Raw genomic sequence first — 57,671 nt, forward strand, 5'->3', positions numbered from 1 at the left:
CGCAGCCGCGCTTTGCGCCCGGGGCCATGATGTCGTGGCCGTCGAGCCAACTGCCGAGCTCAGGGAATTAGCCAAGCTCAGGCATGCTGATCAGCCGATTACCTGGATTGACGACGCCCTGCCACATCTGGCGGTCCTCCGTGACCAATCGTTCGATCTCGTCATGATGTCAGCGGTCTGGATGCATCTTCCTCCGGCTGATCGCCTCCCGGCCATGCGGCGAGTCGCCGCCCTCACCGCCGCCGAAGGTGTCGTCATTCTCACGCTACGGCACGGTCCACTTCCGGCCCGTCGCTGTATGTTTCATATCTCCGATGAGGAAACCATCACATTGGCCCACGACAACGGTTTACGGCTGGTGGGTTACGCGCAAAGAGGCGATCTTCTGGATCGTGCCCATATTCGGTGGAGCGCCATGGGCTTTCGCCGTGCCACCGGTTGATCCAAGCAAGATAGAAGGGGCACGCTGCTTCAGCTTCATCTGGTGCCTGGCCCCGGTGGGGTGTGCTACGGCGTCATACTAAGCGCCATGATCTCGGGGATGTTGAGGCGGATGACGGCTCGTGGGGCTGTCGTGGTGATGGCGGCGGGGTGTTCGGCGGGGGTCACGAGCACCGAGGAGGCGGCGGGGCCGGAGCAGGTTCAGGGGACCTCGACGGTGGCGCCGCCGGTGAGCCCGGCGCCCAGTCCGTCGCCGACGGGGCCGGTGGGGGTGCTGCCGATCGCGGGGGAGGTCGGGAAGGTGGACAAGGGGCAGTTGCCGCCGGTGATCAGTTCCATCTCCACGACGCGGAAGGTGGTGTTCCTGACCATCGACGACGGGTGGGAGCAGGATCCGGGGTTCGCCCGGCAGGTGCGCGGGAAGCGGGTGCCGATCACGGTGTTCGCGACCAGGGACGCGGTGGAGGCGAAGGGGCCGATCGACAGGTCGGCGGAGAACGGGCGGTTTCTGGGGGCGGGGGGCTGGCCGTACTTCAAGGAGCTGGGGGTGCCGGTGGAGAACCACACGCTGAGCCATCCGAACCTGCGCACCCTGGGGTACGACGGGCAGAAGGCGGAGATCTGCGGGGCCTCCACCGTGATCAAGCGCCAGGTGGGGGTACGGCCGACGCTCTTCCGGCCGCCTTTCGGGAACTACAACACCGACACCCTGCGGGCGGCCAAGGCGTGCGGGATCAAGGCCGTGCTGCTCTGGACGGCGAGCGTGCAGCCGGGCGGGAAGATCGCCTACCAGACGCCGGACAAGAAGCTCCGCCCGGGGGACATTCTGCTGCTGCACTTCCGGCCCAACCTGTCCCGGGATTTCCGGGTGCTGGTGAACAAGATCCGCCGTCGGGGGTTCGAGCTGGGCAACCTGGAGGCGTACCTGGCCGCCGCGATGCGGTGAGCCGGGCCCGGCCCGCGGTCAGCCGGGAGGCGTACCTGCGAATCACCCCTACGAGGGACGCCCCCGCGTAGGGGATTTGCCCATTATTGGTCCCGTAAGGACGCCCAGGAAGTCGGGGCGGCGGTCCCTGGAAACCGGGACACGGCACCCGGCATCCTCGGCTACGTACGGGGTTTGGTGCCGGGATTCGGGTGCGGGAGGGTGCCCTGGATCCTGGGTACGCGGATTGTCATGTGTGACGAAGATCGCAGGCACCTGACCCTCATTTGCTCTACGGGTCGTAGTACTACTGGTAGTAGAACTACGGCCCGTAGAGCTCCGGCCTCCCGGAGGGGGAGATGGACGCACTTGATCTGGCGCGGTGGCAGTTTGGCATTACCACCGTGTACCACTTCCTTTTTGTACCCCTGACTATTGGTCTGGGCGTTTTTGTGGCAGGGCTGCAGACCGCCTGGCACCGCACGGGCAAGGAGCACTACCTCACTCTGACCAAGTTCTTCGGCAAGCTGTTCCTGATCAACTTCGCGATGGGGGTGGTCACGGGCATCGTGCAGGAGTTCCAGTTCGGGATGAACTGGAGTGAGTACTCCGTCTTCGTCGGGGACGTCTTCGGGGCCCCGCTGGCCATGGAGGCGCTGCTCGCCTTCTTCCTGGAGTCGACCTTCCTCGGACTGTGGATCTTCGGGTGGGACCGGCTGCCCAAGCGGGTCCACCTGGCCTGCCTGTGGGCGGCGGTGATCGGGTCCAACCTGTCGGCGTACTTCATCCTGGCGGCCAACGCCTGGATGAAGCATCCGGTCGGGTACGAGGTGGTGGACGGCAAGGCCAGGATGACCGACCTGTGGGCGGTGCTCACCAACTCGACCGCGCTCGCCCAGGTGCCGCACGTCGTGGCGGCCTCGTTCGTGGTCGCCGGGGTGTTCGTGGTGGCCGTCAGCGGCTACCGGATCCTGCGGGAGCGCGGGTCCAAGGGCCTGCTCCCCCGCCGCGCCGACTTCGCCCGCGCCCCCCAAGCAGGGAGCATGTGGCGGACGAGCCTCAAGGGCGCGCTGGTCATGACCGCCATCGCGGGGGCGGTGGTCGCGGGCAGCGGGGACCTGTCCGGGCAGCTCCTCCACGAGCAGCAGCCGATGAAGCTGGCCGCCGCCGAGGGCCTGCGCCAGGACACCCAGGGCGCGCCCTTCTCGGTGGTCCCCGGCATCGAGATCCCCAACATGCTGAGCCTGCTGGCCGCGCACGACCCGAGCGCCACCATCCAGGGCGTGGACGACCTCCAGCAGCGCTTCCAGGCCGAGTTCGGCCCCGGCGACTACACGCCGAACCAGCAGGTGGTCTTCTGGTCCTTCCGGGTCATGGTCGGCCTCGGCTCGGCCGCCATCGGCCTGGCCGTCCTGGGCCTGTGGCTGACCCGTGGCCGGGGGCGCCGGGCCAGGGGCGTGCCGACCTGGTTCGCCAAGGTGTGCGTGCTGGCCCTGCCGATGCCGATCCTGGCGATGATCGCCGGCTGGCTGCTCTCCGAGATCGGCCGCCAGCCCTGGACCGTCCAGGGCGAGCTGCTCACCGCCGCCAGCGTCTCCCCCGGCGTCAGCCTCACCGAGGTGGCCATCTCCCTGGCCATCTTCACCGTCCTGTACGGCCTGCTGGCCCTGGCCGAGATCGGCCTGTTCGTCCGGCACGTGAAGGCGGGCCCCGAACTGCCCGCCCCCACCGCCCCCGCCCCGGACGACGACCAGACCGTCCTGATCCCGCGACCGGCCCACGCCGAGTCCCGGCCGACCCTGATGTACTGAGGAATCCCGCCATGACCACCTTCTGGTTCATCGTCATCGCGTTCCTCTGGACGGGCTACTTCGTCCTGGAGGGATTCGACTTCGGCGTCGGCGCGCTGCTGCCCGTGCTCTCCCGCACCCAGGCGGAACGCCGCCAGGTGATCTCCACCATCGGCCCCGTCTGGGACGGCAACGAGGTCTGGCTCATCACCGCCATCGGCGCCATGTTCGCCGCCTTCCCCGCCTGGTACTCCGGCTTCCTCAGCGAGTTCTACCTGGCCATGGTGCTGATCGTGGCCGGTCTGATCGTCCGCGGCGTCGGCCTGGAGTGGCGCGGCAAGGTCCGCCCCGGCCGCGAGGTGGCGCTCTGCGACGCCGGGATCGTCACCGGCAGCGTCCTGGTCGCCTTCCTGTGGGGCGCCATCTTCGCCAACCTGCTCTTCGGCAGCGCCCTGGCCACCGTCCTGGGCGGCGCGTTCTCGCTCGCCCTGGCCACCCTGCACGGCGCCGTCTTCCTCGCCCTCAAGACCGAGGGGGCGGTCCGCGCCCGCGCCCGCCTGGCCGCGCTGCTCGCCTCGGTGGGCGTGATCCCGGTCGCCATCGCCGTCCTGTCCTCGCTCCCCTCCGGCACGGACTCGCCCGTGCTCTGGGTGGCCTCGACCGGCGCCATGGCCACCCTGGCGGCCGGGGTCGCCCTGATCTGGCGCCGCCGCGAGGGCTGGGCCTTCACCGCCACCGCCACCGCGATCGCGCTGAGCACGGCCACCCTGTTCGGCGCGCTCTACCCGGCCCCGCTGCCGGGGCTGACGGTGGCCGAGATGGCCTCGGCGCCGTACACGCTGACCGTGCTCACCTGGATCGGGCTGATCGCGCTGCCGGGGGTCGTCGCGTACCAGGCCTGGACCTACTGGGTGTTCCGCAAGCGCCTCACGCGGGTCTGACGCGGAGCTCGTGCAGTTCGGACGGGGAGATCGGCATGCGGTCGATGGGGAAACCCTCGGCGTTCTCGATCGCCCCGGCGATCACCGACGCGACCGGGATCACCCCGGCCTCCCCCGCGCCCTTGATGCCCAGCGGGTTCAGGGGTGAGGGGGTTTCCAGGTGGTCGGTCTCGATGCGGGGGATCTCGGTGGCGTACGGCATGAGGAAGTCCATGAAGGAGGCGTTCAGGAGCTGGCCGTGGTCGTCGTAGGCCATCTTCTCGTAGAGGGCGCCGCCGACGCCCTGGGCGACGCCGCCGTGGATCTGGCCCTCCACCAGCATGGGGTTGATCATCTTGCCGCAGTCGTGGACGACGGCGTACCTGAGGATGCGGATCTCGGCGGTGTCGGGGTCGGTCTCCACGATGGCGGCGTGCATGCCGGAGGCGAAGGTGGAGCGGATCGGGGAGTAGTAGTCCTTGCCCTCCAGGCCGGGTTCCTCGCCCTCGGCGACCGGGGGGCGGTTCATGTCGGCGCTGCCGGCGAACTGGGTGGCGCGTTTGGCCTCCTCGTCGAAGGCGTAGCGCAGGGGGTTGGAGAGCACGGCGACGGTGGCCAGGGGGATGGCGGCGGAGGGGGAGCCGACCACGTGGACCATGCCGTCGGTGATCTCCAGGTCGCGCGGGTCGGCTTCGAGGGCGTCGGCGGCCACCCGCAGGGCCTTTTCGCGGACCTTGCGGCAGGCCAGCGCGATGGCGTTGCCGCTCATCACGGCGGCGCGTGAGGCGAAGGTGCCGACGGCGTAGCCGAAGCGGCGGGTGTCGCCGGTGACCACGGAGACGCGTTCGATGGGCACGCCGAGTTCGGTGGCGGCGATCTGGGCGAACACGGTCTCGTGGCCCTGGCCCTGGGAGGTGAGGCCGGTGGAGACGTGCACCCGGCCGTCCGAGGTGATCTGCACGTGGCCGCCCTCGTAGGGGCCGACGCCGGTGCCTTCCACGTAGCAGCCGATGCCGATGCCGATGCGGCGGCCCTCGGCGCGGGCGACCTCCTGGAGGGCGGGGAACTCGTCCCACCCGATGAGTTCCTTCAGTTTCCGGAGGGATTCGGGGTAGTCGCCGCTGTCGTAGATGAGGGGGCGGCCGTCCTGGAAGATCATCCCCTGGTCGTACGGGAACTCGTCGGGCTGGATGAAGTTGGCGGCGCGGACGTCGGTCCTGTCCTTGCCCAGGAAGGCGGCGATCTTGTCCATCGTGCGTTCCATGCAGAACACGCCCTGCGGGCGCCCGGCCCCCCGGTACGGGGTGACCTGCACGGTGTTGGTGTAGACCGAGGAGAACTCGACCCGGTAGGCCCCGATCTTGTACGGCCCGAGCAGCTGGGTGGAGGTGATGATCGGCACGATGATGCCGTAGGGCGTGTAGGCCCCGTGGTCGTGCAGGATCTCCACCGACAGCCCCAGCACCCGGCCCTCGTCGTCGAACCCGACCTTGACGTGCTGCACCTGGGCCCGCTCGTGGGCGCTGCTGATGAAGTGCTCCCGCCGGTCCTCGGTCCACTTCAGCTCCCGGTTCAGCAGCCGGGCGGCCCACGGCACCAGCACCTCCTCCGGCCACGGGTGCACGATCTTGACCCCGAAGCCGCCCCCGACGTCGGGCGCGATCACCTCCACCTTGGGCAGCGGGATGCCCAGCTTGGCGGCCAGCGCCATGCGCACGCTGGTGGAGGTCTGGGTGGAGGAGTACACCCGCAGCGACTGGTCGTCGGCGTCCCAGCGCGCGTACACGCCCTTGCCCTCCAGCGGCATGCAGGCGCTGCGCTCGATGTCGAGCCGGAAGGAGAGCGTGTGCGGCGCGGCGGCGATGGCCTCGGCGGCGCTCCTGCCGTCCTTGGCCGCGACCTCCTGGACCAGGTGGGCGCCGATGTTGTCCGGCACGTCCTCGTGGACCAGATGGGCGCCGGAGACGGCCGCCTCGACCCCGACGACCGGCTTGAGGAACTCATAGGAGACCTCGATCAGGTCGCAGACGTCCTCGGCGACGTACCGGTCGACGGCGACCACCATGACGATGGGCTCGCCGACGTGCCGGACGATGTCGCGGGCCAGCGGGTAGGCGGTCCGGCCGTGGGTGAGCGCGGGGTGCGGGATCAGCAGCGGGAGCGGCTCGGCCACCCCCGGCGGCAGGTCCTCCCAGGTGTAGATGGCGACCAGGCCGTCCACCTCAAGCGCGGCGTCCACGTTGATGCCGGTGATCCGGGCGTGCGCGTGCGGGGAGCGCACGAAGGCCGCGGCCAGCGCGTGCTGCCCGAGATCGTCCAGGTAGCGCCCCTGTCCGGCGATCAGCCGGGCGTCCTCGCGCCGCCGGACCGGTTCGCCGAACAGTTTGGTGGTCACGACGACTCCTCGGCGAGCAGCTCAGCCGCGCGGTGCACGGACTTGATGATGTTCTGGTAGCCGGTGCACCGGCAGAGGTTGCCGGAGATGCCCTCCAGCACCTCCTCGTCGGTGGGCGCCGGGTTGTCCCGCAGGAACGCGGTGGTGGTGCAGAGGAACCCGGGGGTGCAGAAGCCGCACTGGAGGCCGTGGCATTCGGCGAAGGCCCGCTGCACCGGCGATGGACCGTCCGCGCCGAGCCCCTCCACGGTGGTGATCTCCCGCCCGGACACGGTGACCGCGAAGGTCAGGCAGGACCGGATGGGCTCCCCGTCCAGCAGCACCGTGCAGGCCCCGCAGACGCCGTGCTCGCAGCCGACGTGGGTGCCGGTCAGCCCGAGATCGTGGCGCAGGCAGTCCGACAGCAACCGCCGCGCCGGCACCCGCACCTCGCGGGGAACCCCGTTGACCACCAGGGTGATGTCATGCATCGGCCGCCGCCCTCACCGCTCGCTCCACCAGCACCCCGGTCAGGTGCCGCCGGTACTCCGCCGTGGCGTGGATGTCCGCCTCCGGTTCGATCCTCTCCTGTACGGCCGACACCACCGCCCGCCAGTCCATCGAGGCCACCGGCCGGTTGCCGCAGGCGGCGGTGAGATCCACCACCACCGGGGCGGGCCCGACGCTGATGCAGGCCACCCGGGCCTCGGCCACGCGCAGGTCGTCGTCGAGCCGGACGGCGGCGGCCACCCCGGCCATGGCGAAGTCCCCGTGCCGCCTGGCCACCTCGACGAAGGCGGTGCCGCCAGGCCAGGCCGGGAAGAACGCCGAGACGGCCAGTTCGCCGGGCCGGGTCGCCGATTCCAGCGGGCCGGTGAAGAAGTCGGCCGCCGCCACCTCGCGCTCTCCGCCGCGCGAGGCCAGCCGTACCGAACCGCCGAGCAGGGCGAGCACGGCGGGCAGTTCGGCGGAGGGGTCGGCGTGCACCAGGCTGCCGACGACGGTGCCGCGGTTGCGGATCACCGGGTGCGCGACCAGTTTGAGCGCCTGCCGGAGCAGCGGCAGCGTGCCGCAGGCGTCGGGGGAACGCTCCACCTGGGAGTGGCGGGCCAGCGCCCCGACCCGGACCCCGTCGGGGCCCGCCGAGATCTCGCCGAGCCCGGCCACCCGGTTGATGTCCACCAGGTGGGCCGGGGCGGCCAGGCGCATGTTGAGCATGGGGATCAGGCTCTGGCCGCCGGCCAGCACCTTTCCGTGCGCGCCCGCCTCGGCGAGGACCTCGACGGCCTCGGCGACCGAGACGGGCGCGTGATAGTCGAACGGCGGAGGTTTCACGAAGTCGTTCTACTCCGATCGGATGACGTTCAGATGACGGACCGGGTCAACCGGCGGAATTGGAGTTGGACACCTCCGCCGGGGCCGGGCCGGACAGCGCTCGGAGCAGGTGGTAGCCGCCGAGCACCACGATGGTGCCGAGGGCGATGCCCGCCAGCGAGAAGTCGTCGGTGATCGAGTGGGTCACCGGCCCGATGGCCAGGATGATGCCCGCTCCGATCGGAAGCATGTTCACGGGATCGGCGAAGTTCACCTTGTTCTCCACCCAGATCTTCGCGCCCAGCAGGCCGATCATGCCGTACAGGATGACGGTCACGCCGCCGAGCACGCCGCCGGGGATGGCGTAGACCAGCGCGCCGAACTTGGGCACCAGGCCGATCAGGATGGCGATCACGCCCGCGATGTAGTAGGCGGCCGTGGAGTAGACCCGGGTGGCCGCCATGACGCCGATGTTCTCCGCGTACGTGGTGGTGGGCGAGCCGCCGACGGCCGAGGTGATCACGGTGCCGACGCCGTCGCCGATGATGGCCCGGCCGATGTAGGGGTCCACGTCGGTCTTGGTCATCTCGCCGACCGCCTTGACGTGGCCGACGTTCTCCGCGATCAGCGCGATCACGGCGGGCAGCACCAGGACGATGGCCGAGACCTGGAAGCTGGGCGCGTGGAAGTCGGGCAGCCCGAACCAGTCGGCCGAGGAGATCGCGTCGAAGCTCACCCGGGGGTGGGTGTCCACCTGCTGGGTGGCGGCGTTGAACGCGGTGATGTTCCCGAACACCTTGTCGGCCAGCCAGGACAGCAGGAAGCCGGCGACCAGGCCGAGCAGGATGCCGATCCGGCCGAGGAAACCCTTGAACAGGGCGATCACCAGGAAGGTGACGATCATGGTGATCAGCGCGATCCACTGATCCTGCGGCCAGTAGATGTCGGCCACCACGTACGCCAGGCCGAAGCCGATGAGCATGACCACCGCGCCGGTCACCACCGGCGGGAAGATCCGGTGGATGATCTGGACCCCGAGGTAGTGGATGGCCACGCCGCACAGCGCCAGCACCACACCGGCCACCAGGATGGCGCCCGTGACGACCGCGTTGGAGTCGGTGACGGCCCGGATGGCCACCACGCCACCCACGAACGACGCCGAGGTACCCAGGTAGCTGGGCACCTTGCCCTGCACGATGAGCAGGAACAGGATCGTGGCGACACCCGACATCATCACGGCCACGTTCGGGTCCAGCCCCATGACCACCGGGAAGACGAACGTGGCGCCGAACATCGCGATGACGTGCTGGGCGCCGAAACCGACCATGCGCGGCCAGGAGAGACGCTCGTCCGGCTTGACGACCTCGCCCGGGGCCAGCCCGCGCCCCTCGCCGTGTACCTTCCATCCGAAAGCCATGTGAGCCCCTTTACTTGCCTGGGCCGACGTCCGGTGGCCACCCCGCGGGCATCCCAGCGCGGCAAATCCCTGTTCAGGCCTGCTACCAGGCCCGTTGCGGGCACATTAGGCCCGTGATCGTCATTGCACACGGGCATCATCTGCCAAACCGCAGGGTCATATACCACGCATGTTCAAAACATGAAGCGCCAGGGTCAGGTTCAGGCGCAGATGGGCGTCCTCGGTGAAATTCCCGAGCATGCGTTCCAGTTTTCCGATGCGATACCGCAGCGTGTTGTAGTGGAAATGCAGCCGGCGCGCCGTCTCGGCCACGTTCAGGTTGGTCTCCAGCAGGACGTGCAGGGTGCGCCGCAGGTCGGCGTTCTCCGCGTCGTCGTCGCCGGCCAGCGCGCCCAGCGTCTCCCGGACGAAGGCGTGCAGTTCCGCGGTGTCGTTGACCAGCGAGAGCAGCCGGTAGACGCCCAGCTGGTCGAAGTGCGCGACCGCGCCGGAACCGTGCAGCTGGCGGCCCACTCTGGCCGCCTTCAGGGCCTGGCCGTACGCGTCGGCCAGCACCTCGGCCCCGGGGGCGACCCTGCTCATCCCGGTGGAGAAGGTGGCGTCGGCGAACGCGGCGGAGGCGGCCGAAGCCAGCCGTACCGTGTCCACCCCGGCGCCCACGATGGCCACCACCTCGTGGGAGAACCCGGCCACCGCGCCGCGCGGGTCGTGCCGCCGTACGGCGCCCTGCCAGGCGGCGAGCAGCCGGTCCTGGGCGGTGCGCTCGTCGCTTTCCGGGTCCAGCTCGGCCACCAGCACGCAGACCGGGCGTTCCAGGTCCCAGCCGAACGCCTTGGCCCGCTCGGCCACCCGGCCGCCGCCCCGGCCGGTGAGCACGTCCCGCAGGAAGTCGGCGCGGTACTTGCTCTCCACCGCGGTCACCGCCTCCTGCTTGGTGACCACCAGCGCGGCCACCGTGGCGGCCCGCTCCAGGATGCGGATGTCGCTCTCCCTGAGGGTGCCGGCCTGGCTGAAGGCGGCGATCCTGCCGTGGTGGTGGCCGCCGGCCACGATCGGCACCACCGCGTAGTGGCCGTCCGCGCCCACCATCGGGTCGGCGTCGGCCCGGGACGGCTCGCCCCGGGTGGTCAGCGCCCCGCTCAGCACGTACGCCTCCCGGAGCATGGCCACCTGCTCGGCTCCCCCGGCGGAGGCCAGCACGCTGCCGGTCACGTCCACGGCGGCCACCGCCACGTCCAGCAGCCCGGCCACCTCGGCGGTGACCTCGCGCATGCCGCCCCCGGCCAGGATGATCTGCACCAGCGCGCGGTGCGCCTCCTCGGCCCTGGCCAGAGTGGCGGCCTGCCGGTTGAGGATGTCGGTGAGCACCTGGTTGAGGATGTCGTCGAAGCCGACGTCGTTGGGAAGCAGGATGAGCGGGAAACTCAGCCGGTCGGCCTGCTCGATCATCTCCTCCGGCAGCTCGTCCAGGTACCGGCCGAGCTTGATGGCCAGCGCGGACAGGCCGCGTTCGTCAAGATCCGCCACAAGGCGGCCGAGGGACTGGGGAGTGTTCCTGAGCGGGTAGCCGGTGGTGAGCAGCAGCTCGTTCGGCTTCACCCAGGCCAGGATGTCGGGCACCTCCATCACGTTGAGGCGCTGCACGATGCGGTCCAGGCCGCCCTTTCCGGCGATCAGGCGGGCCCCCGCGAGGGTGGAGACGCCGAGCACCTCACCGACGGCCACGCCATGGATGATCTTTCCAGTGCTGGCCAGCCGCATGGCCGGGGGGGCGGGATCGCTCGTCATCGTCTGCTCCGGGGGTCAACGCATCTCCTCGCAGATTGTGCCCGACGGAGCGACTGTCAGGAAGAGCCAAGCATTTGGCGGACTGTTGGCAGTTTTCCCCGTACGGCCTCTGGGGGGCTCGTTCTAACGTCGCAGGGATGAGGGAGGTCTGGTGACCGTAGGCATCCGCCCGAGAGCCCGCCGAACCGCGGCGCGCCCGTCCGGAGTGACCCTGGATCGCACGTACGTACCGGGCGCGGCCAGCATGGCCGTCCGCCCGGCGCTGGAGACGCCACGCCGGCCCGCACGGGTGCTGGCCGCGTTTCCGGCCGCGATCTACCTGGAGCTGCGGACCGAGGTGGAGCCGCACGTCATCGCGCTGGTGACCGCCGAGGCGACCCGGCTGCCCAACGCGGTGGTGCTCACCGAGCCGCTGACCGGCATCTCGGCCGGCGACGACGCCTGGGTGGGCGACGGCGCCATCGAGGTCGGCGACATCGCCGTCCGGGTGCGCCGCTGGTGGAACCCGGCCCCGCCGCTGCCCCCCGCCGATCCGGTACGGCTGGCGCGCTCGCTGGCCCAGCTCGGCGAGATCTGCGACGCCTCCCCGCGCCGTCCCGGCCTGACCGGCGGCGCGGCCGAACTGCTCGCCCAGGGCTGCCGGTCGGGCTCGCTGGTGGACAGCATCACCGCGGCCGAGCAGCTGATGGGCCTGGGCCCCGGCCTGACCCCGAGCGGCGACGACATGCTGGCCGGGCTGCTGGTGGCGCTCCGCCAGCTGGGCACGGCGGCCGGGGTGGAGCGGGCGGTCTGGCTGGCCGGGTGGCTGGCCGCGGCGGTCACCTTCGACTCCCGGACCAGGACCACGCCGATCTCGGCCACCCTGCTGGACTGCGCGGCGCGCGGGGAGGCGGGTATGGAGGTGCTCGCGGTGCTGCGGGCGCTGGCCGGGCAGCAGCCGCTGGAGCCGTCGCTGCACCGGCTGCTGCATCTGGGCCATACTTCCGGGGCCGACCTCGCCTGGGGGATCCGGACGGGGCTCGCGGCGGTGCTTCAGCTGTCCCACGCCATCTAGGAGCCTTCGTGAATCTGGTCGAGGTACGCAGCGGGATTTACCACGACTCGGTCAGCCTGATGCGGGTGAGTCAGGCGCTGACCGGGCTCCCTGGCGTGTCAGTGGCGATCGTGGCGATGGCGACCGAGCTCAACGTCGAGCTGGCCCGGGACGCCGGCTTCGAGGTCCCGTCCGCGACGCCCACCGACCTGTTGGTGGCCATCCGGGCCGGGTCGGACGAGCAGCTGGCTGCCGCCGCCGACGAGCTGGGGCGGCAGCTGACCGCCAAAGCCTCGTCCGGGGGCGGCTCCCGGCAGGAGGCCCTGGCACGGACCACGCGCACGGCGGCCCGGCGGGACGACGCGGGCGTGGTGCTGGTCAGCGTGCCGGGCGACCACGCCTTCGCCGAGGCCCTGGACGCGATCGAGGCCGGGCGCTCGGTCATGATCTTCAGCGACAACGTGCCCGTGGCGCAGGAGGTCCTGCTCAAGCGGCTGGCCGCCGAGGCCGGGGTGCTGGTGATGGGGCCCGACTGCGGCACCGCCGTGGTGGGCGGGGCCGGTCTCGGCTTCGCCAACGTGCTGCGGCCTGGCCCGGTGGGCATCGTGGCCGCCTCCGGCACCGGGGCGCAGCAGGTGTCCTGCCTGCTCGACCTGGCCGGGGCCGGGGTCGGGCACCTGCTCGGGGTGGGCGGCCGGGACCTGTCCGCCGAGGTGGGCGGCCTGTCCACGCTGCGGGCGCTGGCCGCCCTGGACGAGGCGCCGGAGATCGAGCTCATCGTGGTCATCTCCAAGCCCGCCGATCCCTCGGTCGCCCGCGAGCTCGCGGCGGCTGTAGAACGTTCCCGTACTCCGGTGATCACCGCGCTGCTCGGGCCCGGCCAGGACGACCTGACCGCCGCCGCCGAGAAGGTGCTCACGGCCCTCGGGCGGGAGATCCCGAAGTGGCCGTCCTGGGTGGGCCCCGACCAGCCGGCGGGCGGACCGCTGGTCGGCCTGTACTCGGGGGGCACGCTCTGCACCGAGGCCAAGCTCATCGCCGGTGGCGGCACCTTCACCGACTTCGGCGACGACGAGTACACCCGGGGCCGGGCGCATCCGATGATCGACCCCGCGCTCCGGCTGGAGGCGCTGGCCGGGGTCTCCTCCGGCGTGGTGCTGCTGGACCTGGTGCTCGGGCACGGCGCCGACCCGGATCCGGCGGCCCGGCTGGCGCCCGCCCTGGCCGCGGCCAGGACGCGCGGCGCGGCCGTGGTGGTCGCCCTGGTCGGCACCGAGGGCGACCCCCAGGGGCTGCACGCCCAGGCCTCCCGCCTGTCGGCGGCCGGCGCGGCCGTGTTCACCTCCAACGCCGCCGCCGCGCGGTACGCCGCCGAGCTGGCCGGGCTGACCCCGGCGCCCCCTGCGGAGGCCACCGCCGCCACCGTGACGCCCGCGGCGAGCGGCTCGGGCAGCCGCCTGGCCCTGCTCGTCTCCGAACCCCGGGTGATCTCGGTGGGCACCTCGGTGCTGGCCGAGGCCCTGGACCAGCAGGCGGTGCCGCAGACGCCCGTGGACTGGCGACCGCCGCTCGCGGGCACGGCCGAGGCGCTGGCCACCGTGCTGGCCGACCCCCGGCGGGCGGCGGCCAACGAGCGGGCCATCGGGCGGCTGACCGCCGCGCGCCCCCACCTGGTGGGGGTACGCCCGGCCAGCGAGGTGCTCGACCTGGCGCCGGGCACCTTCTACCACGCGGGCCCGCCCATCGACTGGGAGCGCGCCTCCGGTCCGCTACGCGGGGCGCTGATCGGAGGCATGCTCTTCGAAGGGCTGGCCGCCGACGCCGAGGAGGCCGAGCGGAAGCTGGCCGCCGGCACGGTCCGGCTCGACTCCTGCCACCACCACCGCACGGTCGGCCCGATGGCGGGCGTGGTCAGCCCGTCCATGTGGATGCTCGAGGTGCACGACGCCGAGCACGGGGGCACCGCGTACTGCTCGCTCAACGAGGGCCTGGGCAAGGTGCTCCGCTACGGCGCGTACGGCCCCGAGGTGATCGAGCGGCTGCGCTGGATGGGCGACGTGCTGGGCCCGGCGCTCCAGGCGGCCCTGGCGCTGAGCGGCCCGCTGGACCTGCGCTCGCTGGTCGCCCAGGCCCTCCAGATGGGCGACGAGCTGCACAACCGCAACCGGGCCGCCACCTCGCTGCTGGTCCGCGAACTGGCCCCGGCCATCGTGGACGCCGCCCCCACCCGGGCGGCCGAGGTGCTGCGCTTCATCAACGGCAACGACCACTTCTTCCTCAACGCCGGCATGGCGGCAGGGAAGGTCGGCGCCGACGCCGCCCGCGACATCCCCGGCTCCACCCTGGTGGTGGCCATGGCCAGGAACGGCACCGACTTCGGCATCCAGGTCTCCGGCTGCGGCGACCGCTGGTTCACCGGCCCCGCCGGGGTACCGGACGGCCTCTACCTCGGCGCGTACGGGCCGGACGACGCCAACCCGGACATCGGCGACTCGACCATCACCGAGACGGTCGGCCTGGGCGGGTTCTCGATGGGCGCGGCCCCCGCCATCGTGCGGTTCGTGGGCGGCGACGTGGCCGACGCGGTGGCGGCCACCACCGCGATGTACGAGATCACCATGGCCGAGCATCCGGCGTACCAGATTCCCGGGCTCGGTTTCCGGGGAGCCCCGGTGGGCATCGACGTCACCCTGGTCGCGCGGACTTCCGTACTGCCGGTCATCAACACCGGCATCGCGGGCAAGGTCGCCGGAACCGGGCAGGTCGGGGCCGGTCTGGTGAGCCCGCCGCCGGAGGCGTTCGTTGAAGCGATCACGGCTCTTGCCCGGGAATGAATTCCCTATACCCACGCCAACGCCTACTATCAGAGCCCAACCTCACTAATCGCACGCCGTTTCCGCGCGAGCCGATCGAGGAGAATTGGGGATTCCGCCTATGACAGCCGACCGCTTGCTCGGTATGGTCCCCCCTATGCCGGAGGGTCAAGGCGGGTCGGGAATCACCCCCGGAGGAACGCCGGAAGGGCAGGGGCGACTGGTCGGCAGGCGGTACCGTCTGCTGTCCCCGGTCGGCCGTGGCGGCATGGGCATGGTGTGGCACGCCCATGACGTGTTGCTCGACCGCGACGTGGCGGTCAAGGAGCTCATCCTGCCGTACGGTCTCGACCACGCGGGGCGCCAGGTCGCGCACCGGCGCATGCTGCGCGAGGCGCGGTCGGCGGCCAGACTCAGCCACCCGGGCATCGTCACCGTGCACGACGTGGTCGAGGAGGACGGCCGCCCCTGGATCGTGATGGAGCTGGTCCGGGCCTGGTCGCTGGAGCAGGCGGTGCGGCAGAGCGGGCCGCTGCCGGTCAGCCAGGTGGCCGAGATCGGCATCCGGGTGCTGGACGCGCTGCGCCACGCGCACGCCGCCGGCATCCTGCACCGGGACGTCAAGCCGGGCAACGTGCTGCTCACCACCGACCGGGTGGTGCTCACCGACTTCGGCATCGCCGCCATCGAGGGCGACGTCACCATCACCCAGACCGGGCTGCTGATGGGCTCCCCCGCCTACATCCCGCCGGAGCGCCTGCAGGGCCGTCCGATCACCCACGCCGCCGACCTGTGGTCGTTCGGGGCCACCCTGTACGCGGCGGTCGAGGGGCGTCCGCCGTACGAGGGGCCAGACGCGGTGGCCGTGCTCGGCGCGGTGCTCACCCAGGAGCCCACCCGGCCGCAGCGGGCCGGGGCGCTGCTGCCGGTCATCGAGGGGCTGCTGCGCAAGAACCCCGCCGACCGGATCGGCGCCGCCCAGGTGGCCGACATGCTGGAGCGGGTGCTGCACGCGCACGGCAACGGCCTGCGCGCCCAGCCCGCCCCCGCCCCGGTGGCCGAGGCCACCCCGCTGCAGATGATGCCGCCGCTGGACAACACCTCGGGACCGTTGCCCTCCCGCATCATCGAGACCCCCTCGGGGCCGGTACGGGTGCCCTACGACCCGCTGACCAACCCGTCCGGCGGCTACCCGATGCCGACCCCCGCGTCCTCCAGCGGTTATGACGTGCTCAGCGGCACCGGGTCAGGCGCCCTGCTCGGCCCGCCCTTCCCGAGCTCGTCGCCCCCGGCTCCGGCTCCGGCCAGTCCGCCCGAGCCGTTGAGCAAGCCGGATCCAGCGGGCAAGCCGCCCTTCGACGTGTCCGGGCGTATCACGCTGGACCCGTCAGGACGTTCCACCCCCGACTCCTCCTCGCGTCCGGTGACGGACCCCTCCGGCCGTCCGGCCCCGCAGCGCTCTATGGGCGGGCAGTTCGGCGCGCCGGTCAGGGAGACCGGCCCCGGCGCCGCCTTCTTCGACGCTCCGGATCAGGTCCCCGGGCCGCCGAGCGCCACCGCCGACGGCCGGGACCCGTCGTTCAACCCGCTGGACGCGCTGACCGGCCCGTCCGGCTCCATCCACGCGCCGGACCGGCACACCGGCCCCGGCCGCTGGCCCGCGCCCGGCCCTGACGACCTGCCCGGCCAGCTGGCCAGGGACCTCGCGCGGGAGCTCGCCCGCGACCCCGAGGACCCGTTCACCAGCGGCCCGCAGGCCAAGCCCCGGGCCAAGGGCGACAACACCACCCGTACGGGGAGCAGGCGGCGGAAGGGCTCCTCCGCCGACGAGGACGCGCCCGGTCGCGGGGGCGCGATGGTGGTGGTCGCCGCGGTCGCGGTGATCGCGCTCATCGTCCTGGTTCTGCTGATCATGGTGCCGAGCGGGGACGACGACCCGGCCGCCAAGGCCCAGGCCGGCCGCCCCGTTGCCAGCTCCGGAACGGCGCGGACCGTGCCCGACCTCCCCGACGGCTTCAAGGTGGAGACCATGGGCGGGGTCAGCGTCGCCGTGCCCAAGGACTGGAAGGTCACCCCCGAGGACGACGGGGTGCGCCTCACCGGCCCCAAGGACAGCGGCCAGAGCGGGCTCATCGAGGCGATCCCGGACGGCCGGCTGTCGGCGCTCCAGCAGGCCGAGAAGAAGGCCGCCGGCTTCGACGACTACACCCAGGTGGTGCTCGGGCCGGTCAGCTACCGCTGGCCCGCCGCCGAATGGGAGTACACCTACCGGGACGCCACCAACGTCACGATCCACACGGTGACCCGCTACATCATCACCGAGGAGCAGTCCTACTCCATCACCTTCACCGCCCCCGACTACGAGTGGGCGGAGGCCGCGGAGACCACCCGCCAAGTCATCTGGAACACCTTCACTCCCAGCTAAATGGCTTTTTCGCCCGTAATGAGTCATGCCAGACTTCGCGCATGACACACGCTCTCCCCGATTCCGGCGTTGATCTGCGGTCGATCCAGCGGCGGACGCTCGGAGTGCTGTCGCTGGCGCAGATCGTCAGCGGGGTCGGGGTCGCCGTGGCGGTGGCGCTGAGCTCGCTGTACGTGGCCAACCTGTCCGGGTCGACCGCGATCAGCGGGCTGGCCGGGACGGCGACCGTGCTGGGAACCGCCCTGATGGCCCTGCCTACCGCCAAGGTGGCCGGGCGGAGCGGCCGCAGGGCCGGGCTCACCGTGGCGTACGGCGTCGCGGTGCTGGGCTGCCTGCTCGCGATCCTGTCGGTCGGCGTGGGCTCCTGGCCGCTACTGCTGGTCGCGCTGGCCCTCACGGGCGGCGCCAGCGCGGGCAACCTGTCCGCCCGCTACACCGCCACCGACCTCGCCCCCCACGGCCACGCCGCCCGCCACCTCTCCCTGGTGGTCTGGTCGGCCACCATCGGCAGCGTGGCCGGGCCCAACCTCGCGGAACCCGCGGCCGCGCTGGGCGCCCAGCTGGGCCTGTCCAGGGACGCCGGGCCGTTCGCCCTGGCCGCTCTCACCTTCGCCACCGCGACGATCATCATCAACCTCGGCCTGCGCCCCGATCCGCTCCTCGTGGCCAGGGCCACGAACGTCGCTGGCCGACCGGAAGCCCGGAGCGAGGGCGGGACCATGCGGGAGGCCTGGCAGGTCGTCTGGGGGCTTTCAGGGGCGCGGCGGGCATTGGTGGGCATCGCGGTGAGCCATGCGGTGATGGTGTCGGTCATGTCGATGACGCCGGTGCACCTCGATCACGGAGGTGTGGGGTTCTCGGCGATCGGGGTGGTGATCAGCCTGCACATCGCCGGCATGTACGTGCTGTCGCCGGTGGTCGGCTGGGCCGCCGACCGGGTGGGCCGGGGCACGGTCATGGCGGCGGGGATGGCGTTGCTGTTCGCCTCCGCCGTACTGGCCGGGACGGCGGGGCACGACGTGCCGCGGATGGCCGCCGGGCTGGCCGTGCTGGGCCTGGGGTGGTCGTGCGGGCTGGTGGCGGGGTCGGCGCTGCTGACCGAGTCGGTGCCGCTGGAGAGCCGCCCCGCCGTGCAGGGTCTTTCCGATCTGGTGATGAACGTGTGCGGGGCGGCCGGGGCGTTGCTGGCCGGGGTGCTGGTCGGGGCGACCTCGTTCCCGGCGTTCACGGTCGTGGTGGCCGTCACGGTCGCCGTGACCGCGCTGCCGCTGGTCCGGCGACCGGCCACCGGTTGAGTTCACGGCAGGCGTTCGGCCAGGAACTCCTCCCAGGTACGGTGGCCGCGGTCCCCTCCGGTGGGCAGGTTCGCGCCGGCGCGGATGGCGCGGGCGGCCCCGCCGGGCATGCGCACCGGGAGGAGCGGCCGGGAGCGGTGGGTGGCGCGCAGGTAGCCGCGGAGCAGCTCGGCCATGCCGTACGCCCTGGGGCCGGCCAGGTCGGGGACCACCCCGAGCGGGTCGCCGAGAGCCAGGTCGGCGAGGCGGGCGGCGACCTCGGCGGCGTCCACCGGCTGGAAGCGGAAACCGGCCGGGACGGGGATCACCGGGAGCTTGGCCAGCTGGCGGGCGACCAGCAGGCACAGGTCGTGGAACTGGGTGGCGCGCAGGGAGGTCCAGGGCAGGCCGGAGTCGGCGATCACCTGTTCGGCGGCGCGCTGGGCGGCGAAGTAGCCGAACATGGCGCGGTCGAGGCCGCTGACGACGGGGATGCGCTCGGCCCCGACGACCGAGATGTTCACCACATGCCGGACCTCGGCCTTCGCCGCCGCCTGGACGAGCCGGCGGGCCTTCTCCTCGTCGCCTCTGGCGCTGCCCGCGCAGTGCACGATCGTGCCCACGCCGGACACCGCGTCGGCCACGCCCTCGCCGGTGTCCAGGTCGCCGGTCGCGTACTCGACGCCGTCCACCGGCTCTTTCGCCCGGCGGGTGAGGACCCGTACCTGGCAGTGGGCCTCCCGCAGGCGGGCCACCACGAGGCGGCCGAGCGTTCCCGTGCCGCCGGTAACCAGCGTCGTCATCTTTGTCTCCGTTCTGTGAGGTCCGGTCACGTTCGCCGGCTCTCGCGGGTCTATCCCTGTGACACGTGGCGATGAAGGAATGTGACTCGGATGGATGAGCAGACCTGGCTGACCGAACGATTCGACGAGCAGCGCACCCGGCTGCGCGGGGTCGCCTACCGCATGCTGGGCTCGCTCAGCGAGGCCGACGACGCCGTGCAGGAGGCCTGGCTGCGGCTCAACCGGTCCGGGGCCGACGGGGTGGAGAACCTTTCCGCGTGGCTGACCACGGTGGTGGCCAGGGTCTGCCTGAACATGCTCCGCAGCAGGGAGTCCCGCCGGGAGGAGCCGTTCGACCCACAGGTGCCCGATCCGATCGTCACCGGGGCCGACCCCGAGCAGGAGACGATGCTGGCCGACTCGGTGGGCCTGGCCCTGCTGGTGGTGCTGGACACGCTGACCCCGGCCGAGCGGCTGGCCTTCGTGCTGCACGACATGTTCGCCGTCCCGTTCGAGGAGATCGGCCCGATGATCGAGCGCTCGCCGGTGGCGGCGCGGCAGCTGGCCAGCCGGGCGCGGCGGCGGGTGCGGGGTTCGGCTCCCGTGCCCGATCCGGATCTGGGTCGCCAGCGGGCCGTGGTGGACGCGTTCTTCGCCGCCGCCCGGGACGGCGACTTCGAGGGGCTGGTCGCGGTGCTCCACCCTCAGGTGGTTCTGCGGGCCGAGGGTGGCGCGGCGCGTCCCCGCCACACGACCGTGATCCACGGGGCCCGCACGGTGGCCGAGCAGGCGATGTCCTTCACCAAGTTCGCCCCGTTCGCTCGACCGGCGCTGGTCAACGGGGCCGCCGGGGTGGTGGTGTCGGCCGGCGGGCGGGTGCTGTCGGTGATGGGGTTCACGGTCACGGACGGCATGATCGTCGCCATCGACGTGCTCGCCGATCCGAATCGCCTGGCCGACCTGGACATCGACCCGACGTGACGGTCGCGGCTCCGGCGGCCATCGCCTTGGCGCTCACGGCTCTGGCGGTCGCGGCTCCGGCGGACATGGCATTGGTGGTCATGGCTTCCGGGGTCACGGGTCCGGCGGTTGTGGCGTGACGGCTATTTGGCGTCGGCGTAGCAGGCCACGGCGACGGCCTCCATGGGGAAGCGGACGGGTGTGTCGCCGAACAGGAGGCGGGTGGCCTCGTCGGCGGCCTGGGCGATGGTGGCGCGGACCTCGGCGGCCTGGTCGAGGGGGCAGTGCACGATGACCTCGTCGTGTTGGAAGAAGACCAGGCGGGCGGGGTCGGGGAGGCGGCGGCGGAGGATGGCCAGCAGCGTGACCGCCCACTCGGCGGCGGTGGCCTGGACGACGAAGTTGCGGGTGAACCGGCCCCGGTCCCGGGCGGACCTGGCCCCTTCCGGCCGGGAGACCAGCTCCCGCCAGCGTTTGGAGGGCGGCGGGGAGGTGCGCCCGAGCCAGGACCTGACCAGGCGGCCCTCCTCCCCGGCCCGGGCCGCGTCCTCCACGAACGTGTACGCCTGGGGGAAGCGCTGGCGCATCACGGCCAGCAGTTTGGGGGCGTCGCCGGTGGTGCCGCCGTACATGGCGGAGAGCATGGCGATCTTGGCGGCGTCGCGCTGGCCGCCGAACGCCTTGGCCAGGGCGGCGTACAGGTCGATCTCCCCGGCGGCGCGGGCCAGCCCGCCGTCCCCGGCCATCGCCGCCAGCACCCGGGGTTCCAGCTGGGCGGCGTCGGCGACCACCAGCGTCCAGCCCTCGTCGGCGAGCACGGCGCGACGCATCACCTTCGGGATCTGCAACGCGCCTCCCCCGCTGGTTGCCCACCGACCGCTGACCACCCCGCCCACGACGTACTCGGCCCGGAACCTGTCGCCGCGTACCCACTGGTCGGCCCAGACCCAGCCGTGGAAGCTGTACAGCCTGGCCAGCTCCTTGTACGCCAGGAGCGGCCTCACCCCGGGATGGTCGACCTCCTTCAGCACCGACGACCGGGTGGAGGGCACGGTGATCCCGGCCGACTTGAACGCCCGGACGATCTGCTGCGGCGAGTCCGGATTGAGCGGCTGACCGAACTCGGCGGCCACCTCATCGGCCAGCGCCTGAAGCTTGACCGGCCGCATGCCGTGCGCCGGACGGGGCCCGAGCAGCTCGGTCAGCAGCGCATCATGCACCGACTCCCGCCACGGCATGCCGTCGAACCCCAACTCGGCCGCGATCAGCGCCCCCGCCGACTCAGCGGCCACCAGCAACCGGAACCGCCGCGGCTCGGGCAGACGAGCGATCCTGTCCAACTGCCCCGCATACACCTCGGCGACCAGCTCGGCCTCCGGCAACCCGGGCTGCGGCTCCCGAGGCTCCGGCTCGAACAGACTGCCCTGAGCCCCCTCGGCGACCGCCTCCCGATCCTCCGGCACCGGCAGCCCATGCGCCCGCGCGTACGCCGCCACAGCCGACCGGGGCTCCCCGAACCGCCCTTCGGCGGCGAGCAACAACCCCTCGGTCAACGCGACATCATGACACCGCCCGACCCGCACCCCCTTGGCGAGCAGCCCAGGATAGATCCGCCGGGCGTCGGCCCACACCCAGCGCACCCCCTCCCCGGACGCACCTTCCCGCTCCCCGACCGCCTCCACCAGATCGGGCACCTGCCACCGCTCCCCATCGGGCAGACGAAGCACCCCGCCTGTCCCCTCCGGATCCCCGGCCATCACCACGCCCACCCCTCCAGGGTGTCAGGCCCTACCGACAATCCAACTAGCCACGGTCCTCCCCACGATCACCGTCGGGCCATCCGTATGTGACCTCCCACCGGCCCCGGCTCCGCCGGAGTGGCAACCGTGCTGATGCCCGGGTATCGCTTGCCGCCCTTCTCCCACCCCACCCGCCCCCTTCATCGGCGTTAGGTCCCGCCCGACCACCCGTTCGTGACCTTCGGCCAGACCCGGCTCCGCCGGATAGGCGAGTTGCGCGTGGCGGAGAGGGACTCAGCTTGCCGGAGGGCCGTGTCCGGTCGATCAGTGAGGGCTGAGCAAGCGGAGCCATACCACCAGAACTGAGACGGCGACGGACCTGGCGAAGAGGTGTTGACGTCACAGCAGGTGCCTATGGCCCTGAACTGCATCAACTTGTTGATCGCCCGCTCCACGACGTTCCTGGCCTTATAGCGCGCCGAGTCGAATCCCGGGGCGCGCCCACAGTCTCGTTGTAGTTAGGCCAAGGCACTGTCCTCGTGTCAGCTTCTCGGCCGTAAACGGCCTAGCTTGCAGCTCCTCGCCATCGATGGATTCGAGGGTTCAGGCCGCGTCGTCGGCAGCGTGACTCACTGCCCAGCCCGCCACACCGCGTGAGGCGATGTTGCGGGCTGCGTTGACGTCGGCGTGCTCAGCGAAGCCGCACGACCTACAGCGGAAGGTTTCCTGATCGGGCCGGTTGCGCTTGTCGATGTGCCCGCACGCCGAGCAGCCTTGCGAGGTGTAGGCGGGATCGACGTGGACCAGGGCGACACCGGCGCGGGCCGCCTTGTAGGCGACGAACTGGCCAAGCTGGTGGAACGACCACGAATGCAGGGTGACCCGCTGGGGCTTGCGGAGCCGTACCCGGTCGCGGATCCCACTCAGGTCTTCAAGTGCGATGCCGCGTCCGGTGCGTGCAGCCTCGGTCACGATGCTCTTGGAAATGACGTGGTTGAGGTCCCGGGCGAACCGGGCTTCCTTGCGGCGGCGGGCCTTGAGCAGCCGCTTGGCCGACTTGGTGCGCTTGGTCTGCAACCGGCGGCGCAACTCCCGGTTGCGGTGCCGGACCGCGTTCAGGTGCTTGCCCGCGTGCGTGGTCCCGTCGCTGGTCGTGGCGGTGTTCGCGATACCGAGGTCCACTCCGAGGAACCCGCTTGGGTCGGTGACGTCAGTGTCGGGGATGTCGCAGGTGGCGACCAGCAACCACATGCCGGCCCGGTGGACCAGGTCTGATTCGCCATTGCGGTAGGCGGCCAGCGCGGCGGCCTGGGTGTCGGAGCAGCCGAACCGGACGCCTTTCATCCGGCCGCCGGTGGTCCAGATGCTCACGGTCCGGGCTTGGACCTGCCAGGACAGGCACCGGTCGTCGTAGGGCTGAGCGGCGTCCGGGCGGAAGCCGATCGGCTTGGTGAGGGGCTTGCGCATCGTGGCCTTCACCTGGGCTTTGACCGTGGTGTAGGCGTCGGCGACCTTCTTGATCACATGCTGAGCGGGCTGGGCCGACAGGCCCATGTCCTTCAACCGCGTGTAGGTGTGACGGCGCAGGTCGTAGTTCCGGAACGTCTTCATGTCCCAGGCAGCGCGAGAGACCAGGTTCGCCGCCTCGTTGCACAAACGCAGCGTGTCCGCCAGCGCCGCCTCCTCGGCGGGCGTGGGGAACAGTCGCACTTGCACGACGAATTTCACACAGTGAACTTAACTATGAGCCGAACAAGTGCGCGACGCCGTAGGCGATTCCTCCCGGGCGTAAACGCCCGGGGTTCCTCGCTAGTTCACGCTGAAGCCAGTCCTTCCCGAACACGTGCTCAAGGCCGTGTTCCAAGTCGTTGAGCTGCGTAGGTCGGACGGCCCGGACGGGTACGACCGCGCCTGGTCGTACGGCAAGACCAGACGAACTGTTCGCGTTGTCTCAGCCCAGTCGACCCGCAGTCCACGATCCCGGGCGAGTTCGTAAATCCTGTCCCGGATCTCTGGATAGGTGCTCAGCACTCGGTCACCCCAGCGGGGGCGCCGACTCGGGGCTGGTCCTTACACGAACTCGATCCTGCTAACGGATTTGCCGACAACTGTTCTGGACGTGTGGACGCCCATGATCAGAATGCTTGCCACCGACACCGCGCTCTGGATTGACGATGTGTGGGTGGCCGACTCCACTCCGGTGGAGGGTGGCCGATCCCGGGAGACGGTCAAGGGCAGCGCCCTGGCCGGGTGGGCCGAGTACGGCTACTGCGCCAGTCACTCACGGTACTTCTGGAGGCTGCGGCTGCACCTGCTGTGTACTCTCGGCGGGCTACCGATCGCCTTCGCGCTCACTGGAGCCAGGGCTGACGAACGCGACACCCTGCGGGGCATGCGTGGACGCCGCTCCCGAAGTACGGGCCGACCGCCCGGCGAACCCGGATCTCCGACCGAAGGCCAGCAAGAGACCTGGGCTGAGGGGGACCGCGACGATCAAAACCCGCACACCAACACGGGAACCAACCGCCCCGGCGAAGCCAGAACCGACCGAAGGTCACAAATGGGTGGGTGGGACCTCACGCTAACAGAGGGGGCGGGCGGGTGGGAGAACCGCGGCAACCACCCCTCCAGGGTGTCAGGCGCTACCTGTGCAACCCGGCCCTGGGGCCACTCCCGACCATGGTCTAGCGTCCTTTCCGACAAGAACTCCATTTCCATTCTGTCGCCTTTTGTCACTTATAGTCGACCAAACGGAATGAAGTGGATTTCGCGCCGAGTAAGGTCATAACAAAATCGGCAATCGGCCTCGATTAGCTGCCCACCTTCCGGATATGACCTGGTCCGCGACCCGCATCGGACCAAAAGTTGCGATATCCGATTTGCTCCTGCACTCCCGAATGATCGGGGCGGGTCGCGATTTCTTTTTCCCAAGGGGAGTATCGTGCAAAATTGGAAGCTGCCGACATGGTCGACGACCGGCCTGGCTCTCGTAGGCGCAGGAGTTCTGATCGCGAACATGGCCACGCCGGCCAGCGCACGAACCGCGACAGTACCGTGCGGCGCCGGAGCCTGCGGCCAAGCAAGGACAACCCACACGCAGAACACCAACAGCACTGCGACCGGGTCGTCCCACTTCGGCAACTCGACGTGGGGCATCATCTACCGCAACACCATTGGCGGACCGAACGCCGTCCTGCGCAACGGCCCTTACGGGCGCCCGTCCCCGACTTTCGCCGCCACGCAGCCACCCCCCTACGGCAGGGGCAGTCTGGGCATCATCGTCGGCTCCTCAGCCGAAAAAATCGCCTTCGGCAACGAGACGATCTTCGCCGACACCCGGCTCTCCGCCATCCACACCCTGAAATACTGGATCTTCGCGGGAGTCGACTCCCTGGCCGGCATCACCCTGCCGAACATCGCCATCGAGGTCGATCCGAACGTGGGCACGGCCGACTACACCAGCCTCGTCTACGTGCCCGACACCTCCACCGCCCCGTCCACCCCCACGACACCCGCCCCCAAGGTCTGGCAGCAATACGACGCCGGCGCCACCGGAAGCAAGTGGTTCGCCACCGGCACCACAGGCCCGACGATCGGCTGCACCCAGGTGACGCCATGCTCGTTCGCCGAACTCAAAACCCGGCTGCCCAACGCGGTCATCAGCCAGAGCCTGGCAATCGCCAAAGGCAGAGACACCCCCTTCGCCGGCGCCGTCGACGGACTCCAGGTGAACCACACGATCTTCGACTTCGAATATCCCGGCGTACGCAGCGGGCACGTGCGCTGAACACCGGCACCACCCCGATGGTCGAACGCGCCATCAACCTTTCGCGGAACCCAACGGGATGATCACCTCGTCCTCCAGGGGCGGGTCGATCTCCTGGGCCAGGCAGCCGGTGGCGGCGAAGCAGCGGATGCGGAGTTCGTCGTCCTGGACGGACAGGTGGAGGAAGCTCTTGAAGAAGGGTGGGGTGTCCCAGTCGGAGAGTTCGGAGATGTAGCGGTGGAAGATGCGGTCGACGGGGAGGCGGAAGGGCATGGGCCAGCCGCCTAACAGGCGGGCCGCCCATTTCATCCGGCGGGTGATGGGGACCTGCTGGCCGAGGTCGCGCGGGGGCGTGTTGCCGATGCGGGCGGACATCAGGGCCAGTCCCTCGGCGGGAGTGAGGTAGAGCCACTTCATGCGGAGGCGGCGGCTGTAGAGAAGGCTGTAGAAGGACAGCGAGTCGCCGCGCAGGGGGTAGCAGCGGAAGTCGTCCTCGGCGATCCGGGTGATCCGCGGGATGGTGTGGGTGGCGTGCATGAAGGCGCCACCCCCGCCCGCGACCACGTACTGGATGACCCGATCGCCGACCTGAACCGGGAAACGCTGGTAGTTGTGCACGTCGCCGCCGATCGCGGCCAGGTAGTTGTGCTCGGGGGCCCGCACGATGTCGTCCACCGTGCCGCCGCCCTCGATCGGGCCGGGCTTGTAGTCGTCCCGGACGTAGATGGGCTTGCCGGTGACAAGGACCTTCGGCCGAGGGTCGGCGGACACGTGCCGCAGCCACTCCCCCTGCTCCCGGTCCAGATCCCCCCGGATCCCGGTGTCGATCCCCACCACCAGCAGCCGCCCGAGATCCAGCACCCAGTACGGCGCCGGCTGGACCGCCTGCTGGGAGGGCCGCCCGCGCAGCTTCCAGTCCTCCGCCAGCGCGTCCTCGTCGATCCGCTCGGGCTTCTTCCAGAGCAGCCCCCGCAACCCGGCGGGCGAGAGCCGGAAGCCCTCCCGCTCCACCGCCAGCGGCTTGGCCCCGCAGAACACCCGCATGAACCCGCCGAGCCCGTCGTACCAGTCGTGGTTACCGGGAATGGCGTAGATCGGCGCGTCGTAGTCCTTGAACGGCCGGAAGAACTTGTCCCGGTAGTCGGCCGCCGCCCCGGTCGGGTAGATCACGTCGCTGGCGATGACGGTGAAGTCGGTGCGCTCGCCCAGTTTGAGCAGGCCGGGCACCACCGCGTACTGGGAGGCGTCGCCCTCCCCGGTGTCCCCGATGACCAGGAAGGAGAAGTTCCGGGCGGTCTCCCGGACGATCCGGAAGTCGGGATCCACCCCGGCCTCCCGCCGCGCGGCCACCCAGCGGCGCCGTACCTCGTCGGACGGATCGCCGAACAGCCCGGCCAGGATCTCGTTCCTGGACCGCCAGAGGGTCCGCGGATTGAGCCAGGTGAACGTGTCCTTGTTCGGACGGAGCGACTGAAAGGTGCCGATCTCCTGACAGGCCCACCCCGCGCCCTCCTCGGACACCCGGGACGAGCCCCGTTTCCCTTTCGCCGCCGCGATTTCCACCTCACCCATGGAAACAATCTTGGCGGTTTCTAGGGGATCAGGACACCCGGGTTGAGAATCCCGTACGGATCGAGTCGCCCTTTCACCGCCCGCAGGATCTCCACCCCGAGGTCCCCGATCTCGGCGGCGTACGCGACCCGGTGGTCCCGCCCGACCCCGTGGTGATGGGAGATGGTCCCCCCGCTGAGCACGATGGCCTTGTTGACCGCCCGTTTGGCGCGTTCCCACTGGGCGACCGGATCCTCCTCCTGCGCGCTCACCACGGTGAAGTAGAGCGAGGCCCCGGTGGCGTACACGTGCGAGACGTGGCACATCACCAGGGGCTCGTCCAGGGTGGCCCGCAGCGCCAGCCCCACCGCGTCGTAGAGCCGGGGCAGGTCGGCCCAGAACCCGGCGGTCTCCAGGGTCTCCACGGTGGCCCCGGCACTCAGCAGCGCGTCCCGCAGGTACGGCGCCGCGAACCGGCCCTCGTGCCAGCGCTCGCCCGGCTCGGTGCCCCGGTAGACGCCGCCGAGCTCCGACAGCAGCGCGGCCACGGCCTCCCGGCGGTGTGCGACGTCCTCCTCGGCCCCCTCGAAGCCGGTGATCATGAGGCAGCCGGCCTCGGCCAGGGTGCCGAGCTCGGCGGGGCGGGCCAGCCCGATCATGCTCTCGGTCTCGTCGGAGAGGCGGAGCACGGTGGGCAGCGGGCCCTCCTGGGCGATCCTGCGCATGGCGGCCTGCCCGGCCTTGAACGAGGGGAAGCGCCACCCCTCGTAGAGGCGGGTGGCGGGGATGGCGCGGACCCGGAGCTGGAGGGAGGTGATCACGCCGAACGCGCCCTCCGAGCCGAGGATGAGCTGGCGCAGGTCGGGCCCGGCCGCCGATTTGGGGGCCCGGCCGAGTTCCAGGGTGCCGCGCGGGGTGGCCACGGTGAGCCCGACCACCATGTCGTCGAACCGGCCGTACCCGGCGCTGGCCTGGCCCGAGGAGCGGGTGGCGGCGAAGCCGCCCACGGTGGCGTACTCGTAGGACTGCGGGAAGTGGCCGAGGGTGAGACCGTGCCGGGCCAGGATCTGCTCGGCCTGGGGGGCGCGCAGGCCCGGCTCCAGCTCGGCGATCATGGACACCTTGTCGATGGAGATCACCCGGTTGAGCCGGGCCAGGTCCAGGGCGATCACCGCGGCGTACTCGTCCCGGGAGGCGACCAGGCCGCCGACCACCGAGGTGCCGCCACCGAACGGCACCACCGCCACCCGATGCTCCGTGCAGAGCTTGAGCAGGTCCAGGATCTCGCGGTGCGAACCGGGTAACACCACCGCGTCCGGCGCGTCGTCGCCGTCGCCGGCCCGCATGCGGAGCAGGTCGGGGGTGGACTTGCCGCGGGTGTGGCGGATCCTGGCGTCCTCGTCGCAGCGCACGTGCTCGTCGCCGACCAGGGTGCTCAACCGGGTCATCACCGGCGCGGGCAGCGCCGACAGCGGCAGCCGTACCTCGCCGAAGCTGGCGGCCGGGGTCTCGGGTTCGGTCACGCCCAGCAGGTCGCGCAGGAGCTTGCCCACGGAGGGGGGCAGCTCCTGGGCTTTGCCCGGGTCTCCCCAACCCGACCAAAGCATGGCTTCTGCGGCGCTACTGGGAGTTTCCACGTCCGGCCTTTCGGTTAGGTTACCCAAGGGTAGTCCGCCGGCCCTCGGGATGTTCATGAAGTCCTCCCTCAATGCCACCCGTCGCGCCCGTGAGATCCAGCGGGTGCAACGCCAGGTGCTGGACGTGCTGGTCGTCGGCCTGGGCGCGACGGGGGCCGGGGCCGCGCTCGACGCCGCCTCCCGTGGGCTGTCCACGGCCGCCGTGGACGCCCACGACCTGGCTTTCGGCACCTCGCGGTGGAGCTCCAAGCTGATTCACGGCGGCCTGCGCTATCTGGCCAGGGGCCAGGTCGGGGTGGCCAGGGAGAGCGCGGCCGAGCGGGGGGTGCTGCTCCGGCACACGGCGCCGCATCTGGTGCAGGCCCACCCGTATCTGCTGCCGCTGACCCCGGCGGTCTCCCGCGCCAGGGCCCGGCTGGTGATGACCGGTTACCGGCTCGGCGACCTGCTCCGCACCGCCGCGGGCACGCCCAGGCGGCTGCTGCCGGGTCCCGTGCGGGTCGCCCCTGGGCGGGCGCTGGACCTGGTCCCCGCTCTGGCCCCGGACGGGCTGCGCGGCGCGCTGCTGTCCTGGGACGGCCGGGTCGCGGACGACGCCCGGCTGGTGGTGGCCATCGCCAGGACCGCCGCCGGGCAGGGCGCCGCGATCCTCACCCGGTGCCGCGTGCTGGCCCTGCGCGGTGACGGCGCCGACGTGCGGGACGAGCTCACCGGCGAGGAGTTCACCATCCGGGCCCGGGCGGTGGTCAACGCCACCGGGGTGTGGGCCGGGCAGCTGGCGCCCGGTATCGAGCTGCGCCCCTCGCGCGGCACGCACCTGGTGCTCCGGCCGGGGGCGCTCGGCCCGCTGCGGGCGGGGCTGCACGTGCCGATTCCGGGGGAGAGCAATCGTTTCGCCCTGGTTCTCCCGCAACTGGATGGCAGCGTCCACGTGGGCCTCACGGACGAGCCGATCGACGGCCCGGTGCCGGACATCCCCGAAGTCCCGGAAAGCGACGTCAGCTTCCTCCTGGAGGTCCTGAGCACCGTTCTGGCATCTCCGATACCCAGGAACCTGGTCGCGGGCGCGTACGCGGGCCTGAGGCCCCTTCTGGCGGGCAAGGGAGGCAGCAGCGGGGACCTGTCCCGGCGGCACGCGGTCATCCGCTCCCCCGGCGGCGTGGTGACCGTGGTCGGCGGCAAGCTCACCACCTACCGGCGCATGGCCGAGGACGCCATCGACGCGGCGGTCCCGCACGCGCCGCGCAGCCGCACCGCCCGGCTGCCGCTGGTCGGCGCGGCCCGGTCCGGGGACGGCGCGCCGCCCCGCCTGATCCGCCGGTACGGCTCGGAGGCGGCGGCCGTCGAGGAACTGGCCGCCCGCGACCCCGCCCTGGCGGCGCCGGTGCTGGCGGGGCAGCCCACCACCAGAGCCGAGCTGCTCTGGTCGGTCCGGCACGAGGGCGCCCTCACCGCCGACGACCTGCTGGACCGGCGAACCCGGATCGGCCTGATCCCGGAGGACCGGGAGGCGGCCCGCCCGGCGGCCGAGGCGGTGCTCCGGCTGGCGTCGGAGTGACTGGCCCGGGATGACTAGCAGATGGCGGGGCTCGGTGGCAAGAATTCGCCATCCGCCGCGCATGCTCTCTGGCGCTAAGGTTAGGATTACCTAATCTGCAACACGGAACTTCGGGGGGCGAACCGGTAATGATGGGCAAGGCCAATGGGTGCGACCACCCCGCCGGGCTCCACACCGGCGCGGCGCCCATCTACGCGAGCGCCACCGTCGGCGCCCGCTTCTGGCTGCTCATCGAGCACTCCGGACCCTGGGCCGCGTACCTGGACGAATGCAAACTGCCGGTCAAGACGCGGGCGCTGATCGACCGGGCCACCGCGCTCGGCGTGCGCCCCCAGCTGATCCGGCGCACCGGCCGACGCGCCGGGGATTCCGGCCCGCTGCACGTTTTCGTGGGGTCCTCCACGGGCCCGGAGCCCTGGCTGGCCGAGGGCTCTTTCACCGATCCCAACGATCTTGACCTGGAAGCACTCGTGCACGGAGTGGTTCCGGAGTCCTGCATACTTGTCAGTGCGCCGGTATTTCTGGTCTGCACGCACGCCAAGCGCAACGCGTGCTGTGCCCGCATTGGACTGCCGCTCGCGAGATTTCTCGACGAGCAACTGCCCGGCGAGGTGTGGGAAACCACACATGTTGGCGGCGATCGATACGCCGCCAACCTCGTGTGCTTGCCACACGGGCTTTACTACGGCAGCATGTCTCAGGCTGCTGCGATCGCGGCGGCAAACGCGTACCGGCATGGCGAGGTCGTCCTCGACCGTTACCGGGGGCGCGCGGGTATCCCTGAGCCATCGCAAGCCGCGGAGCATTTTGTCCGGTCCCATACGGGCGAGCTCTCGGTCAGCGCTGTGGCCGTGGAATCCTCCCGGTCGGATGGCGACACCACGGTGTGCATTGTTAAGTGCAATGTTCCCGGTGGATCGTCGCGATTTCGGGTAGTGGTCGAGCCTGCGGTGTTCGCGGCACCGTGCGGTATCGCCTGCGCCGAAGAGATCTCGACCTACAGGTTGGCCGAGCTGAGCCTGCTCACTCCGGCCTTGACCTGAGGCTTCGCAAGAAGCCGGGAACACCACGGCTAGGTCTTGCGTTGGAAGCAAGGACACCATAAGCGTCCAATGCGGCACAAACTCTGAAATACCTCTCACCAAAGGTGGTTTCTCATGTCTCAGGTACGTCGGCAGCTCGCCCGCCCCCGCCCCAGTTGGGGTTGGCAGGATGATGCCGCGTGCCGGGGAGAGGACCTTGTGCTGTTCTTCGGCCCCGACGGAGAGCGTCAGCCGGAGCGTGACATCCGCGAGCGCAAGGCCAAGGCCATCTGCGCCCAGTGCCCCGTCCGCGCCGAGTGTCTCGACTACGCCCTGTCCCGGCCCGAGAAGTACGGCACGTGGGGCGGCCTCAACGAGGACGAGCGCGCCTCCGAGCGCCGTCGTCGCATGCGGCGCGCCGCGAGCGCCGGCATCAGTGCCGTCGCCTAGAACCCCCGGGTCTTTTTCCACCTCCCCGCCACGTTTTCCCGCTCAGTGGCCCGGCCGGGTGTTCCGTACGCCGATTCTCCGGCGGCGGAACACCCGGCAGGTCCATTCCTGGTAGATCATCGCCAGGGGAAGGAAGATCACCGCGACCCACGTCATGACGCCCGGCGTCGTGACGGTGGCCGCGGTTTTCGTCATGTTCCACGCCGCGACTCCACCACTCGCCGCAGCGCGCCACCTGCGAAGCGTCCACGAAGTCACCATAGGCGACTTTCCGCTACGGAACGTTAAGGCGCGCCCAGTTTGCGCAGCTCATCCAGGACATCCGCGTCGGTCAGCTGCTCGAAGCGGGCGTAGAACTGCCCCACCGCGCCGAAATCGGCGGGCGCGGCCAGCGCCACCAGCCGGTCGGCCTCGCCCCGCAGCGCCGCCAGCGTCTGCCGCGCCGCCACCGGCACCGCCAGGGTGAGCGAACCGGGGCCCTTCGCCCGTACGGCACGCAGCGCGGCCCGCGCGGTGCCACCGGTGGCCAGTCCGTCGTCCACGACGACCACGTCCCGCCCGGCCAGCGACGGCAGCGGCCGATCGCCCCGGTAGACGGCCACCCGGCGGGCCAGCTCCGCCCGCTCGGCGGCCACGGTGGGCGCCAGGTCCTCCTCGGTGAGGTCGAGTTGTGCCATCATGTGCCGGTCGAACACCGGCTCCCCGCCCTCGGCGATCGCGCCCATGCCCAGCTCCGGCTGGGCCGGATGGCCGATCTTCCGGGTGACCAGCACCTCCATCGGGACGCCGAGACGCCGCGCGGCCGGGGCGGCCACCGGCAGGCCGCCCCGGGGCAGCGCGAGCAGCACGGGATCGGCCAGGTCCAGGTCGGACAGGGCCTCGGCGAGCAGTTCGCCCGCCTCGGCCCGGTCCGCGAATGGCAGCCGTACCCTCACGACCTAGGCCCTACCCGTTATGGGCGATTACGACCCCGCTGGGCCTTATGGATGATCTTCCATTTCCGGGTCTCCTCGGCGCGGAGCCGGGCGTCGGAACGGCGGGCCATCCACGCTGCCTCACGCTGGAGCTTGAACCAGCTCTCCAGGCGGCGTTCCGGCAGCTCGCCCCGGTCCACGGCGGCCACCACGGCGCAGCCGGGCTCGGTGGTGTGCGAGCAGTCGGCGAACCTGCACTCCTTGGCCAGCTCCTCGATGTCGGCGAAGACCAGGTCCACGCCGTCGCTCATGTCGTACAGGCCGACCCGGCGGATGCCGGGGGTGTCGATGATGAGGCCGCCGCCGGGCAGCGGGATGAGCTCCCGGTGCACGGTGGTGTGCCTGCCCCGGCCGTCGCCGGCCCGGACCTGCTGGGTCTCCATCACCCCGTCTCCCGCCAGGGCGTTCACCAGGGTGGACTTGCCGGCGCCGGACGGGCCGAGCACGACGGCGGTCTTCCGGCCCGCCAGGTAGCCGCGGACCACGTCCACCCCGTCCCCGGCCAGCGCGGAGACGGCGTGCACGTCCACGCCGGGGGCGGCCCCGGCCACCTCGGCCAGCAGGTCGTCCAGGCCCTGGTCGAACAGGTCGGCCTTGGTGATGAGCACCACGGGGGTGCCGCCGCTCTCCCAGGCGAGCGCGACCATGCGCTCGATCCGGCCGAGATCGGCGAAGTCGGTGGCGTGCATGGACGGCTCGGCCACGAAGACCACGTCCACGTTGGCGGCCAGCACGTGGCCCTGGCCGTCCCCGGACAGGCCCGCCCGGGAGAGGCGGCCGACGCCGCCCCGGACGAAGGCCGACGTCCGGGGCAGCACCTCGGCCACCTCGTACCGGCCTTCCGGCAGCCACCGCAGGGCCACCCAGTCGCCCACGCAGGGCAGTGCCACCGGGTCGTCGGCGGTCGCCCGCCGGAGTGAGGCGCCGTACCTGGCGGAGTGCCGCCCGTCCGCGGCGAGCACCTCGGCGGTGCCCCGGTCCACCCGGGAGACCCGGGCCGGGACGGCGCCGTCGGGCAGCTCGGCGTCGTACCAGCCGAGCAGGGAAAGATCAATAGAACCAGAGAGCTCTGGCGAGAACAATGGAGGAAACCCTTCGGAAGCCGGGGCCTCGACTCAGAGGCGCACCCGGAGGTTGACGGACGGCAGGCACGTCAGAAAGACCCGCATAGTCCTCACCTCCTCACTCCCAGGGCCGCCCTCCGGCAGCCGCTGTCCCGCACCATACAGACGGACCTGTCACCCCGGCAAACACATAACTTTCCGCGTCGCCAGAGTAACCTTGTGTGATCATCACGAGAGAAGGCCCCATCCAGGTGATGGGCCGGGCGAGGGTGAGGTTCCCCCGCCCGGATCCGGTCACCGTGGACTTCGCCCGGCTGCTCCGCCGCGACACCCTGGTCACCCGGCCGCCGCGCACCCTCGGCTCCACGCTGGGCGTGCTCCGCCGGGCGCTGCCGTTCTGAGGCAGGGCTAGAGGCCGGGGGCCGGGAAGTGCTTGGTGAGTTCGCGGACCTCGCCGTGCACCCGGAGGATGACGTGCTTGGCCTCCTCCTCGTCCTTGGCGAGGGCGGAGACCACCTGGTCGATCCAGGCGCCGATCTGCCGCATCTCGGCCACGCCCATGCCCCGGCTGGTGACCCCGGCGGTGCCGATCCGGATGCCGGACGGGTCGAACGGCTTGCGGGTGTCGAACGGGACCGTGTTGTAGTTGGTCTCCAGACCGGCCTTGTCCAGGGCCTGGGCGGCCGGCTTGCCGCCGACGCCCTTGGGGGTCAGGTCCATCAGGATCAGGTGGTTGTCGGTGCCGCCGGAGACCAGGTCGAAGCCGCGGCTGATCAGCTCCTCGGCGAGGGCCTTGGCGTTGAGCACCACCTGGCGGGCGTAGTCGCGGAACGCCTCGGTGCCGGCCTCGCGCAGCGCCACCGCGATGGCGGCGGTGGTGTGGTTGTGCGGGCCGCCCTGCAGGCCGGGGAAGACGGCCTTGTTGATCGCGGCGGCGTGCTCGTCGGAGGTGGCCATCAGCATGGCGCCCCGGGGGCCGCGCAGCGTCTTGTGGGTGGTGGTGGAGATGACGTCCGCGTACCCGACCGGGGAGGGGTGGGCGCCGCCGGCGACCAGGCCCGCGATGTGCGCGATGTCGGCGGCCAGCACGGCGCCGACCTCCTTGGCGATCTCGGCGAAGGCCGGGAAGTCGATGATGCGCGGGATGGCGGTGCCGCCGCAGAAGATCACCTTGGGGCGCTCGCGGAGGGCGAGCTCGCGCACCTCGTCCATGTCGACCCGGCCGGTGTCCTTGCGCACGCCGTACCGGACGGGGTTGAACCACTTGCCGGTGGCGGAGACCGACCAGCCGTGGGTGAGGTGGCCGCCGAACGGCAGGCCCATGCCCATGACGGTCTCGCCCGGCTGCAGGAAGGCCAGGTAGATGGCCAGGTTGGCGGGCGAGCCCGAGTACGGCTGGACGTTGGCGTGGTTGACGCCGAACACGGCCTTGGCCCGCTCGATGGCCAGCGTCTCGATCTGGTCGATGACCTGCTGGCCCTCGTAGTACCGCTTGCCGGGGTAACCCTCGGAGTACTTGTTGGTGAGGACCGTTCCGGTGGCCGCCAGCACGGCCTTGGAGACGTAGTTCTCCGAAGCGATCAGTTTGACGGTGTCGGCCTGCCGCCGCTCCTCCGCCTTGATCAGGTCGGCGATCTCCGGATCGACGACGTGCAGCGCGTTATCAGCCATGGCGCCTTCCCTAATGTCCACGTTGACAGCCGCGGCGACCCAGGCGCACGGCCTCCGCAGGTTCGCTCCCCGGTGGTGCCCCACCTTGCGACACGCCCGCAGGGCGACGCCAGCGCCAGTCGCGACCTAGCCCACCCTATCGGAGCGGTGACTCCTACTCGGCGGGAACGCGGCCGCCCGTTCCGGCCAGCGGCCAGAGCCGGTCCACCTCCGCGTTGAGGGTGGCTCCGATGAGCACCGCGAGGGCGGTGATGTACAGCCAGAGCAGCACCGCGATGGGCGCGGCCAGCGAACCGTAGATGGACAGCGGCTGGAACCAGGCGGCCAGCACCGCGCGGAGCACGGCGGCGCAGCCGATCCAGATGATCAGCGCGAGCACCGCCCCGGGGACCTCCCGCCACCAGCGGGTCCGCATCGGCACGCTCACGTGGTAGAGCATGGTCAGCATGAGCACGGAGCCGACGATCACGACCGGCCAGTAGAACACCTCGACCACGGACTCGTACCCGGGCAGCGCGTTGGCCAGCAGGGTCGGGCCGATCACCAGGATGGGCATCACCACCAGGCCGATCAGCAGGGCAGCCAGGTAGAGGCCGAAGGACATGAGCCGGGTGCGGATGATGCCCCGGGTCTCGCCCAGCCCGTACGCGATGGAGATCAGGTCCACGTACACGAACAGCGCCCGCGAGCCGGACCAGAGCGAGAGCAGGAAGCCGACCGAGATCAGCGACACCTCTCCCCCGTCCAGCACGTCGCTGAGCAGCGGCTCCACCACGCTCTTCATGGCGTCGGCGCTGAACAGCAGGTCGGCGTGCTCGATCACCGACTGCCGGATGGCCACGATGGTGTCCGCGCCGAGCAGGCCACTCAGGTGGCCGAGCACGCCGAGCAGCCCGAGCGCGAACGGCGGCAGGGAGAGCAGCGCGAAGAAGGCGGCCTCCCCGGCCAGGCCCGTGACCCGGTAGTTCACCCCCGCCAGAGTGGTCGCCTTGACCAGCGACCAGAACCCGGTCCCGGCCAGCCTGCTCATGCTCGCCCGGGCGCGGGCCATGCCGAGTCGCGACTTGTGGCCCGCCTGATGGTGCGGGCCGCGCGACGGCGCGTCCGTGGACGTCATGGCACCCAACCGTATTCGGGGATCCTGTACGCAGGACCCCGGTGGTCAACCACGGACTACCCGCCGCGACGGCGAATAGTACGGAACATCGCTGACCAGAATACGGTTCCGCCCCCGTCAGGGCATCATTTCCCCCTCTTACGGCTGCTCGTGCCGTCCGCCGAGGTACGACCCGGCCGGGGAAGGAGACCGATCACCAAGTTCTGGTAAATCCTGGATCGTCGGCCCTGCGGGTGATCGACCCCGGACTCACCCAGACCGGCCGCGAGTGTGTCGTTTCACACTCTGGACGGCAATTGGAACATTCGTGATGCTGGAGGTATCGTCTAGGCATGCCTGCGGACCCGATGCTCGTCGTGCGACGCCACGTCGACCTTCTCCGTGTTCGTAGCGCGATCTGTACTGACGCCCGTTGACCGTCGCCCTTCCCTTTCTTCTCTGACTGGGCGCTCCAACAGGCGTCTTTTTTCATGCCCCCGCACTCGACGGCGAGGCGGGAGGAAGCCTGTGCGGTGCCCGCCCGACCCAGCGAGCCTCGATTAAGGACCAGCTCATGAGCACCCCGGCCCGCCCTGCCTCCCGGCATCACAAGCGCCCGCGCGGCGAAGGCCAGTGGGCCCTCGGCTACCGGGAGCCGCTGAACAAGAACGAGGAGAACAAGAAGAACGATGACGGGCTGAACGTCCGTCAGCGGATCATCGACATCTACTCCAAGCAGGGCTTCGACTCCATCGACCCGGCCGACCTGCGCGGCCGGATGCGCTGGTACGGGCTCTACACCCAGCGCAAGCCCGGCATCGACGGCGGCAAGACGGCGATCCTGGAGCCGGAGGAGCTGGACGACCGCTACTTCATGCTCCGCATCCGGATCGACGGCGGTCAGCTGGACCTGCGCCAGCTGCGGGTCATCGCCGACATCTCCAACGAGTTCGGCCGGGGCACCGCCGACATCACCGACCGCCAGAACGTGCAGCTGCACTGGGTGGAGGTGGAGTCGGTCCCGGAGATCTGGGAGCGGCTGGAGGCGGTCGGCCTGTCCACCACCGAGGCCTGCGGCGACACCCCCCGGGTCATCCTGGGCTGCCCGCTGGCCGGGGTGGACGTGGACGAGGTGATCGACGGCACCGAGCAGATCGCCGAGCTCTACCAGCGGTTCATCGGCGACAAGGCGTTCTCCAACCTGCCCCGCAAGTTCAAGTCGGCGGTGAGCGGCTGCCCGGCGCACTGCACCGTGCACGAGATCAACGACGTGGCCTTCGTCGGAGTGGTCAACGAGGCCGGGGAGCGCGGCTTCGACGCCTGGGTGGGCGGCGGCCTGTCCACCAACCCGATGATCGGCAAGCGGCTGGGCGTGTTCGTCCGGCCCGACCAGGTGGCCGACGTGTACGGCGGCGTGGTCGGCATCTTCCGCGACTACGGCTACCGCCGGCTCCGCCACCGGGCCCGGATCAAGTTCCTGATGAACGACTGGGGGCCGGAGAAGTTCCGGCAGGTCCTGGAGGAGAAGTACCTCGGCTACCAGCTGCCCGACGGCCCCGCTCCGGAGGCGCCGCGCGGCGGGCGGCGCGACCACGTGGGCGTGCACCCGCAGCGCGACGGCAACTTCTACGTCGGGTTCGCGCCCAAGGTCGGCCGGGTGAACGGGGACCTCCTGCACACCATCGCCGACATCGCCGAGCGGCACGGGTCCGACCGGGTCCGCACCACGGTCGAGCAGAAGATGGTCATCCTGGACATCGCCCCCGACCAGGTGGACGCCGTGGTGGCCGAGCTGGAGGCGGCCGACCTCCAGGTCAACCCGTCCACCTTCCGCCGCCAGACGATGGCCTGCACCGGCATCGAGTACTGCAAGCTCGCCATCGTGGAGACCAAGGCCACCGCCACCACGCTCATCCACGAGCTGGAGAACCGGCTGCCCGACTTCCGCGACCCGCTGACCATCAACGTCAACGGCTGCCCCAACTCCTGCGCCCGTATCCAGGTGGCCGACATCGGGCTGAAGGGCCAGCTGGTGGTCAACGACCGGGGCGAGCAGGTGGAGGGCTTCCAGATCCACCTGGGCGGCTCGCTCGGCACCAACCCCGGCTTCGGGCGGAAGGTGCGCGGCCTGAAGGCCACCGCCGAGGAACTGCCGGACTACGTGGAGCGGGTCGCGCGCAACTTCGGCAAGCAGAAGAACGACGGCGAGACCTTCGCCGAATGGGTCCAGCGGGCCGACGAGAGCGACCTCAAGTGAGCGAGCGCGCCGTCCCCTTCTACTGCCCGTACTGCGGTGACGAGGACCTGGAGCCCTATGTCACCGACGAGGAGGCGTACGGCTGGTACTGCCGGTCCTGCGCCCGCGCCTTCCGGGTGAAGTTCCTGGGGATCGGCGTGCGTTCGTAGCCATGGATGTGAGGAGTAAAGAGATGACCTTGGTGGAGATAGAGGCCGGTCTTGAGCGCCAGCGCGGCGTGCTCGACCTGCAGAGCATTGTCGAGTCGGCCGCCGAGTTCCTGGCGGACGCGCCCGCCCGGGAGATCATCCGCTGGGCCGCGGCCACCTTCGGGGACCGTCTCTGTCTCACCTCCTCGATGAGCGACGCGTTGCTGATCGACCTGGTCAGCCGGGTCAAGCCGGGGGTGGACGTGTTGTTCATCGACACCGGTTACCACTTCGTGGAGACCATCGGCACCCGGGACGCGGTTCAGGCCGTGTATCCGGTCAACGTGATCAACGTGACGCCGTCCCGTACGGTGGCCGAGCAGGAACGCGACCTCGGTCCCCGGCTGTATGGGCGCAACCCCGACCTCTGCTGCTACCTGCGCAAGGTGGAGCCGTTGAACCGGGCGCTCGAACCGTACCTGGCCTGGGTTTCCGGGATTCGGCGGGATGAGTCGCCGACCCGGGCGGGGACCAAGGTGGTGGAGTGGGACGCCAAGCGGCAGATGGTCAAGGTGAATCCGATCGCCTCGTGGACCCAGGAGGATGTGGACAACTACATCGCCGACAACGGGATCCTGATCAATCCGCTGCACTACGACAACTACCCCTCCATCGGCTGCGCGCCCTGCACCCGCCAGGTCGCTCCCGGTGAGGATCCGCGCTCCGGCCGCTGGTCGGGCCTTGGAAAGATCGAATGCGGCATTCACCTGTAAATCCTCTTGGTCCTCCGCTGGTGGCGGTGGCCCACGGGTCCCGTGACCCGCGCGCCGCCGCCGTGGTGGAGGATCTGCTCGACGGGGTACGGCTGGCGCGCCCTCACCTCGACGTCCGCACGGCCTACCTGGATCACGCTCCGCCCACGCTGCCCGCCGCTTTGGCCCCCCTGGAGGCGGCGGTGGTGGTTCCGCTGCTCCTCACGGCCGCCTACCACAGCCGAGTGGACATCCCGGGCGCACTACGCGAAGCCCCGCCTCTGCTGGATGTCCGCGTGGGAGACACCCTCGGTCCCGACGCGCTCCTGCTGGCGGCCCTGGAACGACGCCTCCAGGAGGCCGGTATCTCTCCCGGCGACCCCGACACGGCGATCGTCCTGGTCTCGGCCGGCTCCAGCAACAGACAGGCCAACCAGACCGTCGCCCGCCTGGCCGCCACCTGGCCCCGCCCCTGGGGGGCGGTCCGCACGGCCTACGCCTCGGCGGGCTCCCCCACACCCGCGGAGGCGGTGACCCGGCTACTCCACGCGGGCGCGCCACGGGTGGTGGTCGCTCCTTACCTGCTCGCCCCGGGCTACTTCGCCGACAAGGTAACCCTGGAAACCCGCGCGGCCGGAGCCCACACCGTGTCCGGAGTCCTGGGCGCGGCACCGGAACTGATCCAACTGGTACTCAAGCGCTACGACGAGGCGTTGCTACGGGACCGGGTGTCGCTACCCGCGTAGGCACAGCCCTCATCCTCCTCAAAAGGGGACACGGAAGTGGGTTGGTTGATTGCCGTGGCACTCCCACCCTTGCGACCTCCGGGTCCGGGCCCGGCTGCGCCGGGGTGGGGGTTACCAGCGGGAGGGGTCGGTTGGGGGCTGGGTGGGGCGGTGGATGTTCTGCCAGGCGGTGTGGGCGTCGCGGAGGGCGCCGTGGGTGGGGTCGCCGAGTTCGCGTTCGGCCTGGCGGCGGCGGTCCAGCCACCATTCGGTCCAGGCGCCGAGAGCGCGTTTGATGGGCTCAGCCTGGGAGTCGCCGATGACCTTGATCTCGGCCATCACCATGTTGGCCCGGATCCGGACCACCGGCACGTTCTGCCCGGGCGGCGCCTCCAGCACCTTGACCTTCTTCTCGCTCATCACGTTCAGACCGCTGAGCTCCACGTCCACGCCATCGGGAACGATGATCTTCACCGAGCCCATCACGCAGTTGATCAGAAGATCGACCTCGTTCCCCCGGACCTCGGCCTCACGCAGGTCCAGCAGCACCTCGCCCATCACGCAGGCGACGCCGACCTCCTGGTCGATGCGCCACTTGCCGCGCCGCTTGTGGTTGCCCATCACGGTGACGTACCAGCGGCGCGCACGCCCGGACGGCCTGGGGGCGGGGATGAAGGGGGCGGCGGCCGGCTGGTTCACACCGTTCGGGAGGTCGGTGGTGAGCTGCGCGAGCTCGGCCTGGGTCCGGGCCAGGTAGGCGGCCTCGGTCCGCTCGGTGAGCTCGGCCAGCGTCAGACGGCCCTCGGCTGACGCGTCGCGCAACCGCTCGACCACGGCCTCGCGCTCCGCGTCCGACGCGCGCATCGCGCCTGAATTGTCCATACCCTCGAATCTAACCCGGGGAGGGCGCGGGATCGCTCCTCCCCAGGGAGGATTCATCCCTCCTGTTCGCCACCGTCACCGGTCTGATCGCTGACGAGCCGTCCCGCCCAGCGGGCCTCCACCTCGGCGAGGGCGGCGTCGTTCAGCCCGTACGTGGTGAGGACCAGCATCGCGGCGCCGCTGCTCCGCCCGGCCACCAGCAGCCCGTCCCCCCACTCCCGGACGGTGACGCCGAGCTGGTTGGCCGAGCGGTACCAGATCTCCCCGGTGAGGCCCTCCAGCGCGTACGAACCGGAGTCCGCCGAGAGGGCGGACAGGCCGGTGATCGCGAAGGCGTCCCCCGCGCCGGAGTGGAAGACCGTGCGGCGCTCCTCCCCCGGATGGTGCTCCAGCGCGAACCTGAGCTGCTGGAGGAAGGTGATCCAGCCCTCGTTGACGTCGTCGTAGTAGGCGTCCCACTCCGGGTTGGCCCCCTTCGGCGCCCGGGTCAGCCTGATCCGGGTTGCCCCGCCGAGATCGGTCAGCTCGAACAGGTCCCCGCTGCCCAGGCGGAGCCAGTGCTCCTCCGCCGACTCGGTGGCGTCCTGCGCGTAGATGATCTCGATTTCCTTGTCCAGCCCGTCGTAGTGCCAGCCGTGCCAGCGCCGGATCTCCTCCGGATCGCGCAGTGCCCGCCAGACCGCGTCGACGGGCGCGGCGACGGTGACCTCGACGGTGAAGGGTTCCTCGCTCATGATCGCTCTCCTCGGGGCTCGGCCGGCGCGGGATGCCCCCCGGCCACCAGCCGGTAGCGGCGCCCGCCGGGGGTGTCGAACCGGGCGGCCACCTCGGCGACGGCCGCGGCCAGCTGGTCGGTGAACTCGTGCACGTCGCCGGGTTCGGCGAACCGGACCTCGGCCTCCAGGGTGAAGGTGAGCAGCCGCACGCCCTGCCGCTCGGCGTTGGCGCTCATCCGGGCCACTTCCCGGACCGTGCCGGCGGCCACCTCGACCAGGTGCTCGGCGGCGTGCCGGTCCGCGATCGCGGTGAACGTCTCGTTGAGCACCCCGGGGTCGACCAGAAAGGCCGAGGCGGTGGCCCGCATCAGCCGCTCCACACAACCACGCCGGGGCCGCTCCTCAACCAGCTCGATCAGCCCGGCCTGCTCCAGCACCTTGAAGTGGTAGCCGACCCGCTGCCGGGGCAGCCCGAGCTCGGCGGCCACCTGGGCGGCGGAGGCGGGCTCGCGCAGGCGCTCCAGGATCCGGCGGCGCGGCGGCGACAGCGCCACCCGCACCCGCTCCGGTTCGTCCACCAACGCCAGCTCGGCCACACCCGCATCGTGCCATTAGACAAAATAATCTGTCAATTACGCCCGCGCCGACGGCGACCACGGCCGTACTGAGATCTCAGGGACCGGACAGCGCGGGCGCGGCGGTCAGCAGGTCGGTGGCCAGCGCCTGATCACCCGCCACCTCCCAGGTGAAACCGTCCCCCCGGCCGCCCAGCAGGAAGCAGAACGCGGTCACGTCGCAGGTGAGCGAGACGTCCGTGGTCTCCCCCTGGTACGCCCCCGCCACGTGCGCCACGTCCAGCGGCATGTACCAGTCGCCGCCCCCGGAACCGGTCAGCGTGAGCCGCACCGAACGGGTGGTCGCCTCGAAGCCGGACAGCAGCATGGTCCACGGGACCAGCCGAACACAGAAGTCGGCCGTCGGGTGGACGTGGGTGGCGATCGGAAGCGGCAGCCGTACCCCCGCGACCTTGGCCGCGTCGTCGGTGTGGATCCAGGTCTCCAGCATCCGGGCCAGCACGTGGTCGCGGACCGCGAACGGCACCCCACCCGGCTGCACGACCCGGTCCGGGTCCACCTCGGCCAGCCGCGCGCAGAGCAGGTCGGCCTGCTCCCGCCAGATCCGCCGGGTCTCGTCCACCGGGCGGTCCTGCCCGTACTCCTGGAGCTCCCGGGTCCGGGCCAGCGCCTCGTCGACGCCGATCGGCGGGCCCAGCACGGACGCGCCCACGGCGGCGGCCAGCAGGCTGTCCTTGGCCGCCAAGTGGGCGACCAGCTCGCGCAGGTTCCAGCCTTCGACGATCTCCTCGTCCCACCGGGCGGCTGAGGCCAGCAGGGCGTCCATGGCGGCCACCCGTCCCGCGTACGGCGCGGCCCAGGCGGGACCGGCCGGGGCGGGGCGGCGGCGCGCCGACGCGGCGGCCAGCAGACGGGACCGGGAGCCGGGGACCTCGGTGGCCTGCTCGGCCAGCGCGTCCAGGAAAAGACGTTCGACGCTCATCACCGCTCCCCAAGTGATTCGGCCAGTTTACGCAGACCGAGGCGGATGCGGGTCTTGGCGGTGCCCTCCGGGATGCCGAGGTCCTCGGCCACCTGGCGGTAGGTGCGCCCCCCGTAGTAGGCCAGCTCGATCACCTGGCGCAGCCCGTCCGGCAAGGCGACCACCGCCGCTCGGACCCGGAGCGCCTCGTCGGCGTCGAGCACGGTCTCCGCGAGCTCCGCCGGGGGCTCGTAGACGCGGGGGCCGAGCACGGTGGCCTTGCGCCGTTCCTCGCTCCGTACGTGGTCCACCGCGCGGCGGTGCGCGATGGTGGCCAGCCAGGCGCGCAGGCTGCCCCGGTCCGGGTCGAAGGCCAGCGGACGCTCCCAGAAGGTCACGAAGACTTCCTGGGCGATGTCCTCGGCGACCGCCCGGTCCCTGGTGACCCTGGCCACGAGGCCGAAGATGAGTGCGGCGTAGCGGTCGTAGATCTCGCCGAGGGCGTCCTCGTCCCCGCCCACGACGCGCTGGTGGAGCAGGCGGTCGTCGGCAACCGGCGCCTCCACGTACACCTCCCTGTGAACATCATCCGCGCGACCTGAGCATCGCACTTTCCGGGCTGTGCACGTGAGATGTTTCGGGTGACATGTTGAGATGGATTTATCGTGAGGAGTCCGGAAATGAACCACATTGTCATGAATCAGCCGCCGCCGTACACGGGCCACGACGTTTCCGCCGATCCCGGCCTGCTCGCCGCGCTCGACCGCGAGGGCGCCGGCTGGGCCGGGGAGGAGCTGGCGCGGCTCGGCGTGCTGGCGGGATCCGCCCAGGCGCAGGAGTGGGGGCGGCTGGCCAACGAGTACCCGCCGGTGCTGCGGACCCATGACCGGTACGGCAACCGCGTCGACGAGGTGGAGTTCCATCCGGCCTGGCACTCGCTGATGACGGTCGCCGTGGAGCACGGGCTGCACGCCGCGCCGTGGGCGTCGGCACGTCCCGGCGCGCACGTGGCCCGGGCGGCCAAGTTCTTCGTGTGGTCCCAGGTGGAGGCCGGGCACGGGTGCCCGATCTCGATGACGTACGCCTCGGTGGCGGCCCTGCGCCATTCACCCGGCCTGGCCGCGACCTGGGAACCCCTGCTGACCGCCCGCACCTATGACTTCGGGCTCCGCCCCGCCACCGCCAAGCAGGGCGTGCTCGCCGGCATGGCGATGACCGAGAAGCAGGGCGGCTCCGACGTCCGCGCGGGCACGACCAGGGCCGAGCCCCTGGCCGACGGCACCTACGCCATCACCGGCCACAAGTGGTTCAACTCCGCCCCCATGTGCGACGCGTTCCTGGTCCTCGCCCAGGCCCCCGGCGGCCTGTCCTGCTTCCTGCTCCCCCGCGTCCTCCCCGACGGCACGCGCAACGCGATGCACCTGATGCGGCTGAAGGACAAACTGGGCAACCGCTCCAACGCGTCCGCCGAGGTCGAGTACTCCGGCGCCGTCGCCCACCTGGTCGGCGAGGAGGGCCGGGGCGTGCAAACCATCATCGACATGGTCAACATGACGCGCCTGGACTGCGTGATCGGCTCCGCCGCCGGCATGCGCCTCGGCGTCACCCAGGCCCTCCACCACACCCGCCACCGCCACGCCTTCGGCCGCCCCCTCCTCGACCAGCCCCTCATGCGCAACGTCCTGGCCGACCTCTACCTCGAATCCGAGGCGGCCACCCTGCTCATGATGCGCCTGGCCGGCGCCACCGACCGGGCCCTGTCCGGTTCCCCGTCCGAGGCCCTCTTCCGCCGTACGGCCCTGGCCGCCGCCAAGTACTGGATCTGCAAGCGCGCCCCCGCCCACGCCGCCGAAGCCCTCGAATGCCTGGGCGGCAACGGCTACATCGAAGACTCCTGCCTACCCCGGCTGTTCCGCGAATCCCCGCTCAACGGCATCTGGGAGGGCTCCGGCAACATCGCCGCGCTCGACCTGCTCCGCGCGTTGCGTACCCCCGAATCCCTCGACGCGTACCTCACCGAGGTGAATCTGGCCGACGACCCCCGCATCGCCACCGCCGTGACCGACCTCTGCAAATCCCTGACCAATCCGGCCGAATCCGCCGCCCGCCACCTGGCCGAGCAGATGGCCCTCCTCCTCCAGGCGTCCCTCCTCATCCGCCACGCCCCGACCTCCGTCGCCGACGCGTTCTGCGCCTCCCGTCTGTCGCCCGACCGGAGCACGGCGTACGGGGCCCTCCAGAACATCGACCTGGATGCCCTTATCGGCCAAGCCGGCCACTTGGAGCGGACTTAACGGACCGGCCAATTGATGTACAAGAGTTCCCCAAGGCGGATTCCCTAACTTCACCTGTGCAGAGCCGGTGTGCGGAGGACGCACACCGGTCGGGACAGGTGAATGGAAATCACGTCATGAAAATCGTTTACAAGGTCCTCGCCTACCTCATCGCGATCGAGGTCGCCGTGCAGGCGTCGATGGTGGTCCTCGGCGACGCCGGTCTGTTCGTGTACATCGGAGAGGGCGGCGTGCTCGACAAGGCGACCGCGGAGAGCGGCGCACTGCAGTTCCCCGAGTTCTTCGCCTTCGTGGTCCACGGCATCAACGGGATGATGGTCATCCCGGTGATCGCGGTGCTCCTCCTGATCTCCTCGTTCTTCACGAAGATCCCCGGAGCGGTCAAGGCGGCCGGTCTGGTGGTCGTGCTGGTCGCGCTCCAGGTGACCCTGGGCCTGCTCGGTCACTCGATCACTCCCCTGGGCGCCCTGCACGGCATCAACGCGCTGCTGCTGTTCACCGCGGCTCTCTACGCCGCCCGCCGGGGCCGCGCCGCGGTCGTGAGCGCGCCCGCGCAGCCCGTGCACGCCGGCTGACCGCACGCGAACATGACCGGGACCCGCCGACGTGGCGCCCGCTTCCGCCTCGCGCTGGCGGGCGCCGCGACCATCGCGATAGCCGGTCCGCTGCTCTGGCTCTGGCAGGCCAGTCTGCTGCCGGACACGTACTCCGTCATGGACATGGGGTACGCGGACTACGGCGGCGCCCCGGCACACGGCTTGGAACACGGCTTGGAACACGCAGCCCACATGGCCGCAGGATCGGAGCGCAGCCTCACCTCCTTCACCGCCGACCCCGACCGCAAGGCCGACGTCGAGGTCACCCTGGTCGCCCGCAAGCAGCGGTTCCAGCTGGCCACCGGCCGCTCCGTCGAGGGGTACACGCTGAACGGCACCTCGCCGGGACCGGCCATCAACGCCACCGTCGGACAGCTGGTGCAGGTCCGGCTCGTCAACGAGTCGGTGCCGGACGGCATCACCCTGCACTGGCACGGCGTCGACGTGCCCAACTCCGTGGACGGGGTCGCCGGGGTGACCCAGGACGCGGTCGCCATGGGCGGATCGTTCACCTACCGCTTCGTCGCCGACCAGGCGGGCACCTTCTGGTACCACTCCCACCAGGTGTCCCACGAGCAGGTCCGCCGGGGCCTGCTCGGCGCGCTGGTGGTGGCCCCGGCCCCGCGGCCGCCCGCCGGCACGGTGGACACGGTGGCGCTGCTGCACCTGTACGACGGGGCCCGCACGATCAACGGGCGGGAGGGCGACGTCCACGTCGAGGCGTCCCCCGGCGCCCGCGTACGGGTCCGGGTGATCAACACGGAGAACGGCCAGACCTCCATCTGGACCGGCGTCCCGTTCCGGCTGGTCGCCGTCGACGGCACCGACCTGAACAAGCCCGATCCCGTACGCGACCTCGCCATCTCACTGACCGCGGGAGCCCGTGCCGACCTCGAGGTGACCATGCCGGAGGACGGTTCCCCGGTGCGGATCCACATCGGCGGCCCCACCGGCCTCGTGCTCGGTCGGGGACCGTCCGGCCCGCCCCCCGTGCCCAGGCCCGCGAAGACGCTGGACCTCCTGTCCTACGGCGCGCCGGCCCCGATCGGCTTCGACGCCGACCGGCCCGACCGGCGGTTCGAGTACGAGATCGGGCGCCGTCCCGGCTTCCTGGACGGCCGGCCGGGCGTCTGGTGGACCGTCAACGGGCGGATGTTCCCCGACGTACCGATGTTCGTGGTCGCCGAAGGGGACGTGGTGCGCATGCGCATCTCCAACCAGAGCGGCGAGACGCACCCCATGCACCTGCACGGCCACCACGCCGTGGTGCTCAGCAGGAACGGCGTGCCCGCGACGGGCAGTCCCTGGTGGGTGGACTCCCTGGAAGTGGCCAACGGCGACTCCTACGAGATCGCCTTCGTCGCCGACAACCCCGGCATCTGGATGGACCACTGCCACAACCTGCCGCACGCGGCCGAAGGGCTCATCGCCCACCTGATGTACGAGGGAGTCACCACACCGTTCACCGTGGGTGGGGAGGCCCGCAACCAGCCGGAGTGACGTCAGGGACCTAACGCCGCGCGCGCCTTGCGTGCCTGGTCCCGCCAGTGTGGCGAGCCGAGTAGCCCCGCGACGTCGGCGGCCACGGCGTAGTGTTCCGCGGCACGGGCGGGATCCCCCAGGTACTCCGCCAGCCGGCCCAGCGTGAGGCCGACGGGTCCGAACGTGATGGCCACGGAGTGCAGGCCGGCTATCTCCTCCTGCGCCGGGAGGAGGAGCCGGTAGCACTCCTCGGCCACCTCGCGGGAGCCGAGAGCCATGGCGTTGCCCGCGCGGAGCGTCAGGTTCATCGTCAGGAAGATGTCCCGCCTCGGCCTGCGGCGCTCCGGCCAGACCGACCGGGCCTCCGCCAGGCGCCCGGCGGCGACCAGAGCGCTGACGTAGAACTCGATCAGTCCCGGCGCACGGTCGCGGGCGACGGCCAGCTCGGCCACCGATTCGTGCGTACGGCCGCACACCAGGCGTACCGCGAATCTAGGAATGATCACCCAGATGTCGGCGTTCGGCTGTCCGGCCTCCGTCACCCGGTCGCCCACCACCGCATAGGCCCGCTCGGCCTGTTCGAACTCCCCGTCCAGCAGATGCCGGAGTGCGTCAAGGTAGGCGATGATCGCCAGCGCGAGGCCGAGCTGACCGCTCGTGGAGGATTCCACCAGCCGTCCGGCGTGCCGCTGGGCCATGGCCCAGTCGTTACCTCCGAGGGCGACACTGCACATGACGTAATGCCCAAGCGTCTGGTAGCCGAGCAGGCCGGCGCCGGTGGCGACCTGGAGCAGTTCCTGCCCGAGCGCCTCAAGCTCGTCCCGGCGATCGGGCACGAACATCACCCAGTAGCGCGCGTTCAACGCCAGGCACAGCAAGCGAGGGTCGCCAAGCCCGCGGGCGATCTCCAGGGCCTCGGCGCTCGCGGCTTCGGTGAGCTCGTCGTCGTGGCCCACCAGCTCCCGCGCCAGGGCGGCGAGCAGCCGGCAGCGCAGCTCGCCGGTCGCGGCGGGCAGGCTGCTCCTGATGGCCTCCACAAGGTCGATGTCGACCTCGAAATCGGTCTGCGAGATCCAGATCACCGGCGCGTCGTTGGCCACCGCGGCGCGGGCGACCGCGACCGGGTCGCCGATTCGCCGGGCGACCGCCAGCGCCCGCCGGCGACTGACCTCCGCCCGCGCGAGATCGCCCGCGCTCGCCTGCGCGGAGACCAGCCGGCACAGCAGGTCCAGCCGGAGTTCGTCGGCCGGCTCCGTCCCGAGGTCGAGGGCGTCCAGGGCACCCTCCAGCAGGATCGCCGCCTCCCGGTGCGCGTAGACGGCGGACGCCTGAGTGGCCGCCCTCCCCGCGTACTCGGCCGCGTCGCGCGCCGTGGCCGCGGTGGCGGCGGCCAGCGCGTGGTAACCGAGCGCACCGACGTCACCCGGCCGCAACCGCTCCAGCGCGGCGAGCACCTTCGCATGCAATCGGGTACGGCGCAGCCGGGCGATGTCCTCGTAAAGGGCCTCCCGGACCAGGACGTGCGTGAAGCGGACCTGCCCGGGACTGGGTTCGGTGAGCAGCCCGGTGAGCACACCCGCCTCCAGGCCGTCCAGCACCGTCTCCTCCTCGGCATCCTGGATGGCGATGAGCACGTCCACGTCGGCGTCCCGCCCCATCACCGCGGCGTTGCGCAGAGTCGTCTGGGCCGTCGCGGGCAGGCGGCCGATGCGCCTGCGGATGAGATCACGAACCCCGGGCGGCAACGAATGAGCCGCCGACGCCCCCTCGGTCGCCAGCAACCTGGCTGTCTCAGCCACGAACAGCGGATTACCCCCGGTTCGTTCGGCGACCGTCCTGGCTGTCGCCGCGTCCACCTCCATACCGGATCGTTCCGCCAGCAGGCGGCGGACGTCGTCCTCGTCCAGCCCGCCCAGGGTCACGTTCTCCGCCGTCTGCACGGCCAGCGCGGCCGCCGCCGCCGTCAGGTCCTCGCCCGCCTCCGATGGCCGATGCGTCAAGACGACCAGTACGGGAGTGTCGGCGAGCCTGGCCGCAAGGTGACGCAGCAACTGGAGCGTCGCGTCGTCGGCACGGTGCACATCCTCCAGCACCAGCAGCAGCGGCCCCGGCACGCTCTCCAGATAGTCCCCCACGGCCCGGGCCAGCCAGAACTGACCGACCTCAGCGGAATCCTCCCGCAACAGGGGCGCCAGCCGTGCCTCGATCCCGGGTTCCGGAGGACACACGGAGAACAGGTTCCGAAGGATCTCACTCCACGCCCAGGCGGGCGGCACACCGCCGAGCGTCTCCGGACACCGCCCGACGGCGACCGGCCAACCCTCCTCGCCGAGACGGCGCATCAGAGAGTCGGCGAGCGTACTCTTACCGGCGCCGGGCTCCCCGCCGAGCCAGGTTACCCGGAACCCACGCCTGGCCTGCTCCGCGGCCGCGACCAGGCGGGCGAACTCGGCCGCACGGCCGATCATGTGGCTGGGCGCGGTGAGGAGCGCCGGAGCGGCAGCCCTGGGCACGGTGAGACGGGCCGGGGCGGCAGGTCTGGGCGCGTTGGCACGCGCCGGAGCGGGGGCTCGGGGCGCGGCGAGTGCCTCACTGTGGGTGAGGATCTCGACCTCGAGGGTCCGCAGGGCGGGCCCCGGATCCACGCCCAGCTCGTCGGCGAGCGTGGCCCGGGTCCTGCGCAACGACGCCAGGGCCTCGACCTGCCGCCCCGAGCGGTAGTAGGCGAGGGCGAGCAACCGGACCGCGTTCTCCCGCAACGGGTGCGCGGCGATATGACGCTCCAGCTCGGGCACCATCTCCGCGTGACCGCCGAGCGCGAGTCCCGCCTCCGCGCGGTACTCAACGGCCATGACCCGCAGCTCCTCCAGCCGCGACGCCTCGGGCGCCGCCCACTCCTCGTTGGCGAACTCGCCGAAGGCGGGACCCTTCCACAGCGCCAGGGCCTCGTCGAGCACCTGCTGCGCCTTGGCCGGATCTCCCTCGTTGAGCAAGGCCACCGCGGCTTCCACGAGCTTGGGGAACCGCCAGGCGTCGACGTCGTCGGCGTCGAGCTGCAGCCGGTATCCGGGCGGGGCGCTCACCAGGACGGTGGCCGGGGTCCGCGGCGCCCTCCCTGGTTCCAGGGCGCGGCGCAGGTTGGACACGTAAACCTGGAGCGAGCTCAGCGCCCTGGGCGGCGGCTGGCCCTGCCACAGGCCGTCGATGAACCGGTCGGTGGAGACCACGTGCTCGCCCGCGCAGACCAGCCTGGCGATCACCGCCCGCTGCAACGGCGGGCCAAGATCGACCGGCCGTCCGTCAACCTCGGCATGGAACTGCCCGAGAACCCTCAAACGCACCATTTCGGGAGAAGAATATCGCCGATTTCCTCGGGATAAACAGGACGGCCCCACCCGACCGTCTCCAGAAGATCACGCTGATCCCGTTCCCGGCATCGGTGCATGCCACAACCGGTGCTGGACGAGTTCACCATGACGTCAGGGACGCACCGCGGCGAGCGCCTTGAGCGCCTGGTCCCGCCAGTGGGGCGAGTCGAGCAACCCCGCGACGTCGGCGGCCACGGCGTAGTGTTCCGCGGCACGGGCGGGATCCCCCAGGTACTCCGCCAGCCGGCCCAGCGTGAGGCCGACGGGCCCGAACGTGATCGACACGGAGTGCAGACCGGCCATCTCCGCCCGCGCCGGGAGGAGAAGCCGGTAGCACTCCTCGGCCACCTCGCGGGAACCGAGAGCCATGGCGTTGCCCGCGCGGAGCGTCAGGTTCATCGTCAGGAAGATGTCCCGCCTCGGCCTGCGGCGCTCCGGCCAGACCGACCGGGCCTCCGCCAGGTGCCCGGCGGCGATGAGGGCGCTGACGTAGAACTCGATCAGTCCCGGCGCACGGTCGCGGGCGGCGGCGAGCTCGGCCACCGACTCGTGCGTACGGCCGCGCACCAGGCGTACCGCGAATCTGGGTAAGCTCACCCAGATCGCGGCGTTGGGCTGCCCGGCCTCCGTCACCCGCTCGCCCACGACCGTGTAGGCCCGCTCGGCCTGTTCGAACTCCCCGTCCAGCAGATGCCGGAGGGCGCCAAGGTATTCGATGATCGCCAGCGCGAGGCCGAGCTGACCGCTGGTGGAGGATTCCACCAGCCGTCCGGCGTGCCGCTGGGCCATGGCCCAGTCATTACGTCCGAGGGCGACATTGCACATGATGTAGTGCCCGAGCGTCTGGTAGCCGAGCAGGCCACCGCGGGTGGCGACCTGGAGCAGTTCCTGCCCGAGCGCCTCAAGCTCGTCCCGGCGATCGGGCACGAACGCCACCCAGTAGCGCGCGTTGAGCGCCAGGCACAGGAGGCGGGGGTCGCCAAGCTCGCGGGCGATCTCCAGGGCCTCGGCGCTCGCGGCTTCGGTGAGCTCGTCGTCGTGGCCCACCAGCTCCCGCGCCAGGGCGGCGAGCAGGCGGCAGCGCAGCTCGCCGGTCGCGACGGACAAGCTGCTCCCGATGGCCTCCACAAGGTCGACGTCGACCTCGAAATCGGTCTGCGAGATCCAGATCACCGGCGCGTCGTTGGCCACCGCGGCGCGGGCGATCGCGAGCGGGTCGCCGATTCGCCGGGCGACCGCCAGCGCTCGTCGGCAACTGACCTCCGCCCGCGCGAGATCGCCCGCGTTCCCCTGCGCCGAGACCAGCCGGCACAGCAGGTCCAGCCTCGTGTCGTCCGCGGGCTCCGTCCCGAGGTCGAGGGCGTCCAGGGCGCCCTCCAGCAGGACCGCCGCCTCCCGGTGGGCGTACACGGCGGAGGCCTGGGTCGCCGCTCTCCCCGCGTACTCGGCGGCGTCGCGGGCCGTGGCCGCGGTGGCGGCGGCCAGCGCGTGGTAGCCGAGCGCGCCGACATCGCCCGGCCGCAGCCGCTCCAGCGCGGCGAGCACCTTGGCATGCAGCCTGGTACGGCGCAGCCGGGCGATGTCCTCGTAAAGGGCCTCCCGGACCAAAACGTGCGTGAAGCGGACCTGCCCTGGAGCGGGTTCGGTGAGCAGCCCGGTGAGCACACCCGCCTCCAGGCCGTCGAGCACGGTCTCCTCATCGGCGTCCTGGACGGCGATCAGCACGTCGACATCGGCGTCCCGCCCCATGACCGCGGCGTTGCGCAGGGTCGTCTGGGCCTTCGCGGGCAGACGGGCGATGCGCCTGCGGATGAGGTCGCGGACGCCGGGCGGCAGCGACTGGGCCGCCGACATCCCCTCGGTCGCCAGCAACCTGGCCGTCTCGGCCACGAACAGCGGATTGCCCCCGGTCCGTTCGGCGACCGTCCTGGCCGTCGCGGCGTCCACCTCCAGGCCGCCTGATCGTGCCATCAGCAGGCGGCGGACGTCGTCCTCGTCGAGCCCTCGCAGGGTCACGTTCTCCGCCGTCTGCACGGCGAGCGCGGCCGCCGCCGCCGTCAGGTCCTCCCCCGCCTCGGAGGGCCGGTGCGTCAGGACCACCAGGACAGGGGTGCCGGCGAGCCTGGCCGCCAGGTGACGCAGCAGCTGGAGCGTCGCGTCGTCGGCACGATGCACATCCTCCAGCACCAGCAGCAGCGGCCCCGGCACGCTCTCCAGGTAGTCCCCGACGGCCTGGGCCAGCCAGAACTGGCCGACCTCAGCGGAATCCTCCCGCAACAGGGGCGCCAGCCGTGCCTCGATCCCGGGTTCCGGAGGACACACGGAGAACAGGTCCCGCAGGACCTCACTCCACGCCCAGGCGGGCGGCACGCCACCCAGCGTCTCCGGGCACCGCCCGACGGCGACCGGCCAGCCCTCGTCACCGAGACGCCGCACCAGGGAGTCGGCGAGCGTGCTCTTGCCCTCGCCGGGTTCCCCGCCGAGCCAGGCCACCCTGAACCCCTGCCTGGCCTGCTCGGCGGCGGCGACCAGGCGGGCGAACTCGGCCGCACGGCCGATCATGTGGGCGGTCGGCGCGGTGGGATGCGCCGGAGCGGCGACGGCCATGGGCGCGGCGAGTCCGTCACTGTGGGTGAGGATGTCGACCTCGAGCGCCCGCAGTGCGGGCCCCGGATCCACGCCCAGCTCCTCGGCGAGGGTGGCCCGGGTCCTGCGCAGCGAGGCCAGGGCCTCGGCCTGCCGCCCCGAGCGGTAGTAGGCGAGGGCGAGCAACCGGACCGCGTTCTCCCGCAGCGGGTGCGCGGCGATATGACGCTCTAACTCGGGCACGAGCTCCGCGTGACGGCCGAGCGCGAGTCCCGCCTCCGCGCGGTACTCGACGGCCATGATCCGCATTTCCTCCAGCCGGGACGCCTCGGGCGCCGCCCAGTCCTCGTCGGCGAACTCGGCGAAGGCGGGGCCCTTCCACAGCGCCAGGGCCTCGTCGAGCACCTGCTGCGCCTTGGCCGGCTCCCCCTCGCCGAGCAGGGCCACCGCGGCTTCCACGAGCTTGGGGAACCGCCACGCGTCGACCGCGTCGGCGTCGAGCTGCAGCCGGTATCCGGGCGGAGCGCTCACCAGGACAGTGGCCGGGGTCCGCGGCGCCCTCTCCGGTTCCAGCACGCGGCGGAGATTGGAGACGTAGACCTGGAGCGCGCTCAGCGCCCTGGCCGGCGGCTGGCCCTGCCACAGATCGTCGATGAACCGGTCGGTGGAGACGACATGTTCGCCGGCGCAGATCAGCCTTGTGATCACCGCCCGCTGCAACGGCGGGCCCATATCGACCGGCCGTCCGTCGACCTCGGCACGTAACTGCCCGAGAACCCCGAAACGCACCATTTCTAGAGAAGCATAGGGCTCATTCCCGTGCTCGCCATGAACCGGAGGGAGCGCGTCAGTGACCAACGCCCTCATCCGCTGGAAGGACTCCAACTCGTCAAGCATTGGCCCAGGTCATCGCGAGCCCGCAGATGTGGGCATCCTCCGGTTCATGGCGGATGCCCACAGTCATGTGGCCGCTACTACGTTGCGACGGGTTCGAACCGCGCGAAGAAATGGGTGAGGACGCGCGGAGCTTTCACGAGCTTGTAGGCGGGAGATTCGTGAGCCCCGTCGACCACGTCCCCCATCGCTTCGATGACGTGGTCGAGATGGGCCTTTCCGTAGACCCGTCGCGGCAACGCGAGCCGGGCGCAGGAAAAGTCCCTGCTCACCAGGCTGCCGCTGGTGGGATCGACGGTGGTGAGATGGAACACTCCGGCGGACATCCGCACGCCGCCGTGCAGGTAGAGGTCGGCGATCAACGTGATGCCCGGGTTGTCGTCCGGGTTGAGATGCGGGTAGAGCCTGGCCACGTCGACGTACACACCGGAGCCTCCGGCGGGAGTGCTGACCGGCACGCCGATCTCGCGCATGCCGTCGTGCAGATATTCGATCTGTGCGACCCGGTGCCGGAGGTAGTCCTCATTCAGGGCCTCGCGCAGCCCGATCGACAGGGCCTGCAGGTCTCGGCCGGCGAGGCCGCCGTAGGAGGGGAAGCCCTCGAACAGCACCAGTCGTTGCCGGCACTCGTCCGCGAGTTGGTCATCCCGCACGGCGATGAAACCGCCGATGTTGACCAGGCCGTCCTTCTTGGCGCTCATCCAGCAGCCGTCGGCCAGCGCGAAGAAATCCCGGGCGACATCGGCGACCGGGCGCCCGCGCTGGCCGTCCTCACGCTGGGTCACCAGCCAGGCGTTCTCGGCGAACCGCGACGCGTCGATGAAGACCGGGACGCCGAACCGGTCGGCGAGTTCACGGACGCCTCTCATGTTCTCGAGCGAGACGGGCGAGGAACAGGCGAGATTGTTGACGAGGGTCGCGACAACGGCCGACACCCGGCCGTGGTGATGCTCCAGAGCAGCCCGAAGTTTGTCGAGATCGAAGTTTCCCTTGAACGGGTGCGGCTCGTCGAAATCCCAGGCGATGTCGGCCAGCAGGTCCACGGGTAGCGCGTCCCGATACTCGACATGGGCCCGGGTCGTGTCGAAAAGCGTGTTGCTGAGGACGATGCCGCCCGGCCTGGCGATGCTCTGCATCACCAGGTGCTCTCCGGCACGCCCTTGGTGCACGGGCACGATGTGGTCGTATCCGGTGATGTCCCGGACCGTCTGCTCGAAGTCGTCGTAGCTACGCGACCCCGCGTATGTCTCGTCACCGACCATCAGTGCGGCCCACTGCGTATCGCTCATGGCTCCGGTGCCGCTGTCGGTCAGCAGGTCGATGTAGACGTCCTGGGACTTGAGGTAGAACGGGTTGTACCCGACATCCCGGAGAAGTTGCTCCCGCTCGGCCCTGGACGGGAGCCGGATGGATTCGACGACTTTCGTCCGGTACGGTTCCTGGACGGGTTTTTTCGGTATCTCCCCATGTCGATCGATCATCAATTTGGCCTCTCTGTGCACTGGCGGGTTTTCCCTCTGGAAACGGGCAGGTATGGCATAGGGCCTGTGCCGATGGATCGGCACAGGCCCCGGTTCAGTAACACCAAGTGCTCTTTCCAGGCCTTGGCGTTCGCCCTCCCGTTCCGATATTCCGGACCCTCGGAGTCTTATGCGGGGACGGCTTCGATGATGGACGACTGACTTGCCGTCGGGATCACACGCGCCAGCCGGAAACCGGCCTTGCCGAGGAGGTCGCGGAATTCCTGTTCGGTGCGCTCACGCCCGTTCACGGCGACCATCATTTCCAGGTCAAGGATCTTCCCGGGCGAGAACTCGCCGCCCTCCGGGATGACGGAATCGACCAGCAGGAGCCGACCGTTCTCAGTTATCGCCCGGCGAATGTTCGTCAGGATCGTCCGCGCCGGCTCGTCCTGCCAGTCGTGCATGATGTGGCACAGGATGTAGCCATCGGCACTGGGAACGGTCTCGAAGAAACTACCCGAGGCCAGCTCGACGCGGTCGGTTATGCCGGCCTCCGCCAGGAAGGGCTTCGCCTGGTCGAGAACGTTGGGCGCATCGAAAAGGATGCCCGCCAGGCCGGGATTCGCCTGCAGGATCGACGTCAGTAGCGCGCCCTGGCCGCCGCCCACATCCACGAGGGTGCGGATCTGCGAGAAGTCGTAGGCCGCCGTGACCCCATGGTGCACTGGCCTCGCGAACTCGACCATGGTGTTGTTGAAGATTCTCCCCGCCTCCTCGTTCCTTTCCAGGAAGGGGAAGTAGTCCTCGCCGTGCGCGACACTCCATCCTGTCTCGCCGGTTTTCAGGGTGTGGACGATGTGGTTCCACGCGTCCCAGTGCCACTGTGCGGCGCTGTAGATGGCGGCATAGCGCAGGGAGTCGTCGGTATCCGACTTCAGCGTCGCGCCGAGCGGAGTCATCGCGAACTTTCCGTCCTCATCCTGCGCGAAAACGCCTACCGCGCTCAGCGCGCGGAGCAGGCGATAGAGAGCGTCCGACCGGGTTCCGGTCAGGGAGGCGAGGTCGGAGGCGGTACGCGACTGCTCGGCGAGGTGGTCGGCCAGATGTAATTCAGCCGCCGCGCGAACCGCCTGCGCGATCCAGGGAGCCATGAATATTTGGATCATCTGGGCGTGTACGGGAAGCCCGGTAGCCGCCTCGTGCTGAGA

At 70.8% G+C, this 57,671-nt stretch carries 46 protein-coding genes and 1 pseudogene (1 of these 47 running past the window's edge); 23 read left to right on the forward strand and 24 right to left on the reverse strand.

Going from position 1 to position 57,671, the window contains the following annotated elements; translation table 11 throughout:
* From KIP79_RS23635 to cydB, 4 genes are all read left to right on the forward strand, one after another.
* Positions 1-442: the 3' portion of a class I SAM-dependent methyltransferase gene (locus KIP79_RS23635; RefSeq protein WP_214107089.1), read on the forward strand. It extends 155 nt beyond the left edge of the window; 442 of the gene's 597 nt are visible here — the last part of the coding sequence; its start codon lies beyond the left edge, outside the window; its stop codon occupies positions 440-442.
* A 111-nt stretch (positions 443-553) separates the two neighbouring features.
* Positions 554-1,387 (forward strand): polysaccharide deacetylase family protein, encoded by an 834-nt coding sequence (locus tag KIP79_RS23640; RefSeq protein ID WP_250213709.1) that lies wholly within the window; start codon positions 554-556, stop codon positions 1,385-1,387.
* 338 nt (positions 1,388-1,725) lie between these two features.
* Positions 1,726-3,177 carry a cytochrome ubiquinol oxidase subunit I gene (locus KIP79_RS23645; protein WP_214107090.1) on the forward strand — a complete coding sequence of 484 codons (1,452 nt, stop codon included), beginning with the start codon at positions 1,726-1,728 and terminating at the stop codon, positions 3,175-3,177.
* A gap of 11 nt (positions 3,178-3,188) precedes the next feature.
* Positions 3,189-4,097, forward strand: coding sequence for a cytochrome d ubiquinol oxidase subunit II (gene cydB, locus KIP79_RS23650; RefSeq protein WP_214107091.1), 909 nt, complete (start codon positions 3,189-3,191; stop codon positions 4,095-4,097).
* Here cydB and cutA read toward each other — a convergent pair.
* The 5 genes from cutA to KIP79_RS23675 form a co-directional block, all read right to left on the reverse strand.
* Positions 4,084-6,471 (reverse strand): aerobic carbon-monoxide dehydrogenase large subunit, encoded by a 2,388-nt coding sequence (gene cutA, locus KIP79_RS23655; RefSeq protein WP_214107092.1) that lies wholly within the window; start codon positions 6,469-6,471, stop codon positions 4,084-4,086. The genes cydB and cutA overlap by 14 nt on opposite strands.
* Positions 6,468-6,941 (reverse strand): (2Fe-2S)-binding protein, encoded by a 474-nt coding sequence (locus KIP79_RS23660; protein WP_214107093.1) that lies wholly within the window; start codon positions 6,939-6,941, stop codon positions 6,468-6,470. The genes cutA and KIP79_RS23660 overlap by 4 nt, the downstream gene beginning before the upstream one ends.
* Positions 6,934-7,785, reverse strand: a complete 852-nt coding sequence (locus KIP79_RS49605) for an FAD binding domain-containing protein (RefSeq protein ID WP_214107094.1) — start codon at positions 7,783-7,785, stop codon at positions 6,934-6,936. The genes KIP79_RS23660 and KIP79_RS49605 overlap by 8 nt, the downstream gene beginning before the upstream one ends.
* A 46-nt stretch (positions 7,786-7,831) precedes the next feature.
* A complete protein-coding gene (locus KIP79_RS23670; protein ID WP_214107095.1) occupies positions 7,832-9,181 on the reverse strand; it encodes a uracil-xanthine permease family protein in 1,350 nt (449 codons plus the stop codon).
* A gap of 156 nt (positions 9,182-9,337) precedes the next feature.
* On the reverse strand, positions 9,338-10,969 hold the full coding sequence (locus tag KIP79_RS23675) for a PucR family transcriptional regulator (protein ID WP_214107096.1): 1,632 nt from the start codon (positions 10,967-10,969) through the stop codon (positions 9,338-9,340).
* A 151-nt stretch (positions 10,970-11,120) separates the two neighbouring features.
* Here KIP79_RS23675 and KIP79_RS23680 point away from each other — a divergent pair, with 151 nt between their 5' ends.
* From KIP79_RS23680 to KIP79_RS23700, 4 genes are all read left to right on the forward strand, one after another.
* On the forward strand, positions 11,121-12,023 hold the full coding sequence (locus KIP79_RS23680; protein ID WP_308169854.1) for an oxamate carbamoyltransferase subunit AllH family protein: 903 nt from the start codon (positions 11,121-11,123) through the stop codon (positions 12,021-12,023).
* Positions 12,024-12,031: 8 nt separating this feature from the next.
* Positions 12,032-14,836, forward strand: coding sequence for a bifunctional FdrA/YlbE family protein (locus tag KIP79_RS47240; RefSeq protein ID WP_308169855.1), 2,805 nt, complete (start codon positions 12,032-12,034; stop codon positions 14,834-14,836).
* Between the two features lie 136 nt (positions 14,837-14,972).
* Positions 14,973-17,240 (forward strand): serine/threonine protein kinase, encoded by a 2,268-nt coding sequence (locus tag KIP79_RS23695; protein WP_214107097.1) that lies wholly within the window; start codon positions 14,973-14,975, stop codon positions 17,238-17,240.
* 41 nt (positions 17,241-17,281) lie between these two features.
* Entirely contained in the window at positions 17,282-18,535 is a 1,254-nt protein-coding gene (locus tag KIP79_RS23700; protein ID WP_214107098.1) for an MFS transporter, read from the forward strand.
* 2 nt (positions 18,536-18,537) lie between these two features.
* Here KIP79_RS23700 and KIP79_RS23705 read toward each other — a convergent pair whose 3' ends face one another.
* Positions 18,538-19,317: an SDR family oxidoreductase gene (locus KIP79_RS23705; RefSeq protein WP_214107099.1), complete on the reverse strand. Its 780-nt coding sequence runs from the start codon at positions 19,315-19,317 to the stop codon at positions 18,538-18,540.
* A 90-nt stretch (positions 19,318-19,407) separates the two neighbouring features.
* Between KIP79_RS23705 and sigJ the strand changes: the two genes are divergently transcribed.
* Positions 19,408-20,277 (forward strand): RNA polymerase sigma factor SigJ, encoded by an 870-nt coding sequence (sigJ, locus tag KIP79_RS23710; protein WP_214107100.1) that lies wholly within the window; start codon positions 19,408-19,410, stop codon positions 20,275-20,277.
* A 122-nt stretch (positions 20,278-20,399) separates the two neighbouring features.
* On the opposite strand, the gene KIP79_RS23715 is transcribed toward sigJ, so the two are convergent.
* Positions 20,400-22,013 carry a bifunctional 3'-5' exonuclease/DNA polymerase gene (locus KIP79_RS23715; RefSeq protein ID WP_214107143.1) on the reverse strand — a complete coding sequence of 538 codons (1,614 nt, stop codon included), beginning with the start codon at positions 22,011-22,013 and terminating at the stop codon, positions 20,400-20,402.
* A gap of 585 nt (positions 22,014-22,598) precedes the next feature.
* Positions 22,599-23,723, reverse strand: coding sequence for an RNA-guided endonuclease InsQ/TnpB family protein (locus KIP79_RS23720; RefSeq protein ID WP_214107101.1), 1,125 nt, complete (start codon positions 23,721-23,723; stop codon positions 22,599-22,601).
* 403 nt (positions 23,724-24,126) lie between these two features.
* Here KIP79_RS23720 and KIP79_RS50385 point away from each other — a divergent pair.
* Together KIP79_RS50385 and KIP79_RS23725 are read left to right on the forward strand one after the other, a co-directional pair.
* Positions 24,127-24,427 (forward strand): annotated as a pseudogene (locus KIP79_RS50385) (transposase); the annotation flags it as partial.
* A gap of 584 nt (positions 24,428-25,011) precedes the next feature.
* Entirely contained in the window at positions 25,012-25,782 is a 771-nt protein-coding gene (locus KIP79_RS23725) for a hypothetical protein (RefSeq protein WP_214107102.1), read from the forward strand.
* Positions 25,783-25,815: 33 nt separating this feature from the next.
* Here the strand turns inward: KIP79_RS23725 and KIP79_RS23730 are convergent, their stop codons facing one another.
* Together KIP79_RS23730 and KIP79_RS23735 are read right to left on the reverse strand one after the other, a co-directional pair.
* Entirely contained in the window at positions 25,816-27,333 is a 1,518-nt protein-coding gene (locus KIP79_RS23730; RefSeq protein ID WP_214107103.1) for a metallophosphoesterase family protein, read from the reverse strand.
* 20 nt (positions 27,334-27,353) lie between these two features.
* A complete protein-coding gene (locus tag KIP79_RS23735; protein WP_214107104.1) occupies positions 27,354-28,919 on the reverse strand; it encodes an FAD-binding oxidoreductase in 1,566 nt (521 codons plus the stop codon).
* A 79-nt stretch (positions 28,920-28,998) separates the two neighbouring features.
* Here KIP79_RS23735 and KIP79_RS23740 point away from each other — a divergent pair, with 79 nt between their 5' ends.
* From KIP79_RS23740 to KIP79_RS23750, 3 genes are all read left to right on the forward strand, one after another.
* Positions 28,999-30,507 carry a glycerol-3-phosphate dehydrogenase/oxidase gene (locus tag KIP79_RS23740; protein WP_214107105.1) on the forward strand — a complete coding sequence of 503 codons (1,509 nt, stop codon included), beginning with the start codon at positions 28,999-29,001 and terminating at the stop codon, positions 30,505-30,507.
* Between the two features lie 128 nt (positions 30,508-30,635).
* A complete protein-coding gene (locus KIP79_RS23745) occupies positions 30,636-31,550 on the forward strand; it encodes a sucrase ferredoxin (protein WP_250213710.1) in 915 nt (304 codons plus the stop codon).
* Positions 31,551-31,664: 114 nt separating this feature from the next.
* Positions 31,665-31,979: a WhiB family transcriptional regulator gene (locus KIP79_RS23750; protein ID WP_076434697.1), complete on the forward strand. Its 315-nt coding sequence runs from the start codon at positions 31,665-31,667 to the stop codon at positions 31,977-31,979.
* A 42-nt stretch (positions 31,980-32,021) separates the two neighbouring features.
* Here KIP79_RS23750 and KIP79_RS23755 read toward each other — a convergent pair whose 3' ends face one another.
* The 3 genes from KIP79_RS23755 to rsgA form a co-directional block, all read right to left on the reverse strand.
* A complete protein-coding gene (locus KIP79_RS23755; RefSeq protein ID WP_214107106.1) occupies positions 32,022-32,174 on the reverse strand; it encodes a hypothetical protein in 153 nt (50 codons plus the stop codon).
* An 89-nt stretch (positions 32,175-32,263) separates the two neighbouring features.
* The gene (locus tag KIP79_RS23760; RefSeq protein WP_214107107.1) at positions 32,264-32,914 is read right to left on the reverse strand and encodes a phosphoribosyltransferase; all 651 of its coding nucleotides are present in this window, start codon (positions 32,912-32,914) and stop codon (positions 32,264-32,266) included.
* 17 nt (positions 32,915-32,931) lie between these two features.
* Entirely contained in the window at positions 32,932-34,035 is a 1,104-nt protein-coding gene (rsgA, locus tag KIP79_RS23765; RefSeq protein ID WP_214107108.1) for a ribosome small subunit-dependent GTPase A, read from the reverse strand.
* Between the two features lie 203 nt (positions 34,036-34,238).
* On the opposite strand from rsgA, the gene KIP79_RS23770 reads away from it, so the two are divergent.
* Positions 34,239-34,418 (forward strand): hypothetical protein, encoded by a 180-nt coding sequence (locus KIP79_RS23770; protein WP_214107109.1) that lies wholly within the window; start codon positions 34,239-34,241, stop codon positions 34,416-34,418.
* Positions 34,419-34,425: 7 nt separating this feature from the next.
* Here the strand turns inward: KIP79_RS23770 and glyA are convergent, their stop codons facing one another.
* Both glyA and KIP79_RS23780 read right to left on the reverse strand, forming a co-directional pair.
* Positions 34,426-35,688 carry a serine hydroxymethyltransferase gene (gene glyA / locus KIP79_RS23775; protein ID WP_214107110.1) on the reverse strand — a complete coding sequence of 421 codons (1,263 nt, stop codon included), beginning with the start codon at positions 35,686-35,688 and terminating at the stop codon, positions 34,426-34,428.
* A 154-nt stretch (positions 35,689-35,842) separates the two neighbouring features.
* Entirely contained in the window at positions 35,843-36,805 is a 963-nt protein-coding gene (locus tag KIP79_RS23780; RefSeq protein WP_250213711.1) for a YihY/virulence factor BrkB family protein, read from the reverse strand.
* A gap of 332 nt (positions 36,806-37,137) precedes the next feature.
* Here KIP79_RS23780 and KIP79_RS50150 point away from each other — a divergent pair, with 332 nt between their 5' ends.
* From KIP79_RS50150 to KIP79_RS23800, 5 genes are all read left to right on the forward strand, one after another.
* Positions 37,138-37,221: a putative leader peptide gene (locus KIP79_RS50150; protein ID WP_372453654.1), complete on the forward strand. Its 84-nt coding sequence runs from the start codon at positions 37,138-37,140 to the stop codon at positions 37,219-37,221.
* A 137-nt stretch (positions 37,222-37,358) separates the two neighbouring features.
* Positions 37,359-39,041, forward strand: coding sequence for a nitrite/sulfite reductase (locus KIP79_RS23785; RefSeq protein ID WP_214107111.1), 1,683 nt, complete (start codon positions 37,359-37,361; stop codon positions 39,039-39,041).
* A complete protein-coding gene (locus tag KIP79_RS23790) occupies positions 39,038-39,190 on the forward strand; it encodes a DpnI domain-containing protein (RefSeq protein ID WP_214107112.1) in 153 nt (50 codons plus the stop codon). Before KIP79_RS23785 ends, KIP79_RS23790 begins: the two co-directional genes overlap by 4 nt.
* Positions 39,191-39,213: 23 nt before the next feature.
* Complete coding sequence (locus tag KIP79_RS23795; protein WP_214107113.1) at positions 39,214-39,942, forward strand: phosphoadenylyl-sulfate reductase; 729 nt, start codon at positions 39,214-39,216, stop codon at positions 39,940-39,942.
* Positions 39,924-40,667 (forward strand): sirohydrochlorin chelatase, encoded by a 744-nt coding sequence (locus KIP79_RS23800; protein WP_214107114.1) that lies wholly within the window; start codon positions 39,924-39,926, stop codon positions 40,665-40,667. Before KIP79_RS23795 ends, KIP79_RS23800 begins: the two co-directional genes overlap by 19 nt.
* Before the next feature lie 111 nt (positions 40,668-40,778).
* On the opposite strand, the gene KIP79_RS23805 is transcribed toward KIP79_RS23800, so the two are convergent.
* From KIP79_RS23805 to KIP79_RS23825, 5 genes are all read right to left on the reverse strand, one after another.
* The gene (locus tag KIP79_RS23805; protein WP_214107115.1) at positions 40,779-41,528 is read right to left on the reverse strand and encodes a DUF1707 SHOCT-like domain-containing protein; all 750 of its coding nucleotides are present in this window, start codon (positions 41,526-41,528) and stop codon (positions 40,779-40,781) included.
* 53 nt (positions 41,529-41,581) lie between these two features.
* Complete coding sequence (locus tag KIP79_RS23810; protein WP_214107116.1) at positions 41,582-42,262, reverse strand: SRPBCC family protein; 681 nt, start codon at positions 42,260-42,262, stop codon at positions 41,582-41,584.
* Complete coding sequence (locus KIP79_RS23815) at positions 42,259-42,840, reverse strand: winged helix-turn-helix domain-containing protein (protein ID WP_214107117.1); 582 nt, start codon at positions 42,838-42,840, stop codon at positions 42,259-42,261. The genes KIP79_RS23810 and KIP79_RS23815 overlap by 4 nt, the downstream gene beginning before the upstream one ends.
* Positions 42,841-42,916: 76 nt before the next feature.
* A complete protein-coding gene (locus tag KIP79_RS23820) occupies positions 42,917-43,801 on the reverse strand; it encodes a maleylpyruvate isomerase family mycothiol-dependent enzyme (RefSeq protein WP_214107118.1) in 885 nt (294 codons plus the stop codon).
* Positions 43,801-44,346, reverse strand: a complete 546-nt coding sequence (locus tag KIP79_RS23825; protein ID WP_214107119.1) for a sigma-70 family RNA polymerase sigma factor — start codon at positions 44,344-44,346, stop codon at positions 43,801-43,803. The genes KIP79_RS23820 and KIP79_RS23825 overlap by 1 nt, the downstream gene beginning before the upstream one ends.
* A 114-nt stretch (positions 44,347-44,460) precedes the next feature.
* Between KIP79_RS23825 and KIP79_RS23830 the strand changes: the two genes are divergently transcribed.
* The 3 genes from KIP79_RS23830 (at position 44,461) to KIP79_RS23840 (ending at position 48,170) form a co-directional block, all read left to right on the forward strand.
* A complete protein-coding gene (locus KIP79_RS23830; RefSeq protein WP_214107120.1) occupies positions 44,461-46,074 on the forward strand; it encodes an isovaleryl-CoA dehydrogenase in 1,614 nt (537 codons plus the stop codon).
* Between the two features lie 116 nt (positions 46,075-46,190).
* Complete coding sequence (locus tag KIP79_RS23835) at positions 46,191-46,649, forward strand: hypothetical protein (protein WP_214107121.1); 459 nt, start codon at positions 46,191-46,193, stop codon at positions 46,647-46,649.
* 12 nt (positions 46,650-46,661) lie between these two features.
* Positions 46,662-48,170 carry a multicopper oxidase family protein gene (locus tag KIP79_RS23840; RefSeq protein ID WP_214107122.1) on the forward strand — a complete coding sequence of 503 codons (1,509 nt, stop codon included), beginning with the start codon at positions 46,662-46,664 and terminating at the stop codon, positions 48,168-48,170.
* Positions 48,171-48,172: 2 nt separating this feature from the next.
* Here the strand turns inward: KIP79_RS23840 and KIP79_RS23845 are convergent, their stop codons facing one another.
* The 4 genes from KIP79_RS23845 to KIP79_RS23860 all read right to left on the reverse strand — a co-directional run bounded on the left by KIP79_RS23845 (position 48,173) and on the right by KIP79_RS23860 (position 57,614).
* Positions 48,173-51,496, reverse strand: coding sequence for an ATP-binding protein (locus tag KIP79_RS23845; RefSeq protein WP_214107123.1), 3,324 nt, complete (start codon positions 51,494-51,496; stop codon positions 48,173-48,175).
* Between the two features lie 135 nt (positions 51,497-51,631).
* Entirely contained in the window at positions 51,632-54,898 is a 3,267-nt protein-coding gene (locus KIP79_RS23850; RefSeq protein ID WP_214107124.1) for an ATP-binding protein, read from the reverse strand.
* A 182-nt stretch (positions 54,899-55,080) separates the two neighbouring features.
* Positions 55,081-56,481 (reverse strand): tryptophanase, encoded by a 1,401-nt coding sequence (locus tag KIP79_RS23855; protein WP_214107125.1) that lies wholly within the window; start codon positions 56,479-56,481, stop codon positions 55,081-55,083.
* A 167-nt stretch (positions 56,482-56,648) separates the two neighbouring features.
* On the reverse strand, positions 56,649-57,614 hold the full coding sequence (locus KIP79_RS23860; protein WP_214107126.1) for a methyltransferase: 966 nt from the start codon (positions 57,612-57,614) through the stop codon (positions 56,649-56,651).
* Positions 57,615-57,671 lie beyond the last annotated feature (57 nt).

The sequence above is a fragment of the Acrocarpospora catenulata genome (assembly GCF_018476525.1).
Classification (GTDB): domain Bacteria; phylum Actinomycetota; class Actinomycetes; order Streptosporangiales; family Streptosporangiaceae; genus Acrocarpospora; species Acrocarpospora catenulata.

What these genes read in the sequence shown, in the direction of transcription:
- KIP79_RS23785 (WP_214107111.1), top strand. Translation starts at nt 37,359, where the DNA reads ATGAGCACCCCGGCCCGCCCTGCCTCCCGGCATCACAAGCGCCCGCGC.
- KIP79_RS50150 (WP_372453654.1), top strand. Translation starts at nt 37,138, where the DNA reads ATGCCTGCGGACCCGATGCTCGTCGTGCGACGCCACGTCGACCTTCTC.
- KIP79_RS23830 (WP_214107120.1), top strand. Translation starts at nt 44,461, where the DNA reads ATGAACCACATTGTCATGAATCAGCCGCCGCCGTACACGGGCCACGAC.
- KIP79_RS23800 (WP_214107114.1), top strand. Translation starts at nt 39,924, where the DNA reads ATGCGGCATTCACCTGTAAATCCTCTTGGTCCTCCGCTGGTGGCGGTG.
- KIP79_RS23820 (WP_214107118.1), bottom strand. Translation starts at nt 43,801, where the DNA reads ATGAGCGTCGAACGTCTTTTCCTGGACGCGCTGGCCGAGCAGGCCACC.
- KIP79_RS23735 (WP_214107104.1), bottom strand. Translation starts at nt 28,919, where the DNA reads ATGCTTTGGTCGGGTTGGGGAGACCCGGGCAAAGCCCAGGAGCTGCCC.
- KIP79_RS23780 (WP_250213711.1), bottom strand. Translation starts at nt 36,805, where the DNA reads ATGACGTCCACGGACGCGCCGTCGCGCGGCCCGCACCATCAGGCGGGC.
- KIP79_RS23725 (WP_214107102.1), top strand. Translation starts at nt 25,012, where the DNA reads ATGGCCACGCCGGCCAGCGCACGAACCGCGACAGTACCGTGCGGCGCC.
- sigJ (WP_214107100.1), top strand. Translation starts at nt 19,408, where the DNA reads ATGGATGAGCAGACCTGGCTGACCGAACGATTCGACGAGCAGCGCACC.
- KIP79_RS23840 (WP_214107122.1), top strand. Translation starts at nt 46,662, where the DNA reads ATGACCGGGACCCGCCGACGTGGCGCCCGCTTCCGCCTCGCGCTGGCG.
- KIP79_RS23640 (WP_250213709.1), top strand. Translation starts at nt 554, where the DNA reads ATGACGGCTCGTGGGGCTGTCGTGGTGATGGCGGCGGGGTGTTCGGCG.
- KIP79_RS23670 (WP_214107095.1), bottom strand. Translation starts at nt 9,181, where the DNA reads ATGGCTTTCGGATGGAAGGTACACGGCGAGGGGCGCGGGCTGGCCCCG.
- KIP79_RS23755 (WP_214107106.1), bottom strand. Translation starts at nt 32,174, where the DNA reads ATGACGAAAACCGCGGCCACCGTCACGACGCCGGGCGTCATGACGTGG.
- glyA (WP_214107110.1), bottom strand. Translation starts at nt 35,688, where the DNA reads ATGGCTGATAACGCGCTGCACGTCGTCGATCCGGAGATCGCCGACCTG.
- KIP79_RS23850 (WP_214107124.1), bottom strand. Translation starts at nt 54,898, where the DNA reads ATGGTGCGTTTCGGGGTTCTCGGGCAGTTACGTGCCGAGGTCGACGGA.
- KIP79_RS23855 (WP_214107125.1), bottom strand. Translation starts at nt 56,481, where the DNA reads ATGATCGATCGACATGGGGAGATACCGAAAAAACCCGTCCAGGAACCG.
- KIP79_RS23740 (WP_214107105.1), top strand. Translation starts at nt 28,999, where the DNA reads ATGTTCATGAAGTCCTCCCTCAATGCCACCCGTCGCGCCCGTGAGATC.
- KIP79_RS23705 (WP_214107099.1), bottom strand. Translation starts at nt 19,317, where the DNA reads ATGACGACGCTGGTTACCGGCGGCACGGGAACGCTCGGCCGCCTCGTG.
- KIP79_RS23835 (WP_214107121.1), top strand. Translation starts at nt 46,191, where the DNA reads ATGAAAATCGTTTACAAGGTCCTCGCCTACCTCATCGCGATCGAGGTC.
- KIP79_RS23730 (WP_214107103.1), bottom strand. Translation starts at nt 27,333, where the DNA reads ATGGGTGAGGTGGAAATCGCGGCGGCGAAAGGGAAACGGGGCTCGTCC.
- KIP79_RS23745 (WP_250213710.1), top strand. Translation starts at nt 30,636, where the DNA reads ATGATGGGCAAGGCCAATGGGTGCGACCACCCCGCCGGGCTCCACACC.
- KIP79_RS23860 (WP_214107126.1), bottom strand. Translation starts at nt 57,614, where the DNA reads ATGGCTCCCTGGATCGCGCAGGCGGTTCGCGCGGCGGCTGAATTACAT.
- KIP79_RS23675 (WP_214107096.1), bottom strand. Translation starts at nt 10,969, where the DNA reads ATGACGAGCGATCCCGCCCCCCCGGCCATGCGGCTGGCCAGCACTGGA.
- KIP79_RS23695 (WP_214107097.1), top strand. Translation starts at nt 14,973, where the DNA reads ATGCCGGAGGGTCAAGGCGGGTCGGGAATCACCCCCGGAGGAACGCCG.
- KIP79_RS23645 (WP_214107090.1), top strand. Translation starts at nt 1,726, where the DNA reads ATGGACGCACTTGATCTGGCGCGGTGGCAGTTTGGCATTACCACCGTG.
- KIP79_RS23715 (WP_214107143.1), bottom strand. Translation starts at nt 22,013, where the DNA reads ATGGCCGGGGATCCGGAGGGGACAGGCGGGGTGCTTCGTCTGCCCGAT.
- KIP79_RS23845 (WP_214107123.1), bottom strand. Translation starts at nt 51,496, where the DNA reads ATGGTGCGTTTGAGGGTTCTCGGGCAGTTCCATGCCGAGGTTGACGGA.
- KIP79_RS23700 (WP_214107098.1), top strand. Translation starts at nt 17,282, where the DNA reads ATGACACACGCTCTCCCCGATTCCGGCGTTGATCTGCGGTCGATCCAG.
- KIP79_RS23660 (WP_214107093.1), bottom strand. Translation starts at nt 6,941, where the DNA reads ATGCATGACATCACCCTGGTGGTCAACGGGGTTCCCCGCGAGGTGCGG.
- KIP79_RS23805 (WP_214107115.1), bottom strand. Translation starts at nt 41,528, where the DNA reads ATGGACAATTCAGGCGCGATGCGCGCGTCGGACGCGGAGCGCGAGGCC.
- KIP79_RS23810 (WP_214107116.1), bottom strand. Translation starts at nt 42,262, where the DNA reads ATGAGCGAGGAACCCTTCACCGTCGAGGTCACCGTCGCCGCGCCCGTC.
- KIP79_RS23795 (WP_214107113.1), top strand. Translation starts at nt 39,214, where the DNA reads ATGACCTTGGTGGAGATAGAGGCCGGTCTTGAGCGCCAGCGCGGCGTG.
- KIP79_RS23750 (WP_076434697.1), top strand. Translation starts at nt 31,665, where the DNA reads ATGTCTCAGGTACGTCGGCAGCTCGCCCGCCCCCGCCCCAGTTGGGGT.
- cydB (WP_214107091.1), top strand. Translation starts at nt 3,189, where the DNA reads ATGACCACCTTCTGGTTCATCGTCATCGCGTTCCTCTGGACGGGCTAC.